The following is a 57671-nucleotide window of genomic DNA, read 5'->3' on the forward strand; positions in this document are numbered from 1 at the left end:
AGCGAGTTATTCAGACTTTCCCTAAAGAAGTTCGAGCGTCTCCGGCCGCTGAAAATACCCCTCCAGATGTCTGCGCAGCCACGCCTCAAGCAGACCTTCGGCGCGCAGTTTTTCCATGACCGGGGGCAGGAAGCGGCGGGCGTCGTCGAGCATCAGTTCGCGGGTGACGCCCAATTCGTCCAGCAGGTCCATCAGGGTGGTGTCGCCGTACTTGTCGAAGAAGGCGTTGACCCCGGACTCCAGCATGGCGATGAAGTAGTCGGTATGACGCAGATCGCGCCAGTACTCGAAACCGATCACGAACAATTCCTGGATATCCTCGCTGCTGATCAGTTCGCGCAGCTCGGCAACCGGGCGCAGTGAGAATTCCTGCCAGGCCACCAGCACCAGCTCACGCAACTCGTCCAGGTTTTCATCCCGGTAAAGCCAGGGGTCACTGAGCAGTTGTTCAGTGCGCTTGATCAACCACTCCTGCAAACGCACTTCCAGGCTGCCCAGCCAGCGGGCCGGCAGGCGCTTGCGCAGCTGCTCGTGCAGCGCTGGCGGCAAACCCTGGTGCAGCAGGGTTTTCAGCCCCAGCTGGGCGCCACCGGCCAGCAACGCCAGCAGCACCGGGTTACGACCCAACCAGGCCATGCTCTGACGGGACAGGGGAATCTCCAGCACCTTGTCGAGCAGGGCCATGACCACATCCTCGTCCACCACATCACCGATGAGGCGGTCACTCTGGATACCGTGGTCGTAGAACTGCTCCACCATGTCACCGACCAGCTCGGGGATGGCCCCACTGATGTCCATTTCCGCCGCATATTTCTGGGCGGTAATGCGGATCTGCTCGGCGCTGACCCAGTCGTTCAGGGTGTAGCGGGTGGCCACATCCAACGCGTAATCCAGCTCCTGCTCGATCAGCCCGTCCAGCTGCCCCGGCGACAGTGTGGCCAGCAGGTGGTCAATCAGGCCATCCAGTAAACGATTGGCAACTTCCTGTTTATCATGAGCCATTTTTTTCATTTCCCGGTGGAAAAAACTTGCTGTGTGACACAGCAATTGTATCATCGAATGATGTAACAGTTACGGAGGTACGCACCATGGCGATCTCGATTCTTCCCATCCGCCGCAATCTGAAATTCAACCTGAACCCGGCCAAGGCCCTGACCTGGCACCGGGACGGTCTGAATGTCAGCCAGTTCATGAACACCATGAGCCTGTTTTTCCCGGTGGGGGAACGCTTTTTCATCGACAGCGTACGCAATTACCGTGACCAGATCACGGATCCCGAGCTGAAAAAGGCCGTGACTGCCTTTATCGGCCAGGAAGCCATGCACGGTCGTGAGCACGAAGAGTACAACGATTTCGTGGCCCAGGCAGGTATTCCCCTGTACGCCCAGGAAGCCTTCGTGGCCCGCCTGCTGAAAGCCGTGCAGGACTATTCCCCGCAATCCTTCCAGTTGGCCGCCACGGTGGCGCTGGAACACCTGACCGCCATCCTCGGTGGCGGCCTGCTGGATCTGCCGGAAATCCTGGAAGGGGCCGACGACGGCTACAAGGCCATCTGGAACTGGCATGCCCTGGAAGAAACGGAACACAAGGCAGTGGCCTTCGACGTGTACCAGGTAGCCATCGGCGACGACAGCAATCTGGGCGCCTATGCCCTGCGCAGCGGCACCCTGGTGGCCGCCACCGGCATCTTCTTTGCCCTGATGATTCCCTACTATGTGCACAACGTGCGTATCAAGGGTGGCCTGACCGACCTGAAAGGCTGGCGCGCAGTGGCGAAGCATACCTGGGGCAAGAAGGGTATTTTCCGCAATATCACCAAACCCTGGTTCGACTGGTTTAAGCCCGGTTTCCACCCCTGGGATCACGACAACAGCGAACAATTGAAGAACTTTGACGCCTTGCTGGGCGACCTCCTCAAGGAGGAGGCCGCCTGACGCTTTCCATCACCGAGCTCTCCCTTTTCCGGTGACTCCAGGGTCGGCATTTATGCCGGCCCTTTTTTTTGGCCGCAAACGCCCCGCAACATTGCAAACGCCGGATTGGTGCAGTTCGCCTTAGGCTCAGTGCACCCTACGCAATCAATGGCAACGTTCCGGGATTCAAAGGCAGCATCATCAAAAAGGGCGCAGAGCACAGAGGAAAGGTTTTCCTCCGTGCTCTGCGCCCTCTGTGGTGAAAAAATGATGTTCAACAACGCCGGCCACAGCAGGCGCCGGTCTTACCCGTTGTTGCCATCCTGGGTGGACACCACTCGCTCGTCAGCCAGGCGGATGTTGCCCGCCGGTGCCTTGCCGTCCCGGTCTTCGCCGAAGTACAGGGTGGTATGGGGGAACGGGATCTCGATGCCGGCCTTGTCGAAGTACATCTTCACCAGACGATTGAAGGCACGACCCACGGCCCACTGGTTGCCCGGCGTGGTCTTGATCACCACACGGATATTCACCGAGCTGTCTGCCAGGGCAGTAACCCCGGCAACCGTCATCGGCGCCAGGATATTGTCCTTGTGGGCCCCTTCCTTGAGTTCTTCGAATGCGGCTTCAAGCTGAACGATGGCATCATCGATGCTCTCTCTGTAGGCGATGCCGTATTCGCCCACATGGTTACCAAATTCACGGGTGAAGTTGGACACCGCATCCACCGAGGAGAACGGCACGATGTGGTAGGTGCCGTACAGATCCCGCAGGGCCACCGAGCGGATCCCCACCCGGTCCACGGTACCGGAATTGCCACCCACGCTGACGAAATCGCCGGTGTTCATGGCATTCTCCAATTGAATGAAGATCCCGGTGATCACGTCCTGCACCAGCTTCTGGGCACCAAAACCAATGGCCAGACCCAGCACACCGGCGCCGGCAATCAACGGACCGATCTCGATACCGATCTCGGACAGCACGATCATCGTCGTCATGATGATGATGGTAATGGCCATGGTGGTATGGAACAGCCCCAGCAGTGTCTCGCCGCGGGCTGCCTCGGCAGGAGTGCTGTCCTCGCGTGGGCTGAACTTGTGCTCCACCAGGCTCGCCAGCAGCACCCACACCAGGGCCGCCAGCGCCAGGATAATCAGGATATCGATCAGTGCGGAAACCGTCTGCGCACCCGCCGTGGTGGCATACCAGGCGGCCAGGTCATAGAACTCCCAGGCATCCAGCGACAGCACCACCACCAGGATCAGGATCAGTGCGCGGATCACTTTCAAGCCGGTGGGCACATAGGTGTTCACCCGGGCCTGCAGCCGCGGCATGCTGGCATTGAGACGGTCGGATAGCTGGATCTCCTTGCCGATCAGCTGTCCCAGCGCCACCGACACCAGCAGCCCGACACCCACATAAATCAGGGTCTCCAGCGTCGCCAGTGCCACATAGGGCAACGCCGTTTCCGGGTGCAGCACGGTGACCGCAAACACCAGCAGCGCATAGGCCAGAGCCAACCAGTGCCAGATGCGCGCCAGCAACAGCAGCGACAGACGCAGGGGACCGTAACTGGCATTGGCACGCTCGGTCAGAGCCTCACGCAGCACCTGCCGCTTGCGGACAATCACTACGGCGGCATAGGCCAGCGCCACCAGCATGATCAGGGTGCCGGCGCCACTGCCCACAGCTTGGGACACATTGAAGTTCAGCACTGGTACCAACACCAACATGCCGTAGCCGATCAATCCCGCTTCCCGGGCCAGAAACCGGTTGCAGTAGCGCGCCTGCTCCGCCGCCACCGGCAGCATCCGCAGGCCCTCATATTGGGAGGAAAAGAACATGCGCAGACCGGCCTTGGCCAGTTCCACGATCAGGAAGGCATTCAGGAACAGGGCCAGCCGGGTCGCATCTGCTCCCAGCTGTTCCGTCAGCAGCGGCGCCACAAAGGTACCGGCCAGGTAGGCCAGCGCCACCACAATGACATCCAGTAGCGCGGCAACCGCCACACCGACTGTGGTGCGCAGAATCGCCAGCTTTTCCGAGCCGCCTCGGGCCCAGTTGCTGAGCCGGCCAAAGGCGGAACCCGCCAGCATTCGCAGCGCCCAGAACACGACAAAAGTGATCACCACCAGAATGGCCAGATTCAACAGCGCAGCGGTGACCGCTTTCATATTCACCGAGGTGGTGGCAGCCGCTTCTACAGCACTGTCATCACTGGCGAACCAGCCGGTAACCAGACCGCTCAATGCCGCAAACTGGCGACCCATGTCACCGGCCAAGCTGCCAGTGGCCGCCGCCATGCGGCGGGCCAGGGATACCTGCTCGGCGGTTTGACCGCTGGGGGATTGGGCGGCGATTTCGCTGGCCGGAACCTCACCCTGAAGCCCCAGCGGGGCAGGATTGGCAGCAGCCTGAAGACCACGCAGCTGATCAATCAACTGCTGACGGGTGGCATCATTCTCCAGCAGCGTGGCCAGCTCAGCATAGTCCTGGCCCGAGGGAGGCGCCTCCTGGGCAGGCAACGCCGTCGTCAGCATCACTAACAACAGGGAAAGCAGGGCTGTCAGGCCCCGTAAGGACTGGGCTTGATGGCGCACACTCATCTCCTTAGTGCCGGCTTTTGCCGGGTCAACCGCTATGTTTGAAGCTTATTCAGACGCATACCTTAACAAGTGAGCACCGGAAATTTGTGAAGATCACGCGAACGCTCTGTACCCGAATTGTCACGCCGCATTGACCCTGGGGAGGCATCACCGGCAAAGGAATGCCAATCGCAGCGGTTGACCGTGACATTGTCCACTGTAATTATCGGAATCCATTCCATAACAACATGGCGGAGGCGTTCATGAGCGCATTCTGGACCCCGGCTTCCCAGGCTCTGGCCCCCTATCTCCACAACCGGGAACAGGCCGATAAATGTCTGCAGATTATCGCCGCGTCCCTGCAACCAGGGATGAGCGAACAGGATTGCGAGCTGCTGATCCGCGACTGGCTGCGAGCCCATCAACTGTTTGATCCGGCCCGCCCGCCCAGGGTGCGTTTTGCCGGCCAGCCGCTACGCCGTCGCTTTGGCCTGAACAGACCGGGAAAGCGCCGCTACCGGATCGGTATGAGCTATATACTGCGTTGCGATGCGGTGCAGAACGGCTATGTCGCCAAGGCCAGCCTCAGTGGTCCGGCCTCCGTGCTGGCACCGTTGCACGCGCAGCTGTGTGACATTCGCGAACAACTGCCGCGGACTCTCCAGCAGGGCGAAACGCCGCAACAGTTGGCCAGCCAGTTCCCCGGCCTACGCCAGCATTACCGGCTGGTGCCGCTCACCGGCACTCTGCCGGAGGGCAATCGCATCGACGAAGCGCCGCTGATCCCGGGACTGTGGCAGTGGCAACTGACCCTGAGCGATGGCCAACACAGTGTCGCCAGCAGTGAATTTCTGCTGATGGACGACCAGGGCCCGCGCTGGCTGACCGCCACCCCGGCTCACCTGCTCGACAACAGCCATAACGACAATCAAGAGGAAGCAGCCTGATGGTGCAGTGGTGCGATACAACCGTAAGCCGTGATGGCGTAGATCTGGCCGTACGCACCTGGAGTGCGGACAAGAGCCCTACAGTGATACTGGTGCACGGCTACCCGGACGCCAATCACGTCTGGGAAAAAGTCGCCGAGCGACTGAGCCGGGATTTCAAAGTGGTCGCCTATGACGTACGCGGCGCCGGCAATTCTTCCGTGCCACAAGGTCGTGCCGCCTACAAGTTACGGGAACTGCGCGACGATCTGCATGCCGTCATGGACGCGGTCAGCCCCGATGAGAAGGTCCACCTGGTGGGCCACGACTGGGGCTCCATCCAGACCTGGGAATCGGTCACCGACCCGGGTGCCGAAAACCGTATCGCCTCCTACACCACCCTGTCCGGCCCCTGCCTGGACCACGTGGGCCAGTGGATGAAAGCCCGGCTGCGCGAACAGAAAATTGGCGCCGTGCTCAACCAGCTGTCCCACTCCTGGTACATCGGCGCGTTTCAATTACCGGTACTGGCCCCGGCCCTGTGGAAAGCCGGCCTGGCCAAGGCCTGGCCGAAAGTCCTGCGCCGTACCGAAAACCTGGACAGTGAGCCCAGCGCCACCCAGTTACAGGACGGCACCCACGGCATCGAATTGTACCGGGCCAACATGTTGCCCTGTCTGCTTAAGCCACGCGAGCGGCACACCAAAGTGCCGGTGCAGCTGATTGTCGCCCGCCAGGACAACTATGTGCGCCCGGCCATGCTGGAAGACCTGTCCCAGTGGACCGATCGGTTGTGGCGCCGGGAACTGGATTGCGGTCACTGGGGCCCACTACTGCAACACCCGGACGTAACCGCCGACTGGATTCGCGAATTTATTCAGCACATCGACGGGGCCCCCGCTTCCGGTCCTCTGCAACGCAGTGAAGTCACCACCAGCCAGATAAAAGGCCCGGACAGCGGCAAGCGCGTCGTGATTACCGGCGCCGGCTCCGGCATCGGTCGGGAAACCGCCCTGGCCTTCGCCCGCCGTGGCGCCCTGGTGGTCTGCACCGATATAAACACCGAGGCCGCTGCCGCCACCGCCCGCATCATTACCGCTGAAGGCGGTGAGGCCATCAGCCGCAAGTGCGACGTGAGCAGCACCCGCTCCATGGAAGCCCTGGCCGCCTGGGTGGAAAAGGAACTGGGCGCCCCTGACATCGTGGTCAACAATGCCGGCATCGGCCTGTCCGGTTCGCTGCTGGACACCAGCGTGAAGGATTGGCAACAGGTGCTGGGCGTGAACCTGTGGGGCGTCATTCATGGCTGCCGCCTGTTCGCTCGCCAGATGATCGATCAGGGTCGCGCCGGGCACATCGTCAACGTGGCCTCCGCCGCCGCCTTCATGCCCTCGCGCATGTTGCCCGCCTATGCCACCAGCAAGAGTGCGGTGCTGATGTTCAGCGAATGCCTGCGCGCCGAACTGGGCGACCATGGCATCGGCGTCAGTGCCATCTGCCCGGGCATCATCGATACCCCCATTACTCGCAACACCCGTTTTGTGGGCGTCGACAACGAGGAACAGGAACGGCGCCGCCAGCACGCCCACACGTTCTATCAACGCCGTGCCTTTACCCCGGACCGGGTGGCCCAGGCCATCGTCGAGGCCGTGGAGAAAAACCGCGCGGTGGTACCGGTAAGCCCGGAAGCGCGGGGCATGCAATGGCTGGGACGCTTTACCCCCTCCCTGGCCCGCAATCTGGCCCAGGTGGAAATTACCCCCTGAGCCAGATGGTTCTTGTGGGAAGCGATGCCAGGCATCGCTTCCCACACACGCCAAGCTCTGTTGCTGGCGATCATCCTTCGGCCAACGACGTTTCGCTTGCAGGCAAGCTCCTGCCTCTGCATTACTACCTCTTCGCAAGTGACGACCGTCACGTTTATGTCCTAAATCACCAACTCACAACCACTGCGAGCTGTGGCGCCTGTGCAAAAAGCGGGCTATCATCGCGGGCATGAAAACCAGTGACCGCAATCCCGCCGCTATCCTGCGCAGCCTGAAGAAATATACTCAGCCTGTGACAGGCGCGCTTCAGGCCGAAGCCGGCAACCACAAGGAATTTACCATCGACGAACTGGCCCGCGAGGCCGGCTCCACGGTGCGTAACGTGCGTGCCTACCAGGACCGGGGCATTCTGCCGCCGCCGGAGAAACGCGGTCGTACCGGTATCTATACCGATGTGCATCTGGCACGCCTGAAAATCATCGGCGCCCTGCTGGAACGTGGCTACACCCTCAATAATATCCGTGACCTGCTCAGCGCCTGGGAACAGGGCCGCGAACTGAACGATGTACTCGGCCTGGAAGTGGCAGTGACCTCCTGGCAGAACCCCAGTGTGCCGTCTTACCTGGACTACCAGGAACTGCTGGATGACTTCGGCGAAGACATCACCCCGGAAGTGATGACCAAGGCGGTGAAGCTGGGCTACATCATTCCCGAAGGCATGCGCCTGCGCATTCCCTACCCGCGCATCTACAACGCGGGCAAGGAACTCAGCGAGGCCGGCGTGCCACTGGATGCGGTACTCACCCATGTCGGCCTGGTTCGCGAAGAAGTGGACAAGCTGGCAGAGCGCTTTATCGGCATGATCATCCATCACCTGGTGGACGAGAAGTACGGTGACGAAGCCCTGCCGGAAGGCGAAGACGTGCCCAAGCTGGCCGACTTCATCACCCGCATCCGCCCACTGGCCGACGCGGTAGTCAGCGACGAACTGGGCCGGGTACTGGAAAAAAGCATCAACAAGATTCTCGTCGACCGCCTCGCCAACGTGCTGGCGCATATCGAAAAGAATATCTGAACAACAGCTTCTAGCTGCGAGCGTCTAGCTACTGGACGCGAGCAGCCCGCCCCTCTTATTCACCTCCCTGCCCGCGACGTTACTTTGCTCGCGACCACCACGCAGAAAAACCTGACAAACCTGCTCACCCCTGGTAGCTAGACGTTCGCTGCTGCTTTTACATACCGATACATGATTAGCCACCGGTAGGCTTTTCTTGCTGTTTTGTTGCCAGGGCTCCTTTCATACCCGCAGGAATGCCAATCTTGGGACGTTAGTGCGAATCAGGTTCGCCGACCAAAACAATAATGTCCCCGAGGAGAGCATCATGAAACCCGGCCTGTTACTCAGTGCCTTGCTGAGCGCCAGCCTGCTTGCCGCCTGTGGCGGCGGAGGCTCCAGCAACCCGGCACCAGTCAGCAACACCCCCACACCCAGCAACCCGCCGACGCCGGAAACGCCCACTGGCCCGGAACCGCGCCCATCCAATGTCACCGCTCCCTTTGCGGATTACGGCACGGTACTGAACATCCTGCCCCCGGGTCAGGATGACATCGGCGGCGTTGCCAATCTGAGCGCAGACATTCCCGGTCTCGGGGATCTGCTCAGCACCCTGTTCGACGACCTGGTGGCAGAAACCGGTCTGGTGCCGGCCCTCAGCAAGGAGCCCCACTTCGACGATCAGCTGGGTCTCTACGATGCCCTGGTACGCAGCGAACCCGGGTTGACTGATGACCAGCTCGGCGACTACTTCAAAGCGGCCCCACTACTGGCTCCGGAAGCAGGTAACTGGGAAAGCGAGCAGACCCTGGATGCCGCCGGCTATCAGGTGGATATCAAACGCGACAACTTCGGGGTGCCACACATTTTCGGCGAGTCCCGCCGCGATGCCCTGTTCGGGGTCGGTTATGTGACCGCCGCCGACCGCCTGTTCCTGCTGGATGTGCTGCGTCGTGCCGGCCGTGGCGAGCTGTCCCGTTTTCTGGGACCGGCGGACTTCTCCTTCGATGAGGATATCGCCGTCAATGCGCCCTACCGGGAAGAGGACCGCACCACCATGATTGCCAATACCATCGCCCGTTTCGGCGATGACGGCGCCCAGGTCTTCGACGACGCCACCAACTATGTGGCCGGCCTCAACCAGTACGTGGCCGACGCCCGCAGCGGGCTGCTGCAAGTGCCGGTGGAATACGTGGCCCTGGGGGTACAACTGGAACCTTTCGTGATTGAAGACGTGGTCGCCATTGCCACCCTGATCCAGGGCATCTTCGCCGGTGGCGGCGGCAACGAGCACAACAATGTGTTGCTGTTGCAGGCCCTGGAAGCCCAGACCGGCAGCAAGGAGATCGCCTGCGATCTGTGGAAAGACCTGCGCCACGGCACCGATCCGGAATCCTCCGTGACCACCACCACATCCTTCGCCACCCAGTCACCACCGACCCTGCCGGACATCTGCCCACTCAGCGGCGAGCTGGCCGGCCAGTTCCCCGGTGCGGTGATGTTCGATGCCGGCTCCTTCCAGACCTTTGACCCGCTCAGCCATGAGCCCTGTGGCCGCCCGGGCCAGCCCGAGTGTCCCGAAGCCCTGGGCAATGTCCCCGCCCTGCCCGGCACCGGTGTGGTCGGCGGTCTGGTGGATACCGTGGGCGACCTGCTCGGCGGCATCCTGTCTCTGTCCTTCCTGGACGATGGCGGCCAGGCCCTGTCACAGCAATGGGCCAGCCTGACCCGTCAGCTGCCCGCACTGTGGACCCGCAAAGACACTCTCACCGAGCAACAGCAACAACAGGCCATGCAACGTATCGCCGCCATCGAAACCGGCATTCAGGGGCTGCGCGACGGCTTCCCCAGCGTCATGTCCAATGCCCTGCTGCTCAATGCGGAGCATTCCGCCAGCGGCCAGCCACTGGCCGTGTTCGGCCCGCAGACCAGCTACTTTGTGCCCCAGCTGCTGCTGGAAATGGCCGTCCATGGTGGCGACATCAACACCCGCGGCATGACCTTCACCGGCCTGCCCTATGTGGTCATCGGGCGTGGACCGGACTTCGCCTGGAGCGCCACCTCCGGCAGCTCCGACCTCACCGACGTACGGGTGGTGCAACGCTGTGAACCGGCCGAGCCGCCGGCCCATGGTGAAGGCGGCTACCAGGTCAACGGCCAGTGTCAGCCCTTCGATGTGATCGACGAGCAATGGGTGGCCCGCTGGAACCTGGCCTCTTCCACCGATCCGGAGGCCGTGGGTCAGAACGAAGCGGTCACTCGCCGGGTGATCCGCACCGAGGAATACGGCCCGGTGATCGGCTTTGCCACCGTGTCCGGCATGCCCGTGGCGGTGACCCGCCAGCGCAGCACCTACTTCGCCGAACTGGATACCGCCCTGCCGTTCCTGCAGGCCAGCCGCAATGACGTGCACGATGTAGAGAGCTTCTACGATGTGTTCCACAACACCACCGGCAGCTTCAACTGGTTCTATATCGACGACCGGGACATCGCCTTTTTCCACTCCGGTGATTACCCGCAACGGGCCAACGGCATCCACCCGGAACTGCCCAGCTGGGGTAACGGCCAGTACGACTGGAACGGCTTTATCCCGCAGCAGGCACACCCTCAAGCGAGCAACCCGGACCGCGGCTACCTGGCCAGCTGGAATAACCGTCCGGCCCGCGATTGGTGGGCTGCCGATGCCCATGCGCCCTATGGCTCCGCCCACCGTAACGACATCCTCGATGTGCGCCTGCAGCAACTGGTGCAGGAAGGCAGCGTGACCCGGGCGCGCATGGTGGAAGCCATGGGCAATGCCGCCACCGTGGATCTGCGCGGCCAGGAAATCGTCCCCGCCGCTCTGGCGTTGCTGGCAAGCGCGCCGGTCACCGGCGATCAGGACAGCGCCATCCGCCTGATGCAGGACTGGGTCGACAACGGTGCCCTGCGCCGGGACCGGGACGGTGACGGCAACTACGACGAGGAAGCCGCCGTGGCCCTGATGGATGCCTGGTACCCGCTGATGATCGACATCCTGCTGCCGCAGATCACCGCCGTGGAAGACGTGGACGGCCGCAACCTGTCACTGATGGGCCGGGACAACAAACCCGGTGCCGGCGGCTCCGCCTACAACAATGGCTACTACGGCTATCTGGAACGGGTGCTGGAACAGGCCGCAGGCAACAGCGCCAGCCCCTACCGGGCCCTGCGCTGCGCGGACAGCGATGACCTGGCAACCTGCCGCAGCGCGCTGGCCAGCAGCCTCAACCAGGCCATCGAGCAACTCGGCGGCATTGCCAGCATGGACAGCTGGAACGTGGACGAAAGCCAGGACCAGATCCAGCACCGCGCCATCGGCCTGGCCACGGTCCCCGCCATCCACTGGCAAAACCGCCCCACCTTCCAGCAGGTGGTGGAGTTCACCGGGCACCGGTAAGCCCCCTCTGTAGGAGCCATGCTTGCATGGCGAACCTGCTCGCGATAGCCCATCCCCAGGGCTATTCGCCATGCGAGCATGGCTCCTACAATTCTTTATAAGCCGCCCTTATTCCCCCCCATCCACCCCATGCATTTGTCTAATCCCCCCAACGGCGTTAGCGTCTCCTACACATAAAAAACAGATTTCCGGGAGAGCACCACATGCGCGCGATTTTGTGCAAGGAACTGGGGCCGGCGAACACGCTGGTCATCGACGACATCCTTTCCCCTGAGCCGGGCAAGGGCCAGGTGAAGGTACGGGTAAAGGCCGCCGGGCTGAATTTCCCCGACACCCTGATCATCGAAGGCAAATACCAGATCAAGCCGGAGCTGCCGTTTTCACCGGGTGGCGAAATGGCCGGTGAAGTGCTGGCCGTGGGCGACGGCGTTCAGCGTTTCAAACCCGGCCAGCGGGTCATGGGCCTGACCGGCTACGGCGCCTTCGCGGAAGAAATTCTGGTGCCGGAAAACCAGCTGATTCCGGTGCCGGATGGTATGAATGACCACACTGCCGCCGCCTTCTCCATGGTCTACGGCACCAGCTACCACGCCCTCAAGCAGCGCGCCAACATCCAGCCTAGGGAAACCCTGCTGGTACTGGGTGCCAGCGGCGGCGTGGGCCTGGCGGCCGTGGAACTGGGCAAGGCCATGGGCGCCACCGTGATCGCCGCCGCCAGCAGCGCCGAGAAACTGGAAGTGGCCAAGGAAGCCGGCGCCGATGACCTGATCAACTACGCCGACGAGGATCTCAAGGACGCGCTCAAGCAGCGTTACCCGAAGGGCGTGGACGTGATCTACGACCCGGTGGGCGACAGGTTTACCGAAGCGGCCATCCGCAATATGGCCTGGAACGGGCGCCTGCTGATTGTCGGCTTCGCCGCCGGCGACATTCCGAAAATCCCCGCCAACCTGGCGCTGCTGAAAGGCTGCTCCATCATCGGCGTGTTCTGGGGTGCCTTCACCCAGAAGGAACCACAAACCAACATCCAGAACATCATGGAACTGATGCAGCTGTTCAATCAGGGCAAGATCAACCCGCGCATTAGCCAGGTGTTCCCGTTCGAGGAGTACGAGCAGGCCCTGGCCGCGCTCACCTCACGTACCGCCAAAGGCAAAGTGGTACTGGATATTGCCGGCGCCTGATACGCCCCGCCTGCACTTGTAGGAGCGATGGTTCCACCGCGATTGTCATCCCCGATAATCGCGGCGGCGCCAGCGCATTTTCTGCGCTCTACCCCTTCGCCGCACCCTGCATACATTAACGCCACCAACCCGGTGATACAGCCCCGCCTTACCTTGTATATAGTGGAACCTCGCAATGGCAAGGAGGCAGGAATGACCACACCGCTGGTACTGGTAATCAACTGTGGCAGCTCGTCCATCAAGTTCGCCCTGGTGGATGAAGACAGCAGCGAGTTTCCCCTGGAAGGGCTGGCAGAAAGACTGAACAGCCCCGAGGCGGTACTGCGCTGGGAGCAGGATGGCGAGCAACAGGAAGAGCCGCTGGCAGACGCGGATCACCGCCAGGCGCTGGAAGCCCTGCTGCCCCGGGTGCAGGCCTACGCCGGGGACCGGCTGGCCGCCATTGGCCACCGAGTGGTCCACGGCGGCGAGCAGTTCACCGCGGCCGGGTTACTGAATGAGGACGCCCTGGCAGCGATCCGTGCCGCCAGCCCGTTGGCGCCCCTGCATAACCCGGCCAACCTGCTGGGCATCGACGCCGCCCAGGCCCTGTTTGCCGACCTGCCCCAGGTGGCCGTGTTCGATACCGCCTTTCACCAGAGCTTGCCCGAACACGCCTACCGCTATGCGCTGCCCATCGAGTTGTATCAGCAACAGCGCATTCGTCGTTATGGCTTCCATGGCACCAGCCATTGCTATGTGACCCGACGGGCTGCGAGCCTCACCGGGTTACCGGTGGACACCAGTGGCTGGCTGTCCGCCCACCTGGGCAACGGCTGCTCCAGTTGCGCCGTGCAGGATGGCCACAGCCGCGACACCAGCATGGGCTTCACGCCGCTGGAAGGGCTGGTGATGGGTACCCGCAGTGGCGATGTGGACCCCAGCCTGCACGCTTTTCTGGAACGGGAACGGGGCTGGTCCGCCCAACACACCGATCAGGTGCTGAGCCGGGAGAGCGGCTTGCTGGGCCTGTCCGGGCTGTCCAACGACATGCGCACCCTTGAGCAGGCCAGCAGCGAAGGCCATGAGGGCGCCACCCTGGCCATTGAGGTGTTCTGCTATCGGCTGGCCAAATCCCTGGCCGGCCAGGCCTGTGCCCTGACCCGGCTGGACGGCCTGATCTTCACCGGCGGCATTGGCGAAAATTCAGCCCTGGTGCGCGCCAAGACCGTGGCCCATCTGGGGCTCATGGGGCTGGCCATCAACGACGATGCCAACCGTGCCTGCGTGGGCGGCAACAGCGGCGAAATCCAGGCCGACAACAGCCCCCGCATTCTGGTGGTGCCCACCAACGAGGAACGCCAGATCGCCCTGGAAACCCTGGCCGCCATCGGCGCCGAAAAGGAGAGGTAGGGGGCTGTTAACGCTTCATTCTCGCCTCTGTTGCGTCTAAAAAAGCGCCAATCTAGGCACGAGGAGAGATGTTTGTTACTCCAAATGAACGAATCGTAACAACGAGTGGCGCTTTTTTAGACGCAACCCGAAGGGCTGGGCTCCTTTTCCCGCCCAGCTGCGTTGGCGGTCGTTCACATAGAAAAACTATGCCACACTCCCTTCGCCTTGCCGGGCGAAAAAATGAACTCCAGCAGAGGCGAGAATGAAGCGTCAACAGCCCCCAATGCAGATCTACTTTATTGCCCCCACCGGCTTCGGCGTAGGGCTCACCTCCACCAGCCTGGGGCTGCTGCGGGCCCTGGAACAGGGCGGCCTGAAGATCGGCTTCTGCAAGCCCATCGCCCAGCACCACCCCGGCGACACCGGCCCGGAACAATCCAGTGAACTGATCACCCGCACCTTCTCCATCGAACCGCCCGCACCCATGCCCCTGGAGCAGACGGAAAAGTACCTCGGCGACGGCCAGCTCGACGACCTGCTGGAGCAGATCGTGCAGCGCTTTCATCAGGCCGCCGAAGGCAAGGACGTGATGGTAGTGGAAGGCATGGTGCCCACCCGCACGGTGAGTTATGCCGCTCGCCTGAACGCGGCACTGGCCAGCAGCCTGGGGGCGGACGTGATTCTGGTGGCGGCGCCGGAAGACGGCAACGTGTCTGCCCTGGCCGACAGCCTGGAAATTCACTGCCGCCAGTTCGGCGGCAGTCGCAACGACAAAGTGCTGGGGGTGGTGCTCAACAAGGTCCATGACGACAGCCTGCCAGAGCAACTCAAGCAGCAATTTCCGGCCCTGGAGAAAGGCGACCTACGCCTGCTCGGCTGCGTGCCCTGGCAGGAAGAACTGAATGCGCCGCGCACCCGCGACGTGGCCAAGCTGCTCGGCGCCAACGTGTTGCACGCCGGCGATGACGAGCACCGGCGCATGGAGAAAATCGTACTCTGCGCCCGCGCCCTGCCCAATACCGTAGAGCTGTTCCAGCCACGGGTGCTGGTGGTGACCCCCGGCGACCGGGACGACATCATCGTTGCCGCCAGCCTGGCCGCCAGCAACGGCGTGCCCCTGGCCGGGCTGTTGCTGTGCACCGGCTTCCAGCCGGACCCGCGGGTAATGCGTCTGTGCCAGAGTGCCCTGGATGCGGGCCTGCCGGTGATGACGGTCGACACCGGTTCCTATGAAACCGCTACCAACCTGAATCGCATGAACCGGGAAATCCCGGTGGACGACAGCGAGCGGGTGGAAAAGGTAACCAACTTTGTGGCCAGCCATCTGGATCATGAATGGTTGCGCGAGCGCTGCGGCAGCCCCCGCGAGCTGACCCTGTCACCGCCGGCCTTTCGCTACCGCATGGTGCAACGGGCCCGCGAAGCCAACAAGCGCATCGTACTGCCGGAAGGCAGCGAACCGCGCACTATCGAGGCAGCGGCCATCTGTCAGGAACGGGGCATTGCCCGCTGCGTACTGCTGGCCAAACGGGAAGCGGTGGAATCCGTGGCTCGCACCCAGGGCATCACCCTGCCGGAAGGCCTGGAAATTCTCGACCCGGACAGCATTCGCGAACAGTACGTGGAACCCATGGTGGAACTGCGCCGTAACAAGGGCCTCAACGCCCCCATGGCCCGCGCCCAGCTGGAAGATACCGTGGTGCTGGGCACCATGATGCTGGCCCTGGACGAAGTGGACGGTCTGGTATCCGGCGCCATCAACACCACCGCCAACACCATCCGCCCGGCCCTGCAGCTGATCAAGACCGCCCCGGAATACAACCTGGTATCGTCGATCTTCTTCATGCTGCTGCCGGAGCAGGTGCTGGTCTACGGGGACTGTGCGGTAAACCCGGACCCGGACGCTGAGCAGCTGGCGGAAATCGCCCGGCAGAGCGCCGCCTCGGCAAAAGCCTTCGGCATCACCCCGCGGGTGGCCATGCTCAGCTACTCCACCGGCGATTCCGGCACCGGCAACGATGTGGTGAAGGTGCGCGACGCCACCCGCCTGGCCCGCGAGGCCAACCCGGATCTGTTACTGGATGGCCCGCTGCAGTACGACGCCGCGGCCATCGACAGCGTGGGCAAGGCCAAGGCCCCGGACAGCCCGGTGGCCGGCCGCGCCACCGTGTTCATCTTCCCGGACCTGAACACCGGTAACACCACCTACAAGGCGGTACAGCGCAGCGCCAACTGCATCAGCGTGGGGCCCATGCTGCAGGGGCTGCGTAAACCGGTGAACGACCTGTCCCGCGGTGCCCTGGTGGACGACATCGTCTACACCATCGCCCTCACCGCCATCCAGGCGGCGGACCTGTGAGGAGCGCAGAGTTTCAAGTTGCAAGTAACAAGTTTCAACGCGGGCACGGCATCAACGACGGATGAGTTTGTGCCCGCGATTCAACCTGAGCGCGGGCACGGAACCTAAAACCCTTCGGCCCAGGCCCGCGCCTTGAAACTTTCAACTTGTAACTTGCAACTGCTCTTATCGGCCACTCTGATCAATCACCACACCCGGTGCCCCGACCTGAAACAATTCACGCAGGTCGTCGGGCACCGGTGTCTTTTCAAACGGTTCGTTGGTCATCATCACGTACACCGCTTGCGAATACGCAATGGCGCGGTCATCGTCAGCATGGCGGATTTCCGCTTCCAGGGTGAAGGAGGTGTTGCCCAGTTGCTTCACTGACACGAACACGTTCAGCACATCGTCGAAACGCGCCGAGGATTGCCACTCTATGGTCAGCTTCACCGCCTGATTATCCAACCCTCGTGCCTGCAACTGGCTGTACTCGCACCCCAGAGCACGCATGAATTCCTTAATGGCGAGGTCCACATAATCCGCGTAACGGGCATTGAAAACCACTTGCTGGCCATCGCATTCTTGATAGCGAACCCGAAAGCGGAAACAGAACGGCTGGGGCATAACACTCTCCAAAAATTTTAATGCAGGCCTGCACGAAGCTTACTGTAGGAGCTATGCTTGCATTGCGAACAGCCCGCCCTTCGCCATGCAAGCATAGCTACTACAGCGGAAATAAAATGGTCTTTGGCCCTGTTCGAGCAGGCCACGTCTACAGCATCCGCTCAATGAGCAATAGCGACAGAAATCATGCCAGCAGGCGCCGCCATACCGTCACATCGGGTTCGTTGTGATGCACTACCGAACGACCATCAAGGCCATCGCCGGCCCAGGTCAATTTCTCCGCCCTATGTCCACCCATAGCGATTTCCGGGACCAGCTTTTCTTCGATAAAGGCACCTACCTGCTGGCCCACTACGTCAGACGCCGCATAGTAGCTTATTTCGGTATTCAGGTGCTCCGAGCGAGAATCGATATTGAACGCGCCCACCAATATCTCGCGGTGATGCAGGGCGAGGGCTTTGGCTTTCAGTACGTGCCGCCCCCCCTCGCCCATAGTCCGATTGGTAACCAATGAGTCCTGCGAAACACCAAGAGCCTGGCGTAGTGAGGATTAGCCTAAGGCGTAATCCTGCTTAGTTACGGGCGCCCACTCTGATCAATCACCACCCCCGGCGCTCCGCTCTGCAGCAACTCGCGAAATTCGTCGGGCACCGGGGTTTTTGCGAACGGTTCCGTGGTCATCATCACGTACACCGTTTCCGCACGGGCGATAGCTCGTCCTTCGTCCGCATGGCGGATATCCGCTTCCAGAGTGAACGAGGTATTACCCAGATGCTGGAGTGACACGAACACGTCCAGCACATCGTCAAAGCGTGCCGAGGATTGCCATTCGGTGGTCAACTTCACCACCTGATTATCCAGCCCCTGCGCCAGCAACTGGTTGTAGTCACAACCCATGGCGCGCATGAACTCGGTCATGGCGAGATCCACGTAATCACCGTAACGGGCATTGAAAACCACCTGCTGGGCATCGCATTCGTTGTAACGAACCCGAAAGCGAAAACAGAACGGCTGGGACATAACTCTCTCCAAAACGTTTTAATGCAGGGCGGGCCGAAGCTCACTGTAGGAGCTATGCTTGCATGGCGAACAACGCACCATTCGCCATGCAAGCATAGCTTCTACAGTGAAAATAAAATGGCCATTGGCGCTGCTTGAGCTTGCCGCGCCTACAGCATCCGCTCAATGGGCAATAGCGACAGTAAACATGCCAGCACCCGCCGCCATACCGTCACGCCGGGTTCGTTGTGAAGCACTAGTGGACGACCGTCGTGGCCATCACCGGCCCAGGTCAGTTTGCCCTGCTCTTTGTCGACTCGATAACTGTTTTCCGGCGCCAGCCCCTCTTCGATGAAGGCCGCAACCTGCTGGCCCAGTTCCGCAGACGCCACGTAGTAGCCCATCTCGGTATTCAGATGCACCGAACGTGGATCGATATTGAATGAGCCCACGAACACTTCGCGCCGATCCAGCACCATGGCCTTGGTGTGCAGGCTGGCCCGGGAGCGGCCCTTGAATAACCGCACCTGCCGATGCAGGGCCCGAGCGTTCGGCGCCAGCTCATGCAGCTCCACACCGGCGTCCAGCAAGCCATCACGATAACGGGCATAGGCACCGTGGGCGGCAATCACATCATTGGTGGCCAGGCTGTTGGTGAGCACCGCCGCGCGACCACCCCGCTGTTTCATTTCCGCCAGTTCCGCCACAAAGGCATCACCGGGAATAAAATAGCTGGCCTCCATCAGCAGCTCCTGATGATCATCCCGGGCCAGCAGGTGGGCGAGCTGGTCGCCCATCAGGGTCTGCTTGACCCCGGCCGCCTTGTCGGGACTATCGAACAGCAACACCGCATGGGCCTGTACACACTGGCGATCCTGCCCTGCCAGGTAGTCGGTGAAGAACGCTTCGTGCTGAGGAAACAGGTAGGGGTAATTTTTCAGGGACCGGCGCCATTGTCGCAGCCACTGCCAGACACGCTCCGCCGCCGCCTCCCGATAACGACGCAGGGTCTTCATGGGCATGGCCAGCGGGCTGTCCCAGTAGCAGTCAAACGCCGCCTGGGTATCGGCGACGATGGGGCCGCGGGCGTACAGGTCCAGATCGCGAAAGTTGGTGGACGCATTCACGCCGAAATAGTGATCGGCGATATTGCGGCCGCCTACCAGCGCCCGTTCACCATCCACGATCCAGGCCTTGTTGTGCATGCGGTGATTCAGCAGCGGCATGTGATGAAGCCATTGCAGGACATGCTTGTAACGCCCATGAAAAGCGTTGAACAGGCGCACCTCGATATTGGGGTGGGCATCCAGCGCCGCCCACTTTACGTCCCGGCCCAACTGGTTGGCGTGATCCAGCAGCATGCGCACTTTCACGCCCCGGCGTGCCGCCTCCAGCACCCGGTAAATCAGCAGCTTGCCGGTGGTGTCGTCATCCCAGATGTAGTACTGCACATCCAGCGTCCGCCGGGCCAGGCGGGCCAGCGTGATCCGCAGGGTAAAGGCCTGCTCGCTGTCAGCCACCAGCGACAGGGACGACAGCGTCATTGCCGTAGCCCCGGCGCTCATGCCGGCTCCTGGAAACGGTGTGATAGGGAAATGACTGACGCTCCTGCAACCTTGTGACAACCCGACCCATGAGCGGCGTTGCCGTTTTCGTTGTCCTGCAAGGTAGCAGAAGCCAACCCCTAACTGAATCAGTCGAACTGGGACACATTACGACTCCACGCCGGCGGCTGGTCATTTCGTATCCGTAGAAAGCTGGCAAAGCGCGGCAGGCCGTTGGCGGTGAGCCCGAAGAATTTGTAGGTCACGGTGCTGCCCACGGGCGGCGGGTCCGCCCGCTCGTTATCGCTGAGGCCACTGCCCAGCTTGAAACGTCGACCGTCCCCGGTCTCCACCACCAGTGCGCCCACCTGCCCCTGGTATTTGCCTTTCCCGTCGCTGTAATCCACCACCGTTGCTTCCGCATCCTGAAAGGTTTTCACCTTGAGCAGCGCCGCCGTGCGGCCGGCTTTATAGACGCTGTCACCGTGATGCAGCATCAAGCCTTCGCCGCCGATCGCCATCACCCGATCCAGACGCGCCAGCAGGGCGCCATGGTCTGTAGCCCGTCGTTGTTCGACCATGGCCAGGTGATAGGAGGCGGTTTTCTCCACCAGCTCACGCATCTTTTCCACCCGCTCGCTGAATGGCATGTCACTGGATGGTAAGTCGAACACCATAAAGCGGATCTTCCGCCATTCCTCCGCCTTCGGCTGTAACCGGCGAACCGCTGCCGACACCTGGGCAAAGCGGCCGCGCCCCATCCACAGCTCACCGTCCAGGGGCTGCGCGGGAAAATCGCGCAGGAACCAGTCCGGCGCGGCGATAATATTGCCGCCCCGGGACAGCAACTGCTGCCCGTCCCAGTAGGCCCGCACCCCATCCAGCTTTTCGCTGACCCAGTAGCCCTGCAGATCCATACCCGCCTGATACACCCTGGCCAGCTGCAAAGGGGGCTCGCTGGCCCGGGCCACGGCCACCAGCAGGCACATGAGCACCATCAGGCCAACCCGCAGACATCCTTGTCTTACCGGTATTTTCACGGTCTTCTCCCTTTATTCTCGCTCGCGGTCCCAGACTGTGCCTGAAGGAGAGGCCCGGCTCTGTGCGCCATCGCAGCGCCAGTGCGTAAGAAATCACCGGTTTTGCAACAAATCCGTTGGCCGGGCATCCAATCTTCAGGAGGTAACAACTATGCGCACACTATTATTTCTGGCGGCTCTTACATTGAGCGCCCCTGTACTCGCCGCCGAGGCCTACTTTGCTGGCGGCTGTTTCTGGTGTACCGAATCGGATTTTGAAGAGCTGGATGGCGTCAGCGAAGCCATTAGCGGCTTTGCCGGGGGCGACGAGAAGCATCCCAGCTACGAGGATGTGGCCCATGGCCGCACCGGCCATACGGAAGTGGTAAAAGTCATTTATGACCCGGCGGTGGTGAGCTATGACAACCTGCTCACCTGGTTCTGGCAGCACGTGGACCCCACCGACCCCAACGGCCAGTTCGTGGATCGCGGCCAGCAATACCGCAGCGCGATTTTCTATCAGACCGAGGCAGAGAAAACCGCTGCCCTGGCCTCCCGCAAGACACTGGAGGAAAGCGGCCGCTTCGACAAACCGGTGATCACCGAGATTACCGAGCTGGACGCTTTCTACCCGGCGGAGGATTACCACCAGGATTACTACAAGACCCACAGCCTCAAGTACAAGTACTACCGCTACCGCTCCGGTCGCGACCAGTTTCTGCAAGAGCACTGGGACGACCCGAAGCATCGCCCCTGGCTCACCGACCAGGTCACCCAGCGCTGGCAGGGAGCGGACCAGTTCCAGCGGCCCAGCGATGAGGTGCTGAAAAAATCCCTGCCCAAGCTGGTCTACCAGGTGACTCGGGAAGACGCCACCGAGCGGGCCTTCCAGAATGAATACTTCGATCAAAAAGCCGAGGGAATCTATGTGGATGTGATTAGCGGCGAGCCGCTGTTTTCCTCCACGGATAAGTACAAATCCGGCACCGGCTGGCCCAGCTTTACCAAGCCCATCGACAAGGCATTCGTGACGCTGGAGGAAGACAACAAGCTATGGGCTACCCGCACAGAGGTGCGCAGCCGCTACGCAGATTCCCACCTGGGCCATGTGTTCAGCGACGGCCCCGAGCCCACCGGCCAGCGCTGGTGCCTTAACTCCGCCGCGCTGCGCTTTGTGTCCAAGGCCGAAATGGAGAAACAGGGTTACGGGAAGTACTTACCCCTGTTTGAATAGCACCCGACACGCAACCGCAATTAGCGGTTGCGTGCACTCTGCAGGGAAACAATAAGGGTGAACGGCGAACCGACCTGTCTCTTCAGGCCCGCGCATAAAAAATCAGCCCATTGACGGAAAGCCTTAATCCCTATCGATTGCTGCCAGTCGCTAACTGGTGATTGATAAAAGCCACCATGCTGTCTTCCAGTTGCTGCAAACCCGGCATCTCCAGCGGATAGTGCCCGGCATTTTCAAGCATCACTGAAGACCATCCATTCTCAGGTAGTTTCTCCAGAAACGGTTCGCTTAACGTTATTGGCGTCCAGTGATCTTCAGCAGGCTGTGTCAACAGAATCGGGCAAATACGAAAATCTTCAGGTTCAATGGCCGGCTGATAGGTCAGATAACTATGCAGGAAACGCGTGCTGACCCAGTTCCCCGCCGACGTTTTATCATCAAGAAAAACATCCAGGGCCTCATCGTTATTAACCAGCTTGTTCATCTTGGACACCCATTTCAGAGGCATCTTTACCCCCCCGGTAAGAGGGTTATCTGCCAGCCACAGCAGCGGCGATCCGGCCACGCTGATAAACGTATTCCTGGCTGTTTTTCGTCGCACCATGCTGTTTCTCTGATCAAGAAACGTCATGCCAATAATGCCTTCTACCTGACCATTGAGAGCAGCGGCATGGTACGCCAACATGCCACCGGCACTCAGCCCATAAAGGAAAATGGGCCGCTCATGCATCTCCCTCTGGGCGCTAATAAAATCACTAACCAGTTCAACCCAGGCATCATAGGTCAGCGTTTCATCCGGATTGACCTGAGTCATACCGTAGCCCGGTAAATCCAGTGCCATGACATCAAAACCATGACGAAACAGGGGCCCACCGGCAATCATCGATAACTGGCGGCCATTGGTACCCACACCATGAAGCAGAATCACCAGAGCAGACGCTGACTGATTGGAAAAATGATCAATATGAACCTTGTGGCCACGCCAGTCCCACCATTTTTCCTCTGGCTGGAATGTTGTCGTTAAATGGAATTTTTCGGGAAGAAAGGTTTGAATCTCTTTCCAGGCAGCCTGCGACTGGTACCCCTCCATTGCTTCATTCGTGTGCGCGGATGGCATGAAGGCGAGCAATAGAATCGCACCGATCACATTGCCAAAAACCGTTTTTATTATCATTTTATTTCTCTGTTCGTCATCGAGGATGCTCAATTATTTCCTCTAGCACTTTAGTGCTCTACCGCTTTTCAAACATGACCATGGCCGCCATTTTGTTGACCTCCTACGCCAACCTTCACCACCGAAAGCCCCAAACCCATCGCCATCGCCGCTGCATAAGCAGCACCGCCCTTCGCTTTGCACGCAAGGCCAAGCCGAAGACGGATATGGAGGGTATCTATACCTGTTGCCGTGACGACAATGGCAACAAGGGCCAAGCGCGGGCGGGCGCGTGGGTAATGGGCCAATCCGCATCAGCGGTGAATTCCGGACAGTTTAGAAATTCCCGGCCGGGGCGATACCGGCGCTACCTGTAAGAGCTTGCCTGCAAGCGAAAGACGGAGGTGCCTACTGCGTTATCTACAAAGCCGCTGTAGGAGCGGCGCTTGAGCCGCGAACCGAGCGCCAGCGAGGCAACAGAAATCCAGGCGACGACCATCCTTTCTGGAACCTGTCGAGGCGATCGCCTGCTGCCGATTCCGCGTTCCCACGCTGTTCGCGGCTCAAGCGCCGCTCCTACAGCGGCTTCGCATCCAGGTTTTCGAAACTCGTGGCTCGCTGCTGGCCTTTTCAGAATGTATCCACAAACGGCCGACCGCCACTGCCACCTCGATGCCCGGACGCATTCAACCCACGCAACAACCACTGGCGACTTTCCACGGGATCGATCACCGCATCGATCTCCAGGAAGCTGGCCATGTTTAGCGCCTTGCCCTGCTGGTAGGCCTTGGCCACCAGCTTGTCGAACAGCCGTTGCTGTTTCTCCGGGCTGGGTTGGGCCGCCAGTTCCTTGGCGAAGCCGAGGCGCACCGCCCCTTCCAACCCCATGGCGCCGAATTCGGCACTGGGCCAGGCGGCGGTGAACAGCGGCGAATGGAAACTGCCCGCTGCCATGGCCTGGGCACCCAGACCGTAGCCCTTGCGCAGCACCAGCGTAAAGAACGGCACGGTAAGGCTGGCAGCGGTGACAAACATCCGCGACACATGGCGGACGGTGGCCTGTTTCTCGGCCTCCGGTCCCACCATAAAACCGGGAGTGTCACACAGGGACACCATGGGCAAACCGAAGGCCTCGCACAGCTGCATAAAGCGCGCCGCCTTGTCGCCGCCCACCGCATCGATGGCGCCACCCAGGTCGCCCGGATTGTTGGCGATCAAACCAAAGGGGCGACCTTCGATACGCACCAGGGCAGTGATCATGCCCGGGGCAAATTCCCGGCGCAGTTCCAGCACCGAACCGCTGTCCGCCAGGGTGTCGATAACATGGCGAATATCGTAAACCCGGGTACGCTTTTCCGGGATACGATGACGCAACTCGCGCTGATCCACGGCCTGCCAGTCGCTCACCGGGCCCTGGAAATAGGACAGGTACTGTTTGGCCACGGCCACCGCTTCCGCCTCGTCCTCGACGATCACGTCCGCCACACCATTGGGCCCCTGCACACTCACCGGCCCCACCTGCTCCGGGGTGAACCGGCCCAGGCCGCCCCCTTCGATCATGGCCGGCCCGGCCATGCCGATGCTGGCATCTCTGGTGGCGATGATCACATCGCAGCACCCCAGCAGGGCCGCGTTACCGGCGAAGCACCGCCCGGACCCGATGCCCACCAATGGCACCTGGCCGGACAGCGCCGCCATGGCCGCAAAGGTATGACAATCCAGCCCGGCCACGCCGACAAAATCCGTATCCCCCGGGCGCCCGCCACCGCCCTCGGCAAACAGCACCAGTGGCATCTTCCACTGGCCGGCAAGCTGCAAAAGCCGGTCGGTCTTCTTGTGATTCATCATCCCCTGGGTGCCGGCGAATACGGTGTAGTCATAGCTCATGGCCATGACCCGCGCCGCCTGTTCGCCCACTTGATCCGCGTTGACCGTACCGGTGCCGCCAATCAAACCATCCGCCGGGCTCATGGCCTGCAATTCTTCCGCACTGCGACGACGGCGCTGGGCGGCCAGGGCCATGGCGCCGTATTCCTGGAAGCTGCCGCTATCCAGCAGATCATCGAGGTTTTCCCGGGCGGTGCGCTTGCCCTTGCGGTGGCGTTTTTCCACCGCCTGGGGACGACCGGCATCGCTGATGGCCTGGTGCCGGTCCAGCACCTCCGCCAGGTCCTTGCGGATATGCTCCAGATCCACGCTTTCTTCCGTGGCAATCTCAGAGCCATCCACATCCCCCGGCTGCACAAACAACAGCGGGGCCGCTTCATTGATCGCATCACCCTCCACCGCTGCCAGGCTGTGCACCTCACCGGCGGTCGTTGCCCGCACCTCGAATTCCATCTTCATGGCTTCCAGCACCGCCACCACCTGGCCCACCTGCACCGTGCTGCCTTCCTGCACCAGCAGAGATAGCAGCACCCCGGTGGTGGGGCTGGCCAAGGCCTCGCAGCCCGCCGGGGTGGTCAGAGTGTCAGCCTGAGGAGAGTGATCCGCCGACGGCAACGCCGCTGTAGGTTCGGCAGGCATGGCATCCAGCAACGCGGCCAGATGGCTTTCCACATACCTTGTGGTCACCGTATTGGCCTGCACGGCGTCACTGGCCAGCAACGCCTGCAACAGGCGCAGGTTGCTTTGCACCCCGTCGATGCGGGTCTGCTTCAGCGCCCGGCGGGCACGCTGCAGAACCGCCGCATAATCCGCGCCGGTCACGATCAGCTTGGCCAGCAGGGAATCGTAGGCCGGGCTCACCGGGTAACCGGCATAGCCGTAACCATCCACCCGGATCCCCGGGCCGCTGGCAGGCTCATAGGTTGTTAGCGTGCCCGCCGCCGGTGTGGTGCTGCCGTCGGCCTTGAGGGTTTCCAGATTGAGGCGCAGCTGTACCGCCATGCCCTCACAGGCCGGGGCGGTTTCAAGATTCAGGTCGACAAGACTCGCCCCCGCCGCCAGCCAGATCTGGCTCTGCACCAGATCCATCCCGGTGACCTGTTCGGTCACCGTGTGCTCCACCTGCACCCGGGGGTTGGCTTCCATAAAGTAGAAACGGCCCTGCTCCGCTTCCACCAGAAACTCGAAGGTGCCGATGCCCCGGTAGTTCACCTCGGCCGCCAGGGTCAGAGCGCTGTGGATGATGCGATCGCGCAGGGCGGTATCGAGGCCCGGCGCCGGCGCGAACTCCACCAGCTTCTGATGACGGCGCTGCAGGGTACAGTCCCGCTCCCACAGATGGCTCACCGACCCGCTGCCGTCGCCCAACACCTGCACTTCGATATGGCGGGCGGACTCGACCAGTTGCTCCACATAGACAGCGTCGTTACCAAAGGCGGCCTTGGCTTCCGACTGACAACGGGCATAGGCCGCCTCCAGCTCTGCCGGGTCAGTCACCGCTCGCATACCGCGTCCGCCGCCACCGCTCAGCGCCTTGACCATCACCCCGCTGCCATCCAGCGAAGCCATAAACGCTTTCGCTTCTTCCAGCGATACCGCCTGGGCCGAACCCTGCACCAGCGGCACCTGACACTTTGCCGCCAGCGCACGAGCGGCGGCCTTGTCACCAAACAACCGCAACGTCTCCGCCCCCGGGCCGATCAGGGTAATACCCGCCTCGGCACACTGGTCGGCAAAGTCGGCGTTCTCGGCCAGAAAGCCGTAACCGGGATGAATCGCCTCGCAGCCCTGTGCGTTGGCAATGGCAATCAGCTGCGCCCCGTCCAGGTAGGCCGGCACCCCCCGCCCCGCCAACGCCACCGCCTCGTCCACCTGGCGGGTATGCAGGGATGCCTGATCATCTTGCGCAAACACCCCTACGGACCGAATCCCCAGATCCGCACAGGCATTGGCAATACGAATGGCAATCTCACCACGGTTGGCAATCAGGACAGCAGAAAACGGGACGGGCACGGCGGACTCCAGTCTTTGATTCGACGGCAAAGACCACAGTGTAGCCAGTTGGGGTTATCGATGGCATTGATCGGGGTGCATAGAGGACCATGCATTGCGTTAATGCCTAGCTTGAGGGCTCAGAAACTCAAGGAGCAAGACCTGACACTATTTTCCAGGAATTTATCCGCTAATCAGGCAGCAAGAGTCACTGGCCCGAAGGCGCTTCGCCTCTGCGCTTACTGAGCGCAATGGCGCCGTCGCCCACTGCCACCCAGAAACAGGCGAGGTCCTCCACCAGTTCATCCCGGCTGATGGCAATGCCCTCATCCAGCCAGGTCATGATGGCTTCGATGGTGCCGCCCACCAGCAACGCGGAGCCCACATGGGCAATGGGTAACGGCCCGCCTGCCTGATGATATTCAACACTGAACGCCGACAGGGTTTGCGCCATTCTGCCAATCACCGCCTTGCGCTGCGCCAGCGCCTGGGGGTTTTCTGCCGCTGAGGAAAACAGCAATCGTACCCGCGAGGGTTCTTCGGTCAGCCAGGTGATGCAGTCATCCAGTACGTACCGGGTCAGGGCGGGGGTATCCAGCCCTTGCTGTATCCCCCGCATCACCGCCAGCTGACCGGTATTGATCAACCGTTCTGCCAGGTCATCCACCAGCGCTGCCCCCAGGGCGTCCAGGCTCTCGAAGCTTTCATAGAAGTAACGTTTGTTGAGACCGGCACGGGTACACAGCTGATGGATCGACAGTTTTCTCAACCCGTCAGACACAATCATGGCGTAGGCCTGATCCAGCAACTGCTGCCGGCGAATGCGGACTCGCGACTCCGCAGATTCTCCATGGAACGGCCGTGTTGGTTGAGACATTGGCAAATTTCCTGATTACTCAATCACTTATCTTAACAACAGGGTTTTCTGGTACGCCAGCCTTGACGGGGCAGACTCGTCGTTTCTATTATTGGTACAGTGCTGTACCAATAATGACAACAGATGATTCACTTGCCAAGGAGCCACCATGCAAGCCACCGTCTCTCAACTCTCATCGGCATCCGCGCCGCTTTCCGATACGCAACGCGTGAAGCAGCTGCAGGAACTGGCCAGAAGCAACCCCGCTGCCGCCAGCCAGGACGCCTGGTCCCTGTTCCAGGAACTGCAGGCAGGCAGCAACCACTATCGGCTGCCCGGCCTCTTCGCCCAGGGCGCAGCCCCGCAGGCGCCCGATGGCGACTGCGAGGGGATTGTCATGAACCTGTATGGTTCTCCCTGGCTGGCCGGGCTGGACAAGATGGTCCGTCTCGGCCAGAAGCTGGGCGGCATCGGCTGGGCGGGTAAAACCTTCGATCCGAAAAGCGGCACCGGCTACAACCGGCTTACCCGTTCTTCGCTGATTCCCGCCAGGATCACCATGCCCCACTACTCGCTGCGCAAGCAGGGTCGCGAACTGCTGGGTTTCGATTTTCACCACCGTATTGAACCGTCACCGATCACACCCCACCAGGAAGTGCGCGCCATTACCTACGATGATCCGCAATTCAAGAACCCCCTGGTGATGCCCCGCGTACGTGACGAGATTGTGGAAATCGCACCGGATGTGTATCTGGGCCGCGCCCTGCTGAAGGTGAAACACGGCTGGGAAGTGGTCGGTTATTTCGGCCTGCGCTATCCCGCAAAAGGAGGCTGCTAATGGCGATCTCCCTGCGCGGCACCGTCGCCTGCGTCACCGGCGGCGGCCGGGGTATCGGCAAAGCCACCGCCATTGCCCTGGCGCAGGCCGGCGCCAAGGTGTTCATTGGTGATATTGATGTGGACGCCGCCCAGGAGGTAGCCGACAGCCTGCCGGGCGCCACCGCCATCCAGCTGGATGTCTCCGATGCGGATTCCTTTGCCCGTTTTATTGAACGTGCCAATGAGGCCGGGCCACTGGGGGTGCTGATCAACAACGCCGGCATCCAGCGCACCGGCGAATTTGTCGGGCAGAGCCTGGATACCAAGCACCGGGAAATGGCGATCAATGTGGGCGGCGCCATCAATGGCATGCATTTCGCGTTGCCCGGTATGCTGGCGCGAAACTGCGGTCACATTGTTAACGTGTCCTCCATGGCCGGCAAGATGACGGTGCCTGGCGCGGCCGTTTACTCCGCCAGCAAGTTTGCCGTGGCCAGCCTGTCGCGCACCGTGCGGGCAGAAATTGCCCAGTCCGCCGTCACCATCACCACGGTTCTTCCCTCCGCAGTGCAAACCGAACTGGCTGCCGGCCTCGATCTGCGCGGCGTGCCCAAGGCGACGCCGGAAGAGATTGCCGAAGAGATCGTCGCCTCCTGCCAGCATGGCAGGGCCGAAGTGACACTGCCGAAATGGCTGTTCCCCATCGGCACCATTGAGCAGGCCCTGCCGGAAAAATTCGGCAACTGGGTCAAGCGCGCCGTTGGCGCACAGAACCGCATTTCTGCAGATACGCCAGAAAGTCGACAATATCAGGAGCGGCTATCTAAGTTTTAATGCCCCCCTGTTCAGCGGAGAAATGAACGCGGGCTGTAACCGCAATGGAAACCAAAGGGCACGTGGTTCTTCAACGGAACCACGGCCACCTCGTCCAGGGTGCGGGCATCGAAGATCACCACCTCACTGCTGTGGTCACGGGCATCGTAGACCATGCTCACCAGCCAGCCTTCCTGATTATCGTCTTCCTCGCGGGGGGCCACGTGCATGGCTTCGGAGGTATAGCGCCCTTCGCCCAGTGAGTGGGTTTTCACCTTGCCGGTTTGCAGATCAATGCGTTCCACGCCGTCGAAGAAGGTGGAGTCATCGCCCATCATGCAGGCGGCGTACATGACGGAGGTGGGCTGGGTGGTGTAGCGATGATCCCACTGGGGGAACTCACCGCCCAGAGCCTCCTTGTATTCGTTCGCCTCAATCGTGTCACTGTGGAGATCCAGGCGGTAGCGCATGAATCGCCCGGCTGAGGTATCGCCCGTGCTGTGGAGGACATTGCGCAGCTGCTCATTCACGGAAAAATCTTCGTAGCGCGTCAGGTCCACCTCGATCCTGCCGTCGCCGCTTTCCCAGGCATTGGAGAAGTGAATCGCCACGAAGGGCTGGTCCACGGTGAAGACTTTCTCCACCTGGAAATCGGCGGTGCGCACCACATAGACCTTCATGCCCAGTTCCGGCTGCCAGGCTATGGCCTGATCGAAGGGAATCAACCCGGCCAGCCAGGGCACCGGGGACTTCATGGCGATAGGTGACTGGAAGAACACCATATAGTTTTCCGTCAGCGCGAAGTCGTGACAGAAACTGAGGAAATCCACCTCAAAGGAACCCTTCTCAACCAGATGCCCGGAGGGCGCAATCTTGTAGAGATCAATCGCCCCCTTGCCGGTTAGCGCACCCCTGGGGCGGAAAGACGGACGGATACCGAAGTTGTAATAAACCCCGGTACGCGGGTTCACCTTGCCGTGGGCACTGAAGGCATTGAACCTGCCCAGCTTGCCGTCGTAGTCATGCTCGCCAATGGTATCCAGGGTGGCCGGGTCCAGCTGCCAGGGGCGCCCACCTTCCCACAACGCCAGTAGCTTGCCACCGTGGTAAACCAGATTGGTATTGGCGCAGTTCGCCGGCAGACGACCGATGTTCTTGCGGATACCGCCCGGCGCATTGTGACCAAAGCTGCGCATGACGATTTTGTTGGCCTTGGTCTCCGCCAGATACTTGGGCGTGCGCACATAGCGGTTGCGGTACACCACACCGTAGTCCTTGAACGACACCGAGTGCAGCATGCCATCGCCATCAAACCAGTGACCAAACTCCTGACCACCAATCTTGTTGCGCCCCGGGCCGATACGGAAAAAGGTGCCGCTGACGGCATCCGGGATCGTGCCCTTCACTTCGCTGAGAGGAACAAGGTAATCCAGCTCCTCATCCAGCGCTTCAAAACCACCGTGATGCGTCACCGGCTTACCGGGAGACGTGCGCAGCGAACTAACGTCTGCCGTCATGGGATAACCCCTGCATTTATTCTTATCAGAGATTCATTTCTAAGCCTTGATGTAGTGGTGTGCAAGGAGGGTTAAACAGCTAATTGTTTGGTGTTTCACTATTTGGATGATAAGGCTGGGAATAAGCGGCTGTGTTGCTGGGCACAAGAAAAGCACAAGAGGCAGGACTACTTGAACCAGAATCTACGGCTCCACGAGCCCCTAACTAGAACCATGATGGGAAATGGGAGACCTGACCCTCAAGGTTTCTAAGGTTTCTCCTTTATGCCGAAACATAGATCTCCGATGTATCTGCGGTTCCATCGGGATTTGTCCAGTGAACAGTCGCATTGAATCCTAGCGGCGTATCATCACAAAGAGCAGCGATGAATGAGACATCGCTTCCAGGTGCAAGGACGGGAATTGGCAACTTCTCCTCAACTTCACTTTCAATGAGCGGGCTAGAATACTTAGATGGTATGTCCAGCTTAAATGAAACGTCTGTAGCGTTTACATTGCTGGCATTCGAAAGAAAAAGCTTATACCGGCTGCTTCCTGTACTTCGGAGATCCAGCCTCACGGCTGCCCGCGACTTTGCGGCTTCCTCTTTTTCAAAAGACTCTAATTGCTTAAAAGAAAGCCTCGCTTGCGCCCTTTGCAGTTCTATCGTGCTTTGCTTAATTTTTTCTTCGCTTTCAATCAGCTCTAATTGCTTTTCCGCCAGTCTGGATTGAGATTTTTGCAGCTCAATCGATTCTTTCTGCAATTTTCGCTGATCTCTTTTGGTTAGGAGACTTATCAACGCAGCTATTAATGCCACAATGACGGCCCAGTCGATTGCGTCCATTATATCTCCAAGCTCCACCGCACCCTCCAATTATGCTTAACGCCTAGCACAGCCGCCGAAGGTCGGCCTGCTGCTTATTGTTAGTGCTCATGATCCGACTCTATGTACTTGTAATCAGATAAGAAATCGACCTTACCCCCACACGAGCATGTATCGATATTTGCTACACGAACAACCCTTCCACACTCAATACAAAATCTTTCCGAATTCAGCCTTTTCCTACGGAAATAAATATATACCACAAGGTAAGCACCGACACCCCAAATGGCCTAGACATGTAGCCGGCCAAACATTTCACCCCAGCTTAAAGGGTCAGGGCTTCTAAATTTTGAAATCCCAAGTTTATCTGAGACGGCGAGAACTACAGGCAAGAACATGGCCACAAAAGCAGCGAATCCTCTAGCACTGCTTTCGCGCTCCATGGACAGATCAAACTCGTTTCGTTTTACCCACATAGCAAAGAGTCACTAACAGCGTATTCAGTCGAACGGTTCGACATATCTTTTTTCGACATAATTCTTAAGCTAGTAGCGCCCGCCTCAGCCAATATATCCAGCGATAACAATGACCTTGGGAAACGTTGAGAGCCTGTCTCATCCGGCAAAACTCGAAGCAGCGGGTTATTTCCTGTTTTTCCGCGATTCTTACCCTTCCTAAAAACCACTCTATATCAACCGCTTATCTTTTTCTGTAAGCCATATCCTACAAAATTACCCCCCGTTCTGTTGAGCACAGCCTCGCTACAGGCAATGGTTGCGCTCGTTGTTGATTGGAAGCCAATATTTCAAGGAATATCGCTTGAGCGCGCCGCCAGCGACGCTCCTACGGCAAGGTGACTATTGTCAGCCGGCACTCATAAAAAAGCCCGGCATCGCCGGGCTCGTCATTAACTATTCACTATTAATTATTCACTGCCTTTACTCCACCGTCACCGACTTGGCCAGATTCCTCGGCTGATCCACATCCGTCCCCCGCAGCACCGCCACGTGATAGCTGAGCAACTGCAGCGGCACGGTGTAGACGATGGGGGCAATGGTTTCCGGCACCGCAGGCATGTTCAGCACGTGGATACCCTCGCCTTCTTTCACGTGGGCGTTCTTGTCGGCGAACACGTACAGCTCACCGCCGCGGGCGCGAACTTCCTGCAGGTTGGATTTGAGCTTTTCCAGCAGTTCGTCGTTGGGCGCCACGGAGACCACCGGCATGTCGCTGTCTACCAGCGCCAGGGGGCCATGCTTAAGTTCACCGGCCGGGTAGGCTTCGGCGTGGATGTAGGAGATTTCCTTGAGCTTGAGGGCGCCTTCCAGGGCCACCGGGAATTGCACGCCACGGCCCAGGAACAGGGTGTGGTGTTTTTCCACGAAGGCTTCGGAAAGCTTCTCGATCGGCTTGTCCAGGGCGCTGACCTGTTCGATCAGGTTGGGCAGCTGGCGCAGCTCGCCGAGGATACCCTCAATGCGGGCATCGTCCAGGCCTTTCTGGCGGCCCAGAGTCAACACCAGCATGAGCAGGCCGGTGAGCTGGGTGGTGAAGGCCTTGGTGGAGGCCACGCCGATTTCCGGGCCGGCCTTGGTGAGGAACACCAGTTCGGATTCGCGCACCAGGGAGGAGCTGTCCACGTTGCAGATGGCCAGGCGACCCACGTAGTTGGGTGACTGGGTGTCACGCAGGGCCGCCAGGGTGTCGGCGGTTTCGCCGCTCTGGGAGATGGTGACGAACAGGGTGCCTTCCGGTACCACATGGTTGCGGTAGCGGAATTCACTGGCCACTTCCACCTGGCAGGGAATGCCGGCGATGTCTTCCAGCCAATAACGGGCCACCATGCCGGCGTGGTAGCTGGTGCCACAGGCGACGATCTGCACGGTTTTCACCCGGTCGAAGATGGCCGGGGCTTTTTCGCCGAAGGCGTCGATCAGGCTCGCCGGGCTGTCGATGCGACCTTCCAGGGTTTTCTGGATCGCCGCCGGCTGCTCGAAGATTTCCTTCTGCATGTAGTGGCGGTATTCGCCTTTTTCCGCGTCTTCGTGGGTGCCGTCGAATTCGTGGGTGTCGCGGTTGGCCGGGTTACCCTGTGCATCGACGATGCGGATGCTGTCGGTGCTGATTTCCGCCTGGTCGCCTTCTTCCAGGAAGATGAAGCGGTTGGTCACCGGCAGCAGGGCCAGCTGGTCGGAAGCGATGTAGTTTTCGTCGATACCCAGGCCGATCACCAGCGGGCTACCGGAGCGTACGGCGACCAGTTTATGGGGCTCATCCTTGTGGATGACACCCAGGGCGTAGGCGCCGTCGAGTTTTTTCACCACTTGCTGGACGGCGGTGAACAGATCCACGCCTGTGGCCAGTACCTGGTGAAGCAGGTGCACGATGACTTCGGTGTCGGTTTGTGACTGGAAGGCGTAACCGGCAGCTTCCAGTTCGTCTTTCAGTTCCTGGAAGTTTTCGATGATACCGTTGTGCACCAGGGCCAGATCGCTGCCGGACATGTGCGGGTGGGCGTTGTCTTCCGAGGGCTTGCCGTGGGTCGCCCAGCGGGTGTGCGCAATACCGGTGAACCCGGTGGTTTGCTCGTCCACGGTGGCGCTTTCCAGGCCAGCCACCTTGCCCTGGCGGCGCACCCGGGTAATGCCGGAATCATTGAGCAGCGCCACACCGGCGCTGTCGTAGCCCCGGTATTCCAGGCGCTTGAGGCCAGTGATCAGGATATTGGTGACATTACGCTGGGCAATGGCCCCGACGATTCCACACATGTTGGTTTCCTTGAATATTGCTTGCCGGTGATGGTTTCTCTGTTACCACCGGTGTTATTCGCCATGCGAGCATGGCTCCAACGAATTCGATTACTTCTTTTGTGGGCGTTTCCAGTCGCTGACGTTGCGCTGCTGGCCGCGGGCTACGGCCAGGCCGTTGTCGTCCACGTCCTTGGTGATGGTGCTGCCGGCGCCGACGGTGGCATTTTCGCCGATAGTGACCGGTGCCACCAGTGACGAATTGGAGCCGATGAAGGCGCCATCTTTCATCACGGTCTGAAATTTGTTGGCGCCATCGTAATTGCAGGTGATGGTGCCGGCGCCCACATTGACGCCCTTGCCGATCTGGCTGTCGCCGATGTAGGTCAGATGGTTCACTTTGGAACCCTCGCCCACATAGGACTTCTTGGTTTCCACAAAGTTGCCGATCTTGGCCTTGTCGGCTAGCTCGGTGCCGGGGCGCAGGCGAGCGTAGGGGCCGATGGTGCAGTGCTCGCCGACGATGGCGCCATCCACGAGGCTGTTGGCTTCGATGACGGTGCCGGCACCGATGTTGGTATCGCGGATAATGCAGTTGGGGCCGATGACCACACCTTCTTCGATGGTGACATCGCCTTCCAGCACCACGTTCACATCGATGATCACATCCGTGGCAATCTGCACGCTGCCACGCACGTCCAGGCGATTCGGGTCGCGCAGGGTGACACCGTCGCGCATCAGGGATTCGGCCTGGGCCAGTTGGTAGATGCGCTCCAGCCGGGACAGCTGCACCCGGTCGTTAATGCCATCCACTTCCCAGGCGAATTCCGGCTGCAGGGTTTCCACGGTCAGGCCGGACTGCACCGCCATGGCGATCACGTCGGTCAGGTAGTATTCTCCCTGGGCGTTGTTGCTGGATAGCTTCGGCAGACAATCAGCGAGAAAGCTGCGGGTGCAGGCGAGGATGCCGGTGTTGATTTCCGGGATACCCAGTTCCGCTTCGCTGGCGTCTTTCTGCTCGACGATGCGCTGCACATTGTTCTGGCCATCACGAACGATGCGGCCATAGCCACTGGGGTCGTCCAGGGTCAGGGTCATCAGCGCCAGGGTCTTGTCATCCACGGAGGCGACAAAATCCCGCAGGGTTTCCGGGCGGATCAGGGGGACGTCGCCGTACAGCACCAGTACGATATCTTCCTTGACCAGGGGCATGGCCTGGGCAACCGCGTGGCCGGTGCCCAGCTGCTCGGCCTGCTCGGCCCACTGCAGGTGATCGCCATTGACGATCTCTTTCACCTGATCCCCGCCGTGGCCGTAGACGATGATGGTGTTGTCGGCGGCCAGGCTGGTGGCGGCATCCACCACATGCTGGACCATGGCTTTGCCGGCCACTTCATGCAGCACCTTGGGCAACGCACTTTTCATGCGGGTGCCTTTGCCGGCGGCGAGAATGACGACTGCAATAGACCCTGAACTCATACCCTGTCCTTATGTTTTACCCTTGTCGCGATCTGCCCTGCGGCTTTATAGCATGACATCGTGACATTTCTGTCTCTCGACCTGAATCCATGACTTTAGCGTGGATGCATGGCGTAAGAATTTGTTGTCACAGGGAATTTTCTGAAGAAGCGTCGCATCACGGAATGCGATCGACTGAAGAAAATTTTCTGTGGCGGCAAAGGCTTACGTCAGGCGCCGCGATCAAGTCATGGACTCAGGTCTATGACAGAAACAAAAAAGGGTAGCACTTGGCTACCCCCCTCTGTGTTGAAGAATTGCAAAAGGTGCTTACCGCCCTTTCTTCTTCAACTGCTGAATTGCGCGCAACTGGGCCACAGACTCGGCCAGGGTAGCGGCGGCACGGGAATAATCCATTTCGGAGTTCTTCCCTTCCAGTGCTTCCTTGGCGCGCTGTTTTGCCTGTTCGGCAGCAGCTTCATCCATGTTGTCGGCACGTTCTGCGGTATCGGCCAGCACAGTTACCAGCTTCGGCTGCACTTCCAGGAAGCCGCCGGATACATAGAACACTTCTTCTTCACCATTCTGCTTCTTCACCCGTACCGGACCCGGCTTGAGCCGGGTCAGCAGCGGGGCGTGGCCCGGCATGATACCGAGATCGCCTTCCACACCGGAGGCCACCACGATTTCAACCAGACCGGAGAACAGCTGGCGTTCTGCACTAACAATGTCGCAATGCACGGTCATCGCCATTTGCTTGTCTCCCGGTGCAGGTTACTTGCTACGTTTGTTGTAGGCTTCTACCACTTCGTCGATAGAACCCTTCATGTAGAAATCCTGCTCCGGGATGTGATCGTAATCACCGTCAAGGATGCCCCGGAAACCGGCGAGGGTGTCCTTCAGGGAAACATACTTGCCCGGAGAGCCAGTAAATACTTCGGCCACGAAGAACGGCTGGGACAGGTAACGCTCGATCTTACGAGCACGGGCAACGATGGTCTTGTCTTCTTCAGACAGTTCGTCCATGCCCAGGATCGCAATGATGTCCTTCAGTTCCTTGAAGCGCTGCAGTACAGACTGCACGCCACGGGCCACGTCGTAGTGTTCCTGACCTATCACCAGCGGATCCAGCTGACGAGAGGTGGAATCCAGCGGATCGATCGCCGGGTAGATACCCTTGGAGGCGATGTCACGGCTCAGTACCACGGTCGCATCAAGGTGAGCAAAGGTGGTTGCCGGAGACGGGTCAGTCAAGTCATCCGCAGGTACGTATACGGCCTGAACGGAGGTAATGGAACCGGTCTTGGTGGAAGTAATACGTTCCTGCAGAACGCCCATCTCTTCCGCCAGGGTCGGCTGGTAACCTACCGCTGAAGGCATACGGCCCAGCAGTGCAGATACTTCGGTACCGGCCAGGGTGTAACGGTAGATGTTATCCACGAAGAACAGTACGTCACGGCCTTCGTCACGGAACTTCTCGGCCATGGTCAGACCGGTCAGCGCTACACGCAGACGGTTACCTGGCGGCTCGTTCATCTGACCGTAAACCAGCGATACTTTATCGAGTACGTTGGAGTCCTTCATTTCGTGGTAGAAGTCGTTACCCTCACGAGTACGCTCACCCACACCGGCAAACACGGAGAAACCGGAGTGCTCGATCGCGATGTTCCGGATCAGCTCCATCATGTTTACGGTTTTACCTACACCCGCACCACCGAACAGGCCAACCTTACCGCCTTTGGCGAAAGGACAAACCAGGTCGATTACCTTGATGCCGGTTTCCAGCAGTTCGTTGGTGGCTGCCTGGTCCGCATAGGTAGGAGCAGCACGGTGAATCGGCATGCGCTCTTCTTCACCGATCGGGCCGGCTTCGTCGATGGGTCGACCCAGCACGTCCATGATACGGCCCAGGGTCTTGGTGCCTACCGGAACCTGAATCGGCTCACCGGAGTCGATCACGTCAAGACCACGCTTCAGACCTTCGGTGGAGCCCATGGCAATGGTACGGACAACGCCGTCGCCCAGCTGCTGCTGAACTTCCAGCGTGGTTTCAGTACCGTCCACGGTGAGGGCGTCATATACCTTCGGTACGCCGTCGCGCGGGAATTCCACGTCGATCACAGCACCGATGATCTGAACAATACGACCGCTACTCATGCTTGCATCCTCTTAACTTGCGTTTTTGCCGCGTTCTTTCTACCAGTCTGCTGACAAATCAGACCGCAGCAGCACCACCAACGATTTCGGAGATTTCCTGCGTAATAGCAGCCTGGCGTGCTTTGTTGTACACCAGCTGCAGATCACGAATGATGTCGCCGGCGTTATCACTGGCCGCTTTCATCGCTACCATTCGCGCTGCCTGCTCACAGGCATTGTTTTCTACCACACCCTGATACACCTGGGACTCGATGAACCGCACCAGCAACTCGTCGAGCAGTGCTTTCGGAGCCGGCTCGTAAATATAGTCCCAGTGGCGCTTGAACTCTTCGTCATCTGCTGCTTCCAGCGGCAGCATCTGAATGTTCTTGGGCGCCTGGGTCATGGTGTTCACGAACTCGTTGTACACGATGTACAAGCGGTCGATCTCACCATTATCGTAGGCATCCAGCATCGCCTTGATGGAACCGATCAGGTCGTTCAGGTGCGGGGAATCCCCCAGACCGGACACTGTCGCTTCCACATTGCCGCCAACACTCTTGAAGAAAGAAACACCTTTGGAGCCCACTACGCAGTACTGGGCCTTGGCGCCTTTTTCTTCCCACTCTCGCGAGCTTTTGACGACATTCTTGAGCAGGTTTACGTTGAGGCCACCGCAGAGACCCCGATCGGAGGTCACTACGATGTAGCCAACGTTCTTCACTTCCCGCTCTTGCAGGTAGCTGTGCCGGTATTCCAGATCGGCATTGGCCAGATGTGCAACCACCTGACGCATGCGAGTCGCGTAGGGCTTGCTTGCCGCCATACGCTCCTGCGCTTTACGCATCTTGGAGGCTGCCACCATTTCCATTGCACGGGTAATTTTCTTCGTGCTCTGGACGCTGGCAATTTTGCCTTTGATCTCTTTACCGCTGGCCATAGGAAGTACCCTTTTTCAGCGAATTACCAGGTCTGGGTGGCTTTGAACTGATCGAGAGATTCTTTGATCTCGGCTTCGATCTCGCCGTTGTAGTCACCCTTCTCGTTGATTTTGTCCATCAACGCTTTCTTTTCGCTGTTCATGTAGTCCAGCAGAGCCGCTTCGAAGGCGCCGATTTTCTCGACTTCCATCCCTTTCAGGTAGCCTTCGTTCGCTGCGTACAGAACAACACCCATTTCGGCAACGCTCATGGGGCTGTACTGCTTCTGTTTCATCAGCTCGGTAACCGCCTGACCATGCTCCAGCTGTTCGCGGGTGGAGTCATCCAAGTCGGATGCGAACTGGGCGAATGCCGCCAGTTCACGGTACTGAGCCAGAGCCAGACGAATACCACCGCCGAGCTTCTTGACGATCTTGGTCTGCGCGGAACCACCTACACGGGATACGGATACACCCGCGTTCATCGCCGGACGAATACCGGAGTTGAACAGGTCGGTTTCCAGGAAGATCTGACCATCGGTAATGGAAATTACGTTGGTCGGTACGAAAGCGGAAACGTCACCACCCTGGGTTTCGATGATCGGCAGTGCGGTCAGAGAACCGGTTTTGCCTTTCACTTCACCGTTGGTGAACTGCTCTACGTAATCTTCGTTTACCTTGGCGGCGCGTTCCAGCAGACGGGAGTGCAGGTAGAACACGTCACCAGGATAAGCTTCACGACCCGGAGGACGACGCAGCAGCAGGGAAATCTGACGATAGGCCCAGGCTTGCTTGGTCAGATCATCATAAACGATCAGTGCATCTTCACCGCGATCACGGAAGTACTCGCCCATGGTGCAGCCGGCAAACGGTGCCAGGAACTGCATGGAAGCGGGATCGGAAGCGGAGGCCGCAACGATGATGGTGTTGTCCATCGCGCCGTGCTCTTCCAGCTTGCGCACCACGTTAGCAATGGTGGACTGCTTCTGACCGATGGCAACGTAGACACACTTAATGCCGGAGTCTTTCTGGTTGATGATCGCATCAACCGCTACCGCGGTCTTACCAATCTGACGGTCACCAATGATCAGCTCACGCTGACCACGGCCGATCGGCACCATGGCATCAATGGACTTGTAACCGGTCTGGACAGGCTCGTTAACCTCACGACGCCAGATAACGCCAGGCGCTACCTTTTCCACTGCGTCGGTCTGCTTGGCATCGATCGGGCCTTTGCCGTCGATCGGGTTACCCAGGGAGTCCACCACACGGCCCAGCAGTTCGGGGCCAGTCGGGACTTCCAGGATGCGGCCGGTACAACGTACCTTCTGACCTTCGGCCAGACCCAGGTAATCACCCAGGACCACGGCACCCACAGAGTCTTGCTCCAGGTTAAGGGCCATGCCGAAGATGCCGCCCTCAAACTCGATCATCTCGCCGAACATCACGTCGGCCAGACCATGAATACGCACGATACCATCGGATACGGATACAACCGTACCCTCGTTGCGTGCTTCGGTGGAGGTATCAAGTTTCGCAATGCGCGATTTGATAATCTCGCTGATTTCGGACGGGTTGAGTTGCTGCATCTCTAATCCCTCAAACTCAAGAGTTCAGTTGCTCTGCCAGACGATTCAGTCGGCCGCGCACACTGCCATCAATTACGGTATCGCCGGCTCGCACCAGCACGCCTCCAATCAGGGATTGGTCCACGGACGTGGTGACATTCACATCCGTGCCAAGGCGTTTCTTCAGCGCTGTTACCAGCTTCTCGGTTGCAGCGTCGTCCAGATCGAATGCGGAGATAAGCTCCACATCGGTGAACCGCTGCTCCTGGGCCAGAAGCTCGTGGAACAGTTGCAGGATGATCGGCAAAAGCGGCAGGCGCTTGTTTTGCGCCAGCTGGGCAACAAAGTTGCTGCCACTTTCGTCGAGTTCATCGCCACAGACTTCTGCAAAAGCAGAAACCTTGGCAGCGTCATCCAGTTCCGGCTGGTCAAGGTAGGCACGCATGGTGGCATCACCTGCCACTGCCGCTGCCAAGCCCAGCATCTTTTCCCACTTGCCCAGGTCGCCTTGTTCCTTTGCAAAAACAAAGGCGGCCTTGGCGTAGGGGCGTGCGATGGTGGTCAGTTCAGCCATGGGTTACCCGTAGTCTCAGAGTTCAGCCGCCAGCTGCTCAAGCATCTGCTTGTGCGCGTCCTGGTTTACTTCGCCAGCCAGTACCTTCTCGGCACCGCTCAGCGCCAGGGCCGCCACTTCTTTACGCAGCTGCTCACGAGCCTGATTAACCTCTTGGTCAATCTCAGAGTGGGCTTTGGCTACCAGACGCTCACCTTCGGTGCGCGCTGCATCTTTAGCCTCTTCCACAATCTGATTAGCCCGACGATTGGCCTGATCAATAATTTCGGCCGCCTTCTCTTTCGCTTCTTTGAGATTGGCGGTCGCCTTTTCCTGCGCCAGTTCCAGATCACGCTCTGCCCGATCCGCGGCACTCAGGCCCTCGGCAATCTTCTGCTTACGTTCCTCGAGCGCCCGAGAAATCGGAGGCCAAACGAACTTCATGCAGAAGAACACAAACAGGGCAAACCAAATGGCCTGGCCAATTAGTGTCGCATTAATATTCATGCCAACACCTCAATCCGCGTTGCTTAGATTTCCCAAAATCGGGGCTTAAAAAGTAAAGCGCGATTTACTGGAAAATCAGCAGGAACGCGATGGCGATACAGATAATCGGCACAGCATCCAGCAGACCGGCGATGATGAACATGCGAGTTTGCAGCATCGGAGCCAGTTCAGGCTGACGAGCCACAGACTCCAGGAAACGACCACCCATCATGCCGAAGCCCAGACCTGCGCCGATGGCCGCCAGGCCAGCTACGATAGCAGCAGCAAGAAATTGAATGCCTTCCATCTTTACACTCCCGTTAAGTGCTTGGTTGGTTTAATTAAAAACCGGTTTAAAAAAACTTAGTGCTCTTCGACCGCCATGCTCAGATACACGATGGTCAGAACCATGAAGATAAATGCCTGCAGGGTGATTACCAGAATATGGAATACCGCCCAGGGCCAGGCACCTACGAACTGCCAGGTGCCCATCATGGCTGCCAGCAGAATAAACACAAACTCACCCGCGTACATGTTACCGAACAGTCGCAGGCCCAGAGATACCGGCTTGGCCAGCAGAGCAATGGTTTCCAGCAGCAGGTTCACCGGGATCAGAAGTGCTTTGACCACCGGGTTGCCGGATTCAAAAGGATGCAGTGCCAGAGTTCCGACAAATCCGCCCACACCTTTGGTTTTGATGGTGAGGAAGATGATCAGGAACATTACGCTAAATGACATGCCAAGAGTAATGTTCGGATCCGTGGTCGGAACAATCTTGAAGTAGGCTTCGTGAGCGCTCCAGCCGAAGAAGCTCACCATTACCCACTCAAATGTCTTCGGGATAAAGTCCACAGGGACCAGATCCATCAGGTTCATCAGGAAGACCCAGCAGAAGATCACCAGTGACAGCGGGGCGATCAGCTTGCTCTTGCCATGGAAAGAGTCGCGAACCTGGGTATCAATAAACTCGATAATGATTTCCACGAAATTAAGGAAACCGGAAGGAATGCCGGCAGTCGCCTTGCGAGCGCCCAGCCAGAACAACAGGCACATGATAATGCCGAGGCCGCCAGACCACACCAGAGAGTCCACGTGAAAGGCGGCGAAGCCCATGTCTTTGGCTTCGTTACCGTTACAGGCGAAGGTCCAGGTAGTCTCGGTCAGCGTCTCCGCGTGACCATGGCATTCACGAACATACCCTTCGGGCAGTTTGCCATAGGTCAGATTACCCAGATGGTGCTTGATATACTCGCCGGCGGAGTTCGCTGCCATGTCAAACCTCTGTTAGAGAGCCGATGCCTACAGTCTCAGTCGTCTTGACTGTCTTGTTCTGCCGCTGTTTGCCCGTCCAGGCGTGCCACCTGAACCCAGCCCACGATCTGGGTCAGCATGAAGCCCAGCAGCAGAACCATTGCAATCTTCATTTCCCGCGCTTCAGGGACCTTGGAGAAAGTGAGCCAGAACAGCAACAACATAATTGCGATCTTGCCCATCTCCGCCCGAATCGCCGCTGTCGCCAAGCGTTTCGGTGCGCGGTTACCGGGGTGCATCCATAATTGAAAGCCGCCCCAGGCGTATGCGATCAGGCTGATAGTGCCTCCCCAGGCCGCTACCAGACCGGCCAGCGTACCGGCCAGGGAAGTTACCAGCAGCGCGAATATCACCAGCGTTGCAAGCTGGGCGCGCATTAAGCCCCAGAACAAGGTTCTGTTGGGCTGAAATTCGTTGCTGGTCACCGTAAAGCCTCTGGGCCGATGCAAGTTGATGCCGCACCAGGCGCAAGGTCATGGCACCCCTGATCTTTAGCGCGGCGAAGTATATGTAGTTGGCGCGCTACTGGCAACCGTGCATGGCGGATTGTTCGTCAATGTCAGTGTAAACACGAGATGGAAAAGTGATGAGAGCGGGGCCATGCGCTTTGTGAATTCAATTCACAAAAATAAATAAACATTAAAATATTTTTGTTTACCCTGCGGCAGGGGCCATCGCCTATGCCCTTGCGGGTAAAACCGGCGCCAACGCTGCCAGCTGTTCCTTATCGCCATGGACAGATAACACCGGCCAGACGGCATCCACCATAGCCGTGGCTTCATCCGTGTGCCTCAGCCGCAACAGGGCACAGGCGGCATCACCCCCGACCATGGCCAGCGTGCACCACACCGCTGGATTGCTGGCTAGCGACTGCAGCCGGTCGAGGGCGTCGCGAAGACAGACTATCGCGGCTTCATTCCGGCCCTGGCGCAATGCCACGACACCTTCCACCCAGGGCACAAAACCATCGCCATATTCCGGCAGCAACGTCGGGTCCACCTCCAGCAGCAGACAATGGGCACGGGCAGCGGAGCCATAACGGGCTTCCATCAACGCATAGTCCAGGGTCTGGCTGGGGTCCTGGTCTGAGGCCGCCACCGCATCGCGATGGCAGCGCAGCAGCCTGTCATGGTCCCGGGCTGCCAGGTAGACCCGCGCCTGCTGAGCAGAAAACATGCCCGGCATCAGCATATCCATTACCGGCTGCCATTGCGTCAGTTCCGCCAGGGCGCGATCCAGATCCCCGCTCCGCGCCTGCAGACAGGCCCTCTGGACGGACAGCTCCATGGCCACGGATTCATCACGGATACGGCGACTCAACCGGTCACCCAGTGACGCGGCTTTTTGCCAGTGGCCCAGCGCAATGGCGGACAGCATGGCATCAAAATCCCGGGCGTCGCGGTATTTCCACAGGCCGATGGCCGCCGCTGTCAGGGGCAGAAGCAACAACAGACCGGCCCAGAGTCGATAGTCGGTCAGCCACAGGAACACCGCCCCGGGCACGGCCAACAGCCAGAGCAGCCAGGTTTGCTTGAGCAGCATCAACAGGAAGGGGCGCAGCCCGTGACGGGCCTGGAAATAGTGGCGTAGTTCGGCGTAGTCCCGATCTGCCAGTCCGCCGGTATCCAGAGGCATGGCGGCGGTCATGGCATCGTTCTGCAGACGCACGGACTGCAGACCCTGCTCCTTGAGCAAGGTCAGTGCTTCAGCGGCGCTAGCCGCATCCTGAATACCGGAAACCGGTTTACCGTCGGCCTCGGCCCGGTAAAGAAACCGCCCCACTACACCCTCCATGGATCCTGCGTCGGACGTGTTACTTGATATGGGCCAGGATGCCGTCCAGTTCATCCAGGTTGTTATAGCTGATCACCAGTTTGCCCTTGTTGCCCTGGCCCTGCTGGATCTGCACCGGTGCCCCCAGACGATCGGACAAGTCGCCGATCAACGCTTTCACGTTGGGGTCTTCCTTGGGCGGTGCCGGTTTGGCGGGTTTGGCTTTTTCGAAGTCACGGACCAGCTCTTCGGTCTGGCGCACGGACAGCCCTTTGGCCACCACGGTGCGGGCCGCTTCCACCTGTTTATTACCGGTCAGCGCCAGCAGCGCACGGGCATGGCCCATTTCCAGGTCGCCGTGCTCGAGCAGCTTCTTGACGTCGGATTCCAGGCTCATCAGGCGCAGCAGGTTGGTCACCATGGCGCGGGATTTACCCACCGCGTCAGCCACCTGCTGGTGGGTAAGACCGAATTCTTCCTTCAGGCGGCCCAGGGCGATGGCCTCTTCCATGGGATTGAGGTTTTCCCGCTGGATGTTCTCGATCAGCGCCATGGCGATGGCGGCTTCGTCGGGCACCTCGCGGATTACCGCCGGGATGGTGTCCAACTCGGCCATCTTGGCGGCACGCCAGCGGCGTTCACCGGCAATGATCTCGTAGCGCTTTTCGCCGAGCGGGCGCACCACGATGGGCTGCATGACCCCCTGGGCACGGATGGACTCGGCCAGCTCTTCCAGGGCATCCGGGGACATGTCACGGCGCGGCTGGTAACGACCGCGCTCCATGCAGTCCACCGGCAGGTGGCGCAACTCGCCATCACGGGGGGGATATTCCACACCGCTGACGCGGTCTTCCTCCTGCTGCTTGATCCGCACTTCGTCCTGGTGCTGCTGGTAGGATTCGCTGCTGCTGAGCAGGGCATCCAGGCCCTTGCTGAGACCGCGTTTACGCTTTGCCGCCATGATGTTTCGTTCCTTATGAAGCTGCTGCAGGCTGGGCCTTGAGCGCCTGCTCACGACGCAGGATCTCACCGGCCAATGCCAGATAGCTGACCGCACCGCGGGATTTCGGATCGTAGGTGATCACCGGCGCGCCGTGGCTGGGGGCTTCCGCCAGCCGCACGTTACGCGGAATGATGGTGCGGTACACCTTGTCGCCGAAGTGGCTGATCAACTGGTTGGACACATCGTTGGACAGGCTGTTGCGAGGGTCGTACATGGTGCGCAGCAGGCCGCCGATGTGCAGCTTGGGATTGAGGACCGAGCGGATCTTTTCGATGGTGTTCATCAGCGCGGTCAGACCTTCCAGGGCGTAGTACTCGCACTGGATCGGCACGATCACCGAATCCGCCGCCGTCAACGCATTGACGGTGAGCATGTTCAGGGACGGCGGGCAATCGATGAGGATGTAATCATAGTCGTCGCGGATCCGCGCCAGCGCATTACGCAGGCGAAATTCCTTGGACTTCAGGTCCAGCAACTGGACTTCCGCGGCGGTCAGGTCGCCGTTGGCGGCGATCAGGGCGAAGCCGGATTCTTCCGGCGTACCGGTCACCGCCTGCTCGATGGGCACGTCATCGCAGAGCACATCGTAGATGGTGTAATCCGTCTCGAACTTGTCTACCCCGGAGCCGGTGGTGGCATTGCCCTGGGGGTCGATATCCACCAGCAACACTTTCTTGCGGGTGGCTGCCAGCGACGCCGCCAGGTTCACACTGCTGGTGGTCTTCCCCACGCCGCCTTTCTGGTTCGCTACGGCAAATACGGTGGTCACTGCTGTCTCCTTATGGAGGCCACTGAGATGGCCCTCAATCGCTGCGCTGTTGTACCACCACCAGTGTCCTGGGCTCATCGAGCCCGGGAATGTTCAGACTATGGTGGTTGCCTTGCCAGTGCGGCGGCATGGTCGCCAATTCCCGCTCTGTGCTGGCCGCTTTCATGGCCAGTACCCGGGTATTATCGGTAATTATCGGCGCCATGAGTGCCAGCATGTCCGACAAGGAGGCAAAGGCACGGCAAATTATCTGTGATGGGCTCTTACCGTACTGTTCCACGCGGGCGTGCACAACCTCCACGTTATCCAGCCCCAGCTCACGGCGGGCCTGGCGCACGAAGCGGGTTTTCTTGCCGTTGGAATCCAGCAGGGTAAAGGCCTGATCCGGCCGCGATACCGCGAGAATAATCCCTGGTATACCAGCACCGGTGCCCACGTCCAGGGTGTCGGTGTCTGCCACGTAGGGCAGCACCGCCAGGGAATCGAGCAGATGACGGGTGACCATCTCCGCCGGATCGCGAATGGCGGTGAGGTTGTAGGCCTGGTTCCACTTCACTAGCAGGTCCACGTACGCCAGCAGCAGGCGCTGCTGGTCATCACTGAGGGACAGGCCCAGGGCATCGACGCCCCGGGCCAGGGTGTCGGATAAGGTTGTGGATAGGCTCATGCCTGCTGGGCCGCCTTCTGCTGATGCTGATGCTTTTTCAGATAGATCATCAGCAGGGAAATCGCCGCCGGGGTGACCCCGGGAATCCGGCCGGCCTGACCCAGGGTTTCGGGGCGGATATCCCCCAACTTCTGCTTCACTTCGTTGGACAGGCCTTTCACCTGGCCATAATCGAAGTCGTCCGGCAGCCGGGTGGTTTCCGCCGCCCGCAGCTTCTCGATTTCGTCGCTCTGACGATCGATATAGCCGGCATACTTGGCGAGGATTTCCATCTGCTCGATCACCGCCGCGTCCGGACGGTCTTCCAGCGCCACCGCGTCCGCCAGGGTGGCATAGCTCAACTCCGGGCGCTTGAGCAGATCCAGCAGGCTGTATTCGTGGGTCAGCGGCTTCTCGATCAGGGTGTTCACCGCCTCGGCCTGGGGCGTTTTCGGCTGCACCCAGGTGCTTTTTAGGCGCTGCTCTTCTTTCACCATGCCCTCGCGCTTGGCATTGAAGGCGGCCCAGCGTTCATCGTCCACCAGACCCAGCTCACGGCCTTTTTCGGTGAGGCGCAGGTCGGCGTTGTCTTCACGCAGCAGCAAGCGGTATTCCGCCCGGCTGGTGAACATGCGGTAGGGCTCCTGGGTGCCCATGGTGATCAGGTCATCCACCAGCACGCCGATGTAGGCTTCGTCCCTGCGGGGCGTCCAGGCCTCTTTCTCCTGGCTTAACCGCGCCGCATTCAGGCCCGCCAGCAACCCCTGGGCGCCAGCTTCTTCGTAACCGGTGGTGCCATTGATCTGGCCGGCGAAGAACAGGCCCGGCATGTGCTTGGTCTCCAGGCTGTGCTTGAGATCCTGGGGATTGAAATAATCGTATTCGATGGCGTAGCCCGGACGGGTGATATGGGCATTCTCGAAACCACGAATGGAGCGCACCGCCTGCAGCTGCACATCGAACGGCAGGCTGGTGGAGATGCCGTTGGGGTACAGCTCGTGGGTATCCAGCCCTTCCGGCTCCACGAAGATCTGGTGGCTGTCCTTGTCCGGATAGCGGTTCACCTTGTCCTCGATGGACGGGCAATAGCGCGGCCCGACCCCGTCGATAACGCCGGTGAACATGGGGCTGCGGTCGAAGCCGCTGCGGATGATGTCGTGGGTCTGGGCATTGGTATGGGTGATATAGCAGCACACCTGTTGCGGGTGCTCTTCCACCTTGCCCAGGTAGCTCATCACCGGCAGCGGGCTATCGCCCCACTGCTCCTGCATCACGGAAAAATCCACGGTCTTGCCGTCGATGCGCGGCGGCGTGCCGGTTTTCAGGCGGTCGACCCGGAACGGCAGTTCGCGCAGGCGGCGGGCCAGGGCATTGGAGGGCTGATCGCCGGCGCGGCCACCCTGGTGATTATCCAGGCCGATATGAATGACGCCGCCCAGGAAGGTGCCGGCGGTGAGCACCACCGCATCGGCCACAAAGCGCAGGCCCATATTGGTGACCACCCCCACACAGCGACCGTTGTCCACGACCAGGTCGTCCACGGCCTGCTGGAACAGGGTCAGGTTGGGCTGATTTTCCAGGGTGGCGCGGATGGCAGCCTTGTAACGGACCCGATCCGCCTGGGCGCGGGTAGCGCGCACCGCCGGACCTTTGCGTGCGTTGAGTACGCGGAACTGGATGCCCCCTTTATCGGTGGCCCGGCCCATGGCGCCGCCCAGGGCGTCGATTTCCCGCACCAGGTGACTCTTGCCAATGCCGCCGATGGCCGGGTTGCAGCTCATCTGACCCAGGGTTTCGATGTTGTGAGTCAGCAGCAGGGTGGAGACGCCCATGCGGGCGGACGCCAACGCCGCCTCGGTGCCGGCATGGCCGCCGCCGATCACAATCACGCCAAATCGCTGGGAAAAATCCATCTCAACACTCGCCTTGCAGGGGTCTGCTGTTCAAAATATAGCCAGAAGGGCGCGCTAGTATAATGCCAACATCACACGCTGCAAGCTCCGCGCACGCGATTTACCGTAGGAGCGGCGCTTGAGCCGCGAACCTGCTCGCGAACACTTTCCCAATGCCCTTCGCGGCTCAAGCGCCGCTCCTACGCAAAGATCATCGTCCCGTCATGTAGCGCGCAGCGCGTTGCGTGTAAGCTATTCTACTATAGAACCCTGATTCTCTTGGTATGGATTCCGCTTGGACTCTCTGAACCTGTTTCTTCTTATCGGCACCGGCCTGATGTTTACCGGCCTGCTGCTGGGCTCGCTGAGTGCCCGGTTCGGGGTGCCGTCGCTGCTGATTTTCCTGGTGGTGGGCATGCTCGCCGGCGAGGACGGCATCGGCGGTATCCAGTTCGATGATTTCTCCACCGCCTATGTGATCGGCAATATTGCCTTGGCAGTCATCCTGCTCGACGGCGGCCTGCGCACCCGGCTCAGCACTTTCAGGCTAGGCCTGAAGCCGGCTCTCAGCCTGGCCACCTTTGGCGTCGCCATTTCCGCCGCCCTGGTGGGAGCCTTTGCCACCTGGATGATGGGCGTGGACTGGCGGGTGGGGCTGCTGCTGGGCGGCATTATTGGCTCCACCGATGCGGCGGCGGTATTCAGCGTGATCAAGGGCGCCGGGGTGACGCTGAATGAACGGGTGGCCAGCACCCTGGAAATCGAATCCGGGCTTAACGACCCCATGGCCATCTTTATCACCCTGATGCTGGTGGGGCTGCTGGTGGACCCCGCGGCCGACTGGGGTGTGGGCATGCTGTGGACCCTGCTGCAACAGTTCGGCCTGGGCGCCCTGCTCGGCTTGTTGCTGGGCGCGGTGATCAGTGAGCTGCTGCTCAGGGTACGCAGCAACGAAGGCCTGCATGCCCTGCTGCTGTGTAGTGGCGGCGCCATGGTATTTGCCCTCACCAACCTGGTGGGTGGCTCCGGCTTTCTGGCCATCTATCTCACCGGCCTGGTGGCGGGAAACCGCCGCGGTGGCACCGGCGACAATGTGCTCAAGGCCATGGATTCCATGGCATGGCTGGCCCAGTCGGGCATGTTCCTGATTCTCGGTCTGCTGGTGACGCCGTCCCGGCTGACCGAAAACCTGCCCTGGGCCCTGGCGGTAGCGGCCTTCCTGATGCTGCTGGCGCGCCCCATCGCCGTGTGGGTAAGCCTGCTGCCGTTCCGCTTCACCTGGCGGGAGGAAACCTTTATCGCCTGGACCGGCCTGCGCGGGGCGGTGCCCATTGTCCTGGCGGTGTTCCCGTTGCTGGCCGGAGTGGAGCAGACCTACCTGCTGTTCGATATCACCCTAGTGGTGGTGCTGATTTCCCTGCTCGGCCAGGGCGCCAGCCTGCGCTATGTAGCGCGCAAACTGAAAGTGTCGGTGCCGCCCACCACCGAACCCAAACAGACCGTCCCGCTGGCCGCCCCCCGTGATCGTTATCTGATGCAGTTCGAGGTAGAGGCCGGCGCCCGGGCCGTGGGCAAGCCACTGGGCGAATTGAGCGAGGACAAACGCACCCCGCTGATCCTGTACCGCAACCAGCAGGTGCTCAGCCTCAGTGACAACCCGGATATCGAAGCCGGCGATCTGATCGCCTGGCTCGCGCCCCTGTCCCACAAGTCCGCCCTGTCCGACCTGTGCCACAAGATGAGCAACGACGAGAAACGCTATTACGGCGATTTCACCGTGCTCGGCAAGACGCCGGTGGCGCAGTTGATTGCCATCTATGGTGTGGAAGCACCGCCGCCCCTCTGGCAGGGGCTCACCGTGGCCGAGATGTTCACCAAACAGGTAGGGAAGCAGACCGTGGTCGGTGATACGGTTCGTGTCAGCGGCCTGCGCTTGCGGGCCCGCTCGGTGGAAGATGGCAAGGTGGTGCTGGTCGGCTTGAAGCTGCCGGGGTAAGACATGTAAGTGTCGAGTTGCGAGAAGCGAGTTTCGAAAAGCAAAACCGTTTTGGCTTTTCGCAACTCGAAACTCGAAACTCGAAACTCGTTACTCGCAACTGCTCACTGAATCTCTGACTCACACAAGGATGACTCATGGCCCGTTTCGATAATCATCGCATTCTGATCACTGGCGCCGGTGCCGGCATTGGCGCCCTGATGGCAGAGGAATTTGCCAAACAGGGCGCAGAAGTGATCGTTACCGCCCGGCGCATCAGTGCAGCTCGCGAAGTCACCGATCGCATCAAGGCTGCCGGTGGCAAGGCGCACCCCTATGTACTGGATGTGAGCAAGATCGCCTCCATCGCCAAGTTTCGCGCCAAGCTTCATGCGGAGGTCGGCCCCATCACCGGTCTGATCAATAATGCCGGCGTGGTGTTCGGTGGCGAGTTCGAGCAGGTTTCGCTGGAGCAGCACCTGAACACCTTCCGCATCAACACCGAAGGCTTGATGGCAACCAGCCATGCCTTTATCGAAGACCTGATCCAGTCGAAGGAAGGTTATCTGGTCAATATTGCCAGCGCCTCTGCCTTTGTGGGCCTGCCCTATGGCAGCACCTATGCGGCCAGCAAATGGGCGGTGGTCGGTTTCTCCGAATCCATCCGCCTGGAGCTGGACGTGCGCAAGATCAAACATGTGCATGTGACCACGGTCTGCCCCAGCTATATCTCCACCGGCATGTTTGATGGCGTGAAAACCCCGATGTTCACGCCCATGCTCACGCCAGGGAAAGTGGTCAATAGCATCATCAGGGGCATGCAGAAAAAGGACAGCTTTGTTATCGAGCCGCCCATCGCCAAATCCACCGAACTGCTCAAGGCGGTTTTACCCCAGGGGGTTTGGGACGAAGTGGCGCTGCGCATGGGCGTCTCCACCTCCATGTATAGCTGGAAGGGGAAGAAGTAGGAGCAGGATCTGTCGTCTGTCGTAGGAGTTCCCTTCCAGGGGACGAACCGAGCGGCAGCGAGGAAATCGGTGGGGCTTCTCGCCCCGCTCCCAGAAAGTCGTTCCAGAAACCCGAACCCCCTGATCGCCCTGCGGTCGATTCCGCACTGCGTGCGGTTCGTCCCCTGGAAGGGAACTCCTACAGTGGCTCCGTAGCAATCCCGTTGCTTGAAGCTCAACATCGTGTGAACGCCCATTCACCCTAACGCCCGCCCGCGCCCGCCTTGGCAGTCAATGTGTTTGCCCTTGAATTGCCCAACAATGCCCGCCCTGTTGCGCTGTCCGTTACTGACAGTTGAATCGATTTCTGCCTGACGAGGGTAACTGTTATGCCGACTTACAAGGCTCCCGTGCGCGATATGCGCTTTTTGATGAACGAAGTGCTCGATTTCGAAAGCCACTACAAGACTTTCCCGGAAGGCGAAGAAGCCACCCCGGATATGGTCGAAGCGATTATTGGCGAAATGGCCAAGCTGTGTGAAAACACCCTCGCGCCCCTGTACCAGAGCGGTGACGAAGAAGGCTGCAAGTTTGAAGACGGTGTGGTGACCACGCCGAAAGGCTTCAAGGAAGCCTACGACGAGTTCGTGGCCGGCGGCTGGCAAGGTCTCAGCCACCCGGTGGAATTCGGCGGCCAGGGCCTGCCCGCGTCCCTGGGTCTGATCAAATCCGAAATGATGGCAACCGCTAACTGGTCCTTCACCATGTACCCGGGCCTGTCCATGGGTGCCATGAACACCATCCAGATGCACGGTTCCGAGCAGCAGCTCCAGGACTACATGGTCCCCATGACCGAAGGTACCTGGGGCGGCACCATGTGTCTGACCGAGCCGCAGTGCGGTACCGACCTGGGCCAGGTGAAAACCAAGGCCGAGCCGCAGAAAGATGGCTCCTACAAGATTTCGGGTACCAAGATCTTCATCTCTTCCGGTGAGCACGACCTGACCGAGAACATCGTCCACATCGTTCTCGCCCGCCTGCCCGATGCGCCGAAAGGCACCCGCGGCATCTCCCTGTTCATCGTGCCCAAGTACCTGCCGGGCAAGATCGGTGAAGATAACGGTGTGCACTGTGGTTCCCTGGAAAAGAAAATGGGCATCAAGGCGTCCGCCACCTGCGTGATGAACTTCGACGAAGCCACCGGCTTCCTGATCGGTCCCGAGAACAAGGGCCTGGAGTGCATGTTCACCTTCATGAACACCGCGCGTATCGGTACCTCCATCCAGGGTCTGGCTCACGCCGAGCTGTCCTATCAGGGTGCCCTGACCTACGCCAAGGAGCGTAAGTCCATGCGCGCTCTGTCTGGCAAGAAAGAGCCGGATGCCATCGCCGACAGCCTGATTCACCACGGTGACGTACGCCGCATGCTGCTCAAGCAGAAGGCCATCGCCGAGGGCGGTCGCGCCATGATCTACTTCGCCGCCCAATACGCGGACAAGATGATCAGCGCAGCCCAGGCTGACAACGATGAAGAGTACCAGAAGTGGGATGACGAGCTGGGCTTCCTGACCCCGATCCTGAAAGGCTTCCTGACCGAGAAAGGTCTGGAAGTGGCCAACGACGGCATGCAGGTATTCGGTGGCCACGGCTACATCAAAGAGCACGGCATGGAACAGATCGTCCGTGACGCGCGCATCTCCACCCTGTACGAAGGCACCACCGGCATCCAGGCACTGGATCTGCTGGGCCGCAAGGTACTGCTGCTGACCAAGGGCAAGTGTGTTCGTGACTTCAGCAAGAAGCTGGTGGATTTCGGCACCAAGAACCTGCGTGATCCCAAGCTGCGTCCGTTCGCCTGGAAGCTGCTGAAGATCGCCGCCGAGTGGAACTACCTGACCACCCGCATCATGCTGGTGGCCTCCAAGGACCGCGATATCGTTTCCACCGCCAGCTACGACTTCCTGATGTACAGCGGCTACGCCATGATGGCCTACTTCTGGGCCCTGCAAGCCGGTGTTGCCCAGGACAAGCTGGAAAATGGCGGCGCAGAGCCGGCGGAGTTCTACCAGGCCAAGCTGGCCACCGCCGAGTTCTACTTCGATCGCATGCTGCCCTCTGCCAAGGCCCACGCGGATGCCGCGCTGAAGCCGACCAAGAGCACCATGCAGCTGAAGCCGGAACACTTCTCCTTCGATTACGAGTAAGGAGAAGGTCGGACGTCGCAACACGGACGTCAGACGCAAAAAAAGGGCGGCCTTCGGGTCGCCCTTTTTTTGTGGCCAACTCTGATACGCGATCACATAGCCCCTGTAGGAGCGCCGCTTGAGGCGCGAACCTCGCGAAGCGAGTAAGGCACGCCCGCTCTTCTCCAGAAATACTCGTCCGCGTCTGGATGGGTTTGTCGCCTCGCTGCGCTCGGTTCGCGCCTCAAGCGGCGCTCCTACGGCGGGTTTGAAAAGGAGATGGGTTTTTCCGGCACAAAAAAAACGGCCCCCTTCCGGGGGCCGCCTTTTAAGACTTACCAGAATCTATCGAGACTTAGGTGTTCTCGAACTGACCCATGGTGTTGTCTTTACCGCCAGCTTTCAGTGCTGCTTCGCCGGAGAAGTACTCTTTGTGGTCATCACCGATGTTGGAACCGGCCATGTCCTGGTGCTTCACAGTAGCGATGCCCTGACGGATTTCCTTACGCTGAACGCCTGCAACGTAGGCCAGCATGCCTTCGTCACCGAAGTAGCCTTTAGCCAGGTTGTCGGTGGACAGAGCAACAGTGTGGTAGGTCGGCAGAGTGATCAGGTGGTGGAAGATACCTGCTTCACGGGACGCATCACGCTGGAAGTTCTTGGTCCACTCGTCAGCCAGCTCAGCCAGCTCGGTGCTGTCGTAGTCGGCGCTCATCAGACGATCGCGATCGTAGGCGGATACGTCTTTGCCTTCCTTCTCCCAGGCATCGAATACCTGCTGACGGAAGTTCAGGGTCCAGTTGAAGGACGGGCTGTTGTTGTAAACCAGCTTGGCGTCCGGCACCACTTCGCGGATACGGTTAACCATGTCTGCGATCTGGCCAACGTGGGGCTTCTCGGTTTCGATCCACAGCAGGTCAGCGCCGTTCTGCAGGCTGGTGATACAGTCCAGAACCACACGGTCAACACCAGTGCCGGCTTTGAACTGGAACAGGCCGGAAGCCAGACGCTTCGGCTTGAGCAGCTTGCCGTTGGACTTGATCACAACGTCACCGTTGTTGATGTCGCTAGCAGATTCAACCACGTCACCGTCGAGGAACGCGTTGTACTGGTCGCCCAGGTCGCCCGGCTCGTTGGTTACAGCGATCTGCTTGGTCAGGCCAGCACCCAGGGAGTCGGTACGGGCAACGATTACACCGTCGTCGATACCCAGTTCCAGGAACGCGTAACGTACGGCGTTGATCTTGGACAGGAAGTCAGCGTGAGGAACGGTTACTTTACCGTCCTGGTGACCACACTGCTTCTCGTCGGAAACCTGGTTTTCGATCTGGATACAGCACGCGCCAGCTTCGATCAGCTGCTTGGCCATCAGGTAGGTAGCTTCCGGGTTACCGAAGCCAGCGTCGATGTCAGCGATGATCGGAACAACGTGAGTTTCGAAGTTGTCGATCTTGCTGATGATGTCTTTCTGCTTGGCTTCGTCGCCAGCTTCTTTGGCATCGTCCAGAGCACGGAACAGGTGGTTCAGTTCCCAGGCGTCAGCCTGCTTCAGGAAGGTGTACAGCTCACGGATCAGTTCAGCAACAACAGTCTTCTCGTGCATGGACTGGTCAGGCAGCGGACCGAACTCGGAGCGCAGCGCAGCAACCATCCAGCCGGACAGGTACAGGTAACGGCCTTTGGTGGTACCGAAGTGCTTCTTGATGGAGATCAGCTTCTGCTGACCTACGAAGCCGTGCCAGCAACCCAGGGACTGGGTGTACTTGCTGGTGTCCTTGTCATAGGCCGCCATGTCTTCACGCATGATCTTGGCGTTGTACTTGGCGATGTCCAGATGCGTGTTGAAACGGTTTTGCAGACGCATGCGAACAGCAGATTCCGGGTTGATATCTTTCCAGGTGCTGTTGGCACCAACCACAGAACTCAGTGCTTCGATGTCTTTGGTGTATGACATGGTGAACCTCTGATTAACAAATTGGTTTATCGATACCGGGAGGGGCAACCCTGCTCATGCCAGACGGACACATGCCGGTCTACCGATGCGGCGCATTCTAGAGGCAGTAGACCCATAAACATAATCAATATGATCTATGTTCGGTATTTTCCTGGTGAATGTAAGGCGTATTTCGTAGTGCCCGAGCCTCTGATTGGCCGCCAGATTGGACCTGCGCCGGCATGAATCCGGGCGATCTCGAACCTGACTTGCCAACACGCAACCCGGCCTTCAAGGTGGATAGGAACCTCCATTTTCCTGAACACACTGCCACTCATCAATGAGACAGCCAGCGGCATTTACCGCATCGCCCGCCAATTTACACCTTGCACACAGTGACCCGAATGGGGCTTTGCTACTATGATCTTTCCTGCACAGCTGGCATGGAGAGTGCATTGCCATTTCAGGTAACAGTTGTGTTCAGGGAGATAAAAATGACGAAGGGGAACCTATGAAAGCGCTTAGTCCGGTGGACCAACTTTTCCTGTGGCTGGAAAAACGCCAGCAGCCCATGCATGTAGCCGGTCTGCAGCTGTTTTCCTTCCCGGAAGATGCAGGCCCGAAATATGTCAGCGAGCTCGCTCAGCACATGCGCGACTACTGCTCCCCGGTGGCGCCATTCAACCAGCGACTGACTCGTCGCCTGGGCCAGTATTACTGGACCGAGGACAAGCACTTCGACATCGATCATCACTTCCGCCACGAGGCCCTGCCCAAGCCGGGCCGCATCCGTGAGCTGTTGTCGCTAGTGTCGGCCGAGCATTCCAACCTGCTGGACCGGGAGCGGCCGCTGTGGGAAGCCCATCTGATCGAGGGTATCCGCGGTCGCCAGTTCGCCCTCTACACCAAGATTCACCATTCCGTGGTGGATGGTATCTCTGCCATGCGCATGGGCATGCGCGCCCTGTCCACCGATCCGGAGGAGCGGGAACTGCCGCCGGTGTGGGCCTATGAGCCGAAAAAACGCAGCCGCTCCCTACCCAGCAGCCCGGTGGATGTGGCGTCCAGCCTGGCGCGCCTTGGCGCAGGCCTAAGCAAACAAGCCGCCACCGTGCCAGGCCTCGCCCGCGAGATCTACAAGGTGAGCCAGAAGGCCAAAAAAGATGAGAACTATGTGTCCATCTTCCAGGCCCCGGACACCGTACTCAACCAGACCGTTACCGGATCACGCCGTTTTGCCGCGCAGAGCTATTCGCTCTCGCGGCTGAAAGTCATCGCCAAGGCCTTCGGCTGTACAGTCAATACGGTTGTACTGTCGATGTGCGGCCATGCCCTGCGTGAGTACATGATCAGCCAGAACGCCCTGCCCGACGAGCCGCTGATTGCCATGGTGCCCATGAGCCTGCGCCAGGATGACAGCGCTGGCGGCAACCAGATCGGCATGATCCTGGCCAACCTGGGCACCCACATTTGTGATCCGGCCAACCGGTTGCGGGTGGTACACGACTCGGTACAGGAAGCGAAAGAGCGCTTCTCGCAGATGAGCCCGGAG

44 protein-coding genes (1 of these 44 running past the window's edge) are annotated in these 57671 nt (G+C 59.8%); 15 read left to right on the forward strand and 29 right to left on the reverse strand.

The features are described from left to right. Positions 1-21 precede the first annotated feature (21 nt). On the reverse strand, positions 22-1002 hold the full coding sequence (locus T9A_RS04685; protein WP_035245589.1) for a hypothetical protein: 981 nt from the start codon (positions 1000-1002) through the stop codon (positions 22-24). 86 nt (positions 1003-1088) lie between these two features. On the opposite strand from T9A_RS04685, the gene T9A_RS04690 reads away from it, so the two are divergent. Further along, positions 1089-1934, forward strand: coding sequence for a metal-dependent hydrolase (locus tag T9A_RS04690; protein ID WP_035245591.1), 846 nt, complete (start codon positions 1089-1091; stop codon positions 1932-1934). Positions 1935-2218: 284 nt separating this feature from the next. Here the strand turns inward: T9A_RS04690 and T9A_RS04695 are convergent, their stop codons facing one another. Continuing rightward, a complete protein-coding gene (locus T9A_RS04695) occupies positions 2219-4516 on the reverse strand; it encodes a mechanosensitive ion channel domain-containing protein (RefSeq protein WP_035245593.1) in 2298 nt (765 codons plus the stop codon). 242 nt (positions 4517-4758) lie between these two features. Between T9A_RS04695 and T9A_RS04700 the strand changes: the two genes are divergently transcribed. The 7 genes from T9A_RS04700 to pta all read left to right on the forward strand — a co-directional run bounded on the left by T9A_RS04700 (position 4759) and on the right by pta (position 16576). Further along, positions 4759-5442, forward strand: coding sequence for a hypothetical protein (locus T9A_RS04700; protein ID WP_035245596.1), 684 nt, complete (start codon positions 4759-4761; stop codon positions 5440-5442). Beyond that, the gene (locus tag T9A_RS04705) at positions 5442-7187 is read left to right on the forward strand and encodes an SDR family oxidoreductase (protein ID WP_035245597.1); all 1746 of its coding nucleotides are present in this window, start codon (positions 5442-5444) and stop codon (positions 7185-7187) included. The genes T9A_RS04700 and T9A_RS04705 overlap by 1 nt, the downstream gene beginning before the upstream one ends. Positions 7188-7416: 229 nt before the next feature. Beyond that, on the forward strand, positions 7417-8262 hold the full coding sequence (locus T9A_RS04710; protein WP_035245599.1) for a MerR family transcriptional regulator: 846 nt from the start codon (positions 7417-7419) through the stop codon (positions 8260-8262). A 307-nt stretch (positions 8263-8569) separates the two neighbouring features. Then, positions 8570-11659 carry a penicillin acylase family protein gene (locus T9A_RS04715; RefSeq protein ID WP_035245600.1) on the forward strand — a complete coding sequence of 1030 codons (3090 nt, stop codon included), beginning with the start codon at positions 8570-8572 and terminating at the stop codon, positions 11657-11659. Positions 11660-11862: 203 nt separating this feature from the next. Continuing rightward, complete coding sequence (locus T9A_RS04720) at positions 11863-12843, forward strand: NADPH:quinone oxidoreductase family protein (protein ID WP_035245601.1); 981 nt, start codon at positions 11863-11865, stop codon at positions 12841-12843. Between the two features lie 192 nt (positions 12844-13035). Beyond that, the gene (locus tag T9A_RS04725) at positions 13036-14235 is read left to right on the forward strand and encodes an acetate kinase (protein ID WP_035245602.1); all 1200 of its coding nucleotides are present in this window, start codon (positions 13036-13038) and stop codon (positions 14233-14235) included. 244 nt (positions 14236-14479) lie between these two features. Then, positions 14480-16576, forward strand: coding sequence for a phosphate acetyltransferase (gene pta, locus T9A_RS04730; RefSeq protein WP_232222013.1), 2097 nt, complete (start codon positions 14480-14482; stop codon positions 16574-16576). Positions 16577-16741: 165 nt separating this feature from the next. On the opposite strand, the gene T9A_RS04735 is transcribed toward pta, so the two are convergent. The 5 genes from T9A_RS04735 to T9A_RS04755 all read right to left on the reverse strand — a co-directional run bounded on the left by T9A_RS04735 (position 16742) and on the right by T9A_RS04755 (position 20765). Then, positions 16742-17182 (reverse strand): acyl-CoA thioesterase, encoded by a 441-nt coding sequence (locus T9A_RS04735; protein ID WP_035245604.1) that lies wholly within the window; start codon positions 17180-17182, stop codon positions 16742-16744. A gap of 184 nt (positions 17183-17366) precedes the next feature. Further along, the gene (locus T9A_RS04740) at positions 17367-17675 is read right to left on the reverse strand and encodes a phospholipase D-like domain-containing protein (protein WP_035245605.1); all 309 of its coding nucleotides are present in this window, start codon (positions 17673-17675) and stop codon (positions 17367-17369) included. 83 nt (positions 17676-17758) lie between these two features. After that, entirely contained in the window at positions 17759-18202 is a 444-nt protein-coding gene (locus T9A_RS04745; RefSeq protein ID WP_035245606.1) for an acyl-CoA thioesterase, read from the reverse strand. A gap of 149 nt (positions 18203-18351) precedes the next feature. Next, on the reverse strand, positions 18352-19746 hold the full coding sequence (locus T9A_RS04750) for a phospholipase D family protein (RefSeq protein WP_035245607.1): 1395 nt from the start codon (positions 19744-19746) through the stop codon (positions 18352-18354). Between the two features lie 128 nt (positions 19747-19874). Beyond that, positions 19875-20765 (reverse strand): DNA ligase, encoded by an 891-nt coding sequence (locus T9A_RS04755; protein WP_232222014.1) that lies wholly within the window; start codon positions 20763-20765, stop codon positions 19875-19877. 151 nt (positions 20766-20916) lie between these two features. On the opposite strand from T9A_RS04755, the gene msrB reads away from it, so the two are divergent. Beyond that, positions 20917-21978 (forward strand): peptide-methionine (R)-S-oxide reductase MsrB, encoded by a 1062-nt coding sequence (msrB, locus tag T9A_RS04760; protein WP_035245608.1) that lies wholly within the window; start codon positions 20917-20919, stop codon positions 21976-21978. Positions 21979-22108: 130 nt separating this feature from the next. Here the strand turns inward: msrB and T9A_RS04765 are convergent, their stop codons facing one another. The 3 genes from T9A_RS04765 to T9A_RS04780 all read right to left on the reverse strand — a co-directional run bounded on the left by T9A_RS04765 (position 22109) and on the right by T9A_RS04780 (position 27887). Next, a complete protein-coding gene (locus tag T9A_RS04765) occupies positions 22109-23185 on the reverse strand; it encodes an alpha/beta hydrolase (protein WP_198030617.1) in 1077 nt (358 codons plus the stop codon). A gap of 576 nt (positions 23186-23761) precedes the next feature. Next, on the reverse strand, positions 23762-27031 hold the full coding sequence (locus tag T9A_RS04775) for a carboxyl transferase domain-containing protein (protein WP_035245613.1): 3270 nt from the start codon (positions 27029-27031) through the stop codon (positions 23762-23764). A 187-nt stretch (positions 27032-27218) separates the two neighbouring features. Next, complete coding sequence (locus T9A_RS04780) at positions 27219-27887, reverse strand: TetR/AcrR family transcriptional regulator (RefSeq protein ID WP_156964830.1); 669 nt, start codon at positions 27885-27887, stop codon at positions 27219-27221. Positions 27888-28035: 148 nt separating this feature from the next. Between T9A_RS04780 and T9A_RS04785 the strand changes: the two genes are divergently transcribed. Together T9A_RS04785 and T9A_RS04790 are read left to right on the forward strand one after the other, a co-directional pair. Continuing rightward, positions 28036-28704, forward strand: coding sequence for a hypothetical protein (locus T9A_RS04785; RefSeq protein ID WP_052042493.1), 669 nt, complete (start codon positions 28036-28038; stop codon positions 28702-28704). Further along, positions 28704-29519 (forward strand): SDR family oxidoreductase, encoded by an 816-nt coding sequence (locus tag T9A_RS04790; RefSeq protein ID WP_035245618.1) that lies wholly within the window; start codon positions 28704-28706, stop codon positions 29517-29519. The genes T9A_RS04785 and T9A_RS04790 overlap by 1 nt, the downstream gene beginning before the upstream one ends. A gap of 11 nt (positions 29520-29530) precedes the next feature. Here the strand turns inward: T9A_RS04790 and T9A_RS04795 are convergent, their stop codons facing one another. The 18 genes from T9A_RS04795 to mnmG all read right to left on the reverse strand — a co-directional run bounded on the left by T9A_RS04795 (position 29531) and on the right by mnmG (position 49102). Then, the gene (locus T9A_RS04795) at positions 29531-31015 is read right to left on the reverse strand and encodes a carotenoid oxygenase family protein (protein ID WP_052042494.1); all 1485 of its coding nucleotides are present in this window, start codon (positions 31013-31015) and stop codon (positions 29531-29533) included. 262 nt (positions 31016-31277) lie between these two features. Then, on the reverse strand, positions 31278-31841 hold the full coding sequence (locus T9A_RS04800) for a DUF8453 domain-containing protein (protein ID WP_035245620.1): 564 nt from the start codon (positions 31839-31841) through the stop codon (positions 31278-31280). A gap of 917 nt (positions 31842-32758) precedes the next feature. After that, complete coding sequence (gene glmS / locus T9A_RS04805; protein ID WP_035245626.1) at positions 32759-34588, reverse strand: glutamine--fructose-6-phosphate transaminase (isomerizing); 1830 nt, start codon at positions 34586-34588, stop codon at positions 32759-32761. Between the two features lie 90 nt (positions 34589-34678). After that, entirely contained in the window at positions 34679-36046 is a 1368-nt protein-coding gene (gene glmU / locus T9A_RS04810; RefSeq protein WP_035245628.1) for a bifunctional UDP-N-acetylglucosamine diphosphorylase/glucosamine-1-phosphate N-acetyltransferase GlmU, read from the reverse strand. Between the two features lie 309 nt (positions 36047-36355). Continuing rightward, positions 36356-36778, reverse strand: a complete 423-nt coding sequence (locus T9A_RS04815; RefSeq protein ID WP_035245630.1) for a F0F1 ATP synthase subunit epsilon — start codon at positions 36776-36778, stop codon at positions 36356-36358. Between the two features lie 21 nt (positions 36779-36799). Continuing rightward, a complete protein-coding gene (atpD, locus tag T9A_RS04820; protein WP_035245632.1) occupies positions 36800-38182 on the reverse strand; it encodes a F0F1 ATP synthase subunit beta in 1383 nt (460 codons plus the stop codon). Between the two features lie 58 nt (positions 38183-38240). Then, positions 38241-39101: a F0F1 ATP synthase subunit gamma gene (gene atpG, locus T9A_RS04825; protein ID WP_035245635.1), complete on the reverse strand. Its 861-nt coding sequence runs from the start codon at positions 39099-39101 to the stop codon at positions 38241-38243. Between the two features lie 23 nt (positions 39102-39124). Next, entirely contained in the window at positions 39125-40669 is a 1545-nt protein-coding gene (gene atpA, locus T9A_RS04830) for a F0F1 ATP synthase subunit alpha (RefSeq protein WP_035245636.1), read from the reverse strand. Between the two features lie 16 nt (positions 40670-40685). Continuing rightward, positions 40686-41222, reverse strand: a complete 537-nt coding sequence (locus tag T9A_RS04835; RefSeq protein WP_035245637.1) for a F0F1 ATP synthase subunit delta — start codon at positions 41220-41222, stop codon at positions 40686-40688. A 15-nt stretch (positions 41223-41237) separates the two neighbouring features. Next, positions 41238-41708, reverse strand: coding sequence for a F0F1 ATP synthase subunit B (locus T9A_RS04840; RefSeq protein ID WP_035245638.1), 471 nt, complete (start codon positions 41706-41708; stop codon positions 41238-41240). Positions 41709-41772: 64 nt separating this feature from the next. Beyond that, positions 41773-41994 carry a F0F1 ATP synthase subunit C gene (atpE, locus tag T9A_RS04845; RefSeq protein ID WP_007151035.1) on the reverse strand — a complete coding sequence of 74 codons (222 nt, stop codon included), beginning with the start codon at positions 41992-41994 and terminating at the stop codon, positions 41773-41775. A gap of 56 nt (positions 41995-42050) precedes the next feature. After that, on the reverse strand, positions 42051-42959 hold the full coding sequence (gene atpB, locus T9A_RS04850; protein ID WP_035245639.1) for a F0F1 ATP synthase subunit A: 909 nt from the start codon (positions 42957-42959) through the stop codon (positions 42051-42053). A gap of 35 nt (positions 42960-42994) precedes the next feature. After that, positions 42995-43423 (reverse strand): ATP synthase subunit I, encoded by a 429-nt coding sequence (locus T9A_RS04855; protein ID WP_232222015.1) that lies wholly within the window; start codon positions 43421-43423, stop codon positions 42995-42997. A gap of 253 nt (positions 43424-43676) precedes the next feature. After that, complete coding sequence (locus T9A_RS04860; RefSeq protein ID WP_035245640.1) at positions 43677-44780, reverse strand: hypothetical protein; 1104 nt, start codon at positions 44778-44780, stop codon at positions 43677-43679. A gap of 31 nt (positions 44781-44811) precedes the next feature. After that, the gene (locus T9A_RS04865; RefSeq protein ID WP_035245648.1) at positions 44812-45732 is read right to left on the reverse strand and encodes a ParB/RepB/Spo0J family partition protein; all 921 of its coding nucleotides are present in this window, start codon (positions 45730-45732) and stop codon (positions 44812-44814) included. Positions 45733-45745: 13 nt separating this feature from the next. Then, entirely contained in the window at positions 45746-46543 is a 798-nt protein-coding gene (locus T9A_RS04870; RefSeq protein WP_035245651.1) for a ParA family protein, read from the reverse strand. Between the two features lie 34 nt (positions 46544-46577). Continuing rightward, positions 46578-47210 carry a 16S rRNA (guanine(527)-N(7))-methyltransferase RsmG gene (gene rsmG, locus T9A_RS04875; protein ID WP_035245652.1) on the reverse strand — a complete coding sequence of 211 codons (633 nt, stop codon included), beginning with the start codon at positions 47208-47210 and terminating at the stop codon, positions 46578-46580. Continuing rightward, the gene (gene mnmG, locus T9A_RS04880; RefSeq protein ID WP_035245653.1) at positions 47207-49102 is read right to left on the reverse strand and encodes a tRNA uridine-5-carboxymethylaminomethyl(34) synthesis enzyme MnmG; all 1896 of its coding nucleotides are present in this window, start codon (positions 49100-49102) and stop codon (positions 47207-47209) included. The genes rsmG and mnmG overlap by 4 nt, the downstream gene beginning before the upstream one ends. Positions 49103-49376: 274 nt before the next feature. On the opposite strand from mnmG, the gene T9A_RS04885 reads away from it, so the two are divergent. The 3 genes from T9A_RS04885 to T9A_RS04895 all read left to right on the forward strand — a co-directional run bounded on the left by T9A_RS04885 (position 49377) and on the right by T9A_RS04895 (position 54207). Then, a complete protein-coding gene (locus T9A_RS04885; RefSeq protein WP_035245658.1) occupies positions 49377-51077 on the forward strand; it encodes a potassium/proton antiporter in 1701 nt (566 codons plus the stop codon). Between the two features lie 137 nt (positions 51078-51214). Then, positions 51215-52024, forward strand: coding sequence for an SDR family NAD(P)-dependent oxidoreductase (locus T9A_RS04890; RefSeq protein WP_035245660.1), 810 nt, complete (start codon positions 51215-51217; stop codon positions 52022-52024). 368 nt (positions 52025-52392) lie between these two features. Continuing rightward, on the forward strand, positions 52393-54207 hold the full coding sequence (locus T9A_RS04895) for an acyl-CoA dehydrogenase C-terminal domain-containing protein (RefSeq protein ID WP_035245662.1): 1815 nt from the start codon (positions 52393-52395) through the stop codon (positions 54205-54207). Positions 54208-54541: 334 nt separating this feature from the next. Here T9A_RS04895 and T9A_RS04900 read toward each other — a convergent pair whose 3' ends face one another. Next, positions 54542-56140 carry an isocitrate lyase gene (locus tag T9A_RS04900; RefSeq protein WP_035245664.1) on the reverse strand — a complete coding sequence of 533 codons (1599 nt, stop codon included), beginning with the start codon at positions 56138-56140 and terminating at the stop codon, positions 54542-54544. Between the two features lie 490 nt (positions 56141-56630). Here T9A_RS04900 and T9A_RS04905 point away from each other — a divergent pair, with 490 nt between their 5' ends. Then, positions 56631-57671: the 5' portion of a WS/DGAT/MGAT family O-acyltransferase gene (locus T9A_RS04905; protein ID WP_035245665.1), read on the forward strand. Its footprint extends 333 nt past the window's final position; the window shows 1041 of its 1374 coding nt (coding positions 1-1041); its start codon is at positions 56631-56633; the stop codon falls past the right edge of the window.

Source organism: Alcanivorax jadensis T9 (assembly GCF_000756655.1).
Classification (GTDB): domain Bacteria; phylum Pseudomonadota; class Gammaproteobacteria; order Pseudomonadales; family Alcanivoracaceae; genus Alcanivorax; species Alcanivorax jadensis.

Bases quoted from the DNA above. Each gene is read 5' to 3' on its own strand.
- T9A_RS04900 (WP_035245664.1), bottom strand. From the start codon at position 56,140: ATGTCATACACCAAAGACATCGAAGCACTGAGTTCTGTGGTTGGTGCC.
- T9A_RS04745 (WP_035245606.1), bottom strand. From the start codon at position 18,202: ATGTCCCAGCCGTTCTGTTTTCGCTTTCGGGTTCGTTACAACGAATGC.
- T9A_RS04735 (WP_035245604.1), bottom strand. From the start codon at position 17,182: ATGCCCCAGCCGTTCTGTTTCCGCTTTCGGGTTCGCTATCAAGAATGC.
- atpB (WP_035245639.1), bottom strand. From the start codon at position 42,959: ATGGCAGCGAACTCCGCCGGCGAGTATATCAAGCACCATCTGGGTAAT.
- atpE (WP_007151035.1), bottom strand. From the start codon at position 41,994: ATGGAAGGCATTCAATTTCTTGCTGCTGCTATCGTAGCTGGCCTGGCG.
- T9A_RS04890 (WP_035245660.1), top strand. From the start codon at position 51,215: ATGGCCCGTTTCGATAATCATCGCATTCTGATCACTGGCGCCGGTGCC.
- T9A_RS04840 (WP_035245638.1), bottom strand. From the start codon at position 41,708: ATGAATATTAATGCGACACTAATTGGCCAGGCCATTTGGTTTGCCCTG.
- T9A_RS04700 (WP_035245596.1), top strand. From the start codon at position 4,759: ATGAGCGCATTCTGGACCCCGGCTTCCCAGGCTCTGGCCCCCTATCTC.
- T9A_RS04790 (WP_035245618.1), top strand. From the start codon at position 28,704: ATGGCGATCTCCCTGCGCGGCACCGTCGCCTGCGTCACCGGCGGCGGC.
- T9A_RS04685 (WP_035245589.1), bottom strand. From the start codon at position 1,002: ATGGCTCATGATAAACAGGAAGTTGCCAATCGTTTACTGGATGGCCTG.
- T9A_RS04705 (WP_035245597.1), top strand. From the start codon at position 5,442: ATGGTGCAGTGGTGCGATACAACCGTAAGCCGTGATGGCGTAGATCTG.
- T9A_RS04895 (WP_035245662.1), top strand. From the start codon at position 52,393: ATGCCGACTTACAAGGCTCCCGTGCGCGATATGCGCTTTTTGATGAAC.
- rsmG (WP_035245652.1), bottom strand. From the start codon at position 47,210: ATGAGCCTATCCACAACCTTATCCGACACCCTGGCCCGGGGCGTCGAT.
- atpD (WP_035245632.1), bottom strand. From the start codon at position 38,182: ATGAGTAGCGGTCGTATTGTTCAGATCATCGGTGCTGTGATCGACGTG.
- T9A_RS04800 (WP_035245620.1), bottom strand. From the start codon at position 31,841: ATGGACGCAATCGACTGGGCCGTCATTGTGGCATTAATAGCTGCGTTG.
- pta (WP_232222013.1), top strand. From the start codon at position 14,480: ATGAAGCGTCAACAGCCCCCAATGCAGATCTACTTTATTGCCCCCACC.
- atpA (WP_035245636.1), bottom strand. From the start codon at position 40,669: ATGCAGCAACTCAACCCGTCCGAAATCAGCGAGATTATCAAATCGCGC.
- T9A_RS04835 (WP_035245637.1), bottom strand. From the start codon at position 41,222: ATGGCTGAACTGACCACCATCGCACGCCCCTACGCCAAGGCCGCCTTT.
- atpG (WP_035245635.1), bottom strand. From the start codon at position 39,101: ATGGCCAGCGGTAAAGAGATCAAAGGCAAAATTGCCAGCGTCCAGAGC.
- T9A_RS04740 (WP_035245605.1), bottom strand. From the start codon at position 17,675: ATGGGCGAGGGGGGGCGGCACGTACTGAAAGCCAAAGCCCTCGCCCTG.
- mnmG (WP_035245653.1), bottom strand. From the start codon at position 49,102: ATGGATTTTTCCCAGCGATTTGGCGTGATTGTGATCGGCGGCGGCCAT.
- T9A_RS04690 (WP_035245591.1), top strand. From the start codon at position 1,089: ATGGCGATCTCGATTCTTCCCATCCGCCGCAATCTGAAATTCAACCTG.
- T9A_RS04695 (WP_035245593.1), bottom strand. From the start codon at position 4,516: ATGAGTGTGCGCCATCAAGCCCAGTCCTTACGGGGCCTGACAGCCCTG.
- T9A_RS04785 (WP_052042493.1), top strand. From the start codon at position 28,036: ATGCAAGCCACCGTCTCTCAACTCTCATCGGCATCCGCGCCGCTTTCC.
- T9A_RS04710 (WP_035245599.1), top strand. From the start codon at position 7,417: ATGAAAACCAGTGACCGCAATCCCGCCGCTATCCTGCGCAGCCTGAAG.
- T9A_RS04795 (WP_052042494.1), bottom strand. From the start codon at position 31,015: ATGACGGCAGACGTTAGTTCGCTGCGCACGTCTCCCGGTAAGCCGGTG.
- msrB (WP_035245608.1), top strand. From the start codon at position 20,917: ATGCGCACACTATTATTTCTGGCGGCTCTTACATTGAGCGCCCCTGTA.
- glmU (WP_035245628.1), bottom strand. From the start codon at position 36,046: ATGAGTTCAGGGTCTATTGCAGTCGTCATTCTCGCCGCCGGCAAAGGC.
- T9A_RS04865 (WP_035245648.1), bottom strand. From the start codon at position 45,732: ATGGCGGCAAAGCGTAAACGCGGTCTCAGCAAGGGCCTGGATGCCCTG.
- T9A_RS04750 (WP_035245607.1), bottom strand. From the start codon at position 19,746: ATGAGCGCCGGGGCTACGGCAATGACGCTGTCGTCCCTGTCGCTGGTG.
- glmS (WP_035245626.1), bottom strand. From the start codon at position 34,588: ATGTGTGGAATCGTCGGGGCCATTGCCCAGCGTAATGTCACCAATATC.
- T9A_RS04720 (WP_035245601.1), top strand. From the start codon at position 11,863: ATGCGCGCGATTTTGTGCAAGGAACTGGGGCCGGCGAACACGCTGGTC.
- T9A_RS04815 (WP_035245630.1), bottom strand. From the start codon at position 36,778: ATGGCGATGACCGTGCATTGCGACATTGTTAGTGCAGAACGCCAGCTG.
- T9A_RS04715 (WP_035245600.1), top strand. From the start codon at position 8,570: ATGAAACCCGGCCTGTTACTCAGTGCCTTGCTGAGCGCCAGCCTGCTT.
- T9A_RS04780 (WP_156964830.1), bottom strand. From the start codon at position 27,887: ATGTCTCAACCAACACGGCCGTTCCATGGAGAATCTGCGGAGTCGCGA.
- T9A_RS04725 (WP_035245602.1), top strand. From the start codon at position 13,036: ATGACCACACCGCTGGTACTGGTAATCAACTGTGGCAGCTCGTCCATC.